The following is a 57,671-nucleotide window of genomic DNA, read 5'->3' as shown; positions in this document are numbered from 1 at the left end:
ACGCCGCCCCCGCGGCGTCCGACCCGGGCGACGGCGAGATCCCCTGGACGCCCGTCATGCGGGCGCTGGGCGAGCGCGCCGCCCGCCCCGGCTTCGCCCAGTGGATGATCCTCGGCGCGCCGGCCGGACTGGGGACGGACGCGCTGACCGCGGGACTGGCCGCCGTACTGGACACCCACGCCGTGCTGCGCGCCCGCGCCGTCACCGGTGAACGGCCCGTCCTGCACGTGCCCGGCCGCGGCGCGGTCGACGCCGCCACGCTGGTCACCCGTACCGACGCCACGGACGCGCCGGACGACGCCCTGGACGGCATCGCCGAGGACGCGGCCCGCGCGGCCGCCGAGCGGCTGGACCCGGCCGCGGGCGTGCTGGTGCAGGCGGTGTGGGTGGACGCCGGTCCGCGCCGGACCGGGCGGCTGGCCCTGATCGTCCACCACCTGGCCGTGGACGGCGTGTCCTGGCGCGTCCTCGCGCCTGACCTGCGGGCCGCCTGCGAGGCCGTGACCGCGGGCGAAGCACCCGAACTCGATCCCGTCGGCACCTCGTTCCGCCGCTGGTCCGAACTCCTCACCGCCCAGGCGTCCGGCCCGGCCCGCACGGCCGAACTCGACGCCTGGACCGCCCTGCTCGACACCACGGACCCGCAGCTGGGCACCCGCGCGCCCGACCCGGACACCGACACCGCGGCCACCCTGCGCCGCCGCTCCTGGACGGTGACCGGCGCGGCGGCCGCCGCCCTGCTCGACCGCGCCCCGGCGGCGTTCCACTGCGGAGCGCACGACGTCCTCCTGGCCTCCCTGGCAGGCGCCGTCGCCCACTGGCGGCCCGCCCCGGGCACCGGCCTTCTGGTGGACGTCGAAGGACACGGCAGGGAACCGCTCGACGGCACCGACCTGTCCCGGACGGTGGGCTGGTTCACCAGCGTCCACCCGGTCCGGCTGGACCTCTCCGGCATCGACCTGCCGCAGGCACTCACCGGCGGCCCCGCGGCCGGCGCGCTGCTCAAGGCCGTCAAGGAACAGGCACGCGCCGTACCCGGCGACGGCCTCGGCTACGAGCTGCTGCGCCACCTCAACCCGGAGACGGCCCCCGCGCTGGCCGCCCTCCCGGCCCCGCAGCTCGGCTTCAACTACCTCGGCCGCTTCGCCACGGGCGCGGACGGCGGCACGGTCGGCCCGTGGCAGACGGCCGGTACCACCGCGATCGGCGGTACGGCCGCGCCGGACCTGCCCGTCCAGCACGCCCTGGAAGCGAGCGCCGTCGTCCGCGACACCCCGGACGGACCGGCCCTGGACCTCGCGCTGAGCTGGCCCGCCGCCCTCCTCGACGAGACCGCGGTGACCGGGCTCGGCCAGGTCTGGCTGGACCTCCTCGGCGGCCTGGCCGCCCACACCGGCGCCCCCGGTGCGGGCGGGCACACCCCCGGCGACTTCCCGCTCCTGGACCTCACCCAGGAGAGCGTGACGGCGCTGGAGGCCGCCGTGCCGTCCCTGACGGACATCTGGCCGCTGTCGCCCCTCCAGGAAGGGCTGCTGTTCCACGCCGCCTTCGACGAGGAAGGCCCGGACGTCTACGAGACCCAGCGGCTGCTGGAACTGACCGGCCCCCTCGACGCCGCCCGGCTGCGCGCTTCCTGGCAGACGCTGCTGGCCCGGCACGACGCGCTGCGGGCGAGCTTCCACCAGCGGGAGTCCGGCGACACCGTGCAGGTCATCGCTGGGGCCGTCGAACTGCCCTGGGGCGAGGCGGACCTGTCGGCGCTCCCGGAGCCCGAGCGGCAGGCCGCACTGGACCGGCTCGCCACCGACGAGCGGTCCCGGCGCTTCGACCTCGCCCAGGCCCCGCTGCTGCGGCTGCTGCTCGTCCGCGTGGCGGCGGACCGGCACTTCCTGGTCGTCACCAGCCACCACATCCTCCTGGACGGCTGGTCCATGCCGATCGTCCTGGACGAGCTGGGCGCGGCCTACGCTGCGGGCGGCGACGGCACGGACCTCAGGCGCACCGCCTCGTACCGCGACTACCTGGCGTGGCTGAGCGAGCAGGACAAGGACGCCGCACGCGCCGCCTGGCAGGCGGAGCTGGCCGGCGCCGAGGAGTCCACGCTGGTGGCCCGCTCCGAGCCGGGCCGGGCCCCGGCGGAGCCCGAGACCGGCGCCGCCGAACTCTCCGAGGACGGCACCCGGGCCCTGACCGAACTGGCCCGGCAGCACGGCCTGACCGTCAACACCGTGGTGCAGGGCGCCTGGGCGATGGTGCTGGCGCGCCTGGCCGGCCGGACCGACGTGGTCTTCGGCGGCACGGTCTCCGGCCGGCCGCCGGAGCTGCCCGACGTCGAGTCGATGGTCGGCCTGTTCATCAACACCCAGCCGGTACGGGTACGCCTGGACGGGGCCGAGCCGGTCCTGCGGATGCTCACCGGCCTCCAGGAGCGCCAGTCCGCGCTCCTGGCCCACCAGCACCTCGGCCTGCCGGAGGTGCAGGGCCTGGCCGGCCCCGGCGCGGTCTTCGACACCATGCTGATGTTCGAGAACTACCCGCGGACCACCGCCACCCTGTCCGCCTCCATGCGGGCGGGCGGCGAGGTGACGATCACCCAGGCGAAACTGGTGGCGGGCACCCACTACCCGCTGGCCGTGGGCGTCGTCCCCGGCGACCGGCTGCGGATCTACGTGACGTACCGCCCGGACCTGTTCGACCGGCGCGAGGCCCGGCAGCTGGGCGAGCGGGTGATCCGCGTCCTGGAACAGGTCGTGGCCGACCCGCAGGCGCCCGTCGGCCGCATCGGCGTCCTGGCCGCACCGGAACACCACCGTGCCGTGACCGCGGGGCACCCGGCGGCAGCCGGACAGCCGTCCGCCGCGTCGGTGCCGGAGCTGATCGCCCGGCGCGTGGCGTCGGCGCCGGACGCCGTGGCCGTCGGGGACGGGCGGCGAACTGTCCAATATGGCGGGTTGGACACCGCGTCGGACCGCCTCGCCGCGTACTTGGACGGTCTGGGAGTGGGGCGTGGGGACCGGGTCGCCGTGGTGATGGAGCGGTCCGTCGATCTGATCACGACGCTGCTGGCGGTGTGGAAGGCCGGTGCGGCGTACGTGCCGGTGGACGCCGGGTATCCGACGGAGCGGGTGGCGTTCCTGCTGGCGGACTCGGGCCCGTCGGTCGTGCTGTGCACGGAGGCGACGCGGGCGGCGGTGCCGGCGGACGTGGCCGGGCAGGTCGTCGTGCTGGACGATCCGAAGGTGCGGGCGGCGGTGGCGGAGGCCACTGGTTCGCAACCGGCGCTCAGCGCTGACGACTTGGCGTACGTGATGTACACCTCCGGTTCCACCGGTGTGCCGAAGGGTGTGGGTGTGCCGCACGGCAGTGTGGCCGCGCTGGTCGCGGACCGCGGCTGGGCGCTCGGCCCGGACGACGCGGTGCTGATGCACGCCCCGCACGTCTTCGACGCGTCGCTGTACGAGATCTGGGCACCGCTGGTCACGGGCGGCCGCGTAGTGGTCGCCGGGCCCGGCACGGTCGACGCCCGGCGGATACGCGAGGCGGTGGCGGCGGGCGTGACGGCGGTGCACCTGACGGCGGGCCTGTTCCGCGTGGTCGCCGAGGAGGCGCCGGAGTGCTTCGCGGGGCTGCGGGAGGTGCTGACCGGTGGTGACGTGGTTCCGGCCGGGTCCGTCGCCCGCGTGCGCGCGGCGTGCCCCGAGGTGGCCGTACGGCATCTGTACGGGCCGACCGAGACCACCCTGTGTGCCACGTGGCGGCAGCTGCGGCCGGGCGAGCCCGTGCCGGGTGACGTGCTGCCGATAGGGCGTCCGCTGGACGGCCGCCGGGCGTATGTGCTCGACGCGTTCCTCCAGCCCGTACCGCCCGGTGTGGACGGTGAGTTGTATCTGGCGGGCACCGGTCTGGCGCGCGGCTATCTCGACCGTCCGGGGGCGACGGCCGAGCGGTTCGTGGCCTGCCCGTTCCCGCCCGGCGGGCGGATGTACCGTACGGGCGACCTGGCGCACTGGACGTACGACGGTGAGCTGGTCTTCGCCGGACGGGCCGACACCCAGGTCAAGGTGCGTGGCTACCGGGTCGAGCCGGGCGAGGTCGAGGCCGCGCTCGCCGGGCACCCGGCGGTGGCCCAGGCGGTGGTGGTGGCCCGCGAGGACCGGCCCGGCGAGCGGCGCCTGATCGGGTACGTCGTGCCGGACGGGACGGCGGTGGACGCCGAGGCGGTCCGCGAGCACGTGGCCGGGCTGCTGCCCGACTACCTCGTCCCGGCCGCCGTGGTGGTGCTCGAAGCGCTTCCGGTGACCGCGAACGGCAAGGTCGACCGGGCCGCGCTGCCCGCGCCCGACTTCGCCGCACGCGCCTCGGAGCGGGCCCCGCGCACCGGCACCGAGGAGATCCTGTGCGCGCTGTTCGCCGAGGTGCTGGGCGTGGACCAGGTCGGCGTCGAGGACAGCTTCTTCGAGCTGGGCGGCGACTCGATCATGTCGCTGCAGCTGGTGTCGCGGGCCCGGCGCGCCGGAGTGGTCGTCACACCGTGGCAGGTCTTCGAGGAGAAGACCCCGGAGAAGCTGGCCGAGGTGGCCGAGACGGCCGGGGACGACACCGGGCCCGGACCGGCGGCGGACGCCGGGGCGGGCGAGGTCGCCTGGACCCCGGTCGTACGGGCCCTCGGCATCCCGGCCGCGACGCGCGGCGAGTTCGCGCAGTGGGCGGTCGTAGGGGCCCCCGCCGGGCTCGGCCAGGACGTGCTGACCGCCGGGCTGGCCGCCGTACTGGACACGCACGACATGCTGCGGGCCCGGGTGACCGACGGCCCCGAACCGGCGCTGCACGTCCGCCCGCGCGGCTCGTTGGACGCCGCCGCGCTGGTCAGCCGCGTCGACGCCGCGCACGTACCGGACGACGGCCTGGACGGGCTGGCGGACGGGGCCGCGCGGGAGGCGGTACGGCGCCTGGCGCCCGCCGACGGTGTGCTGGTGCGGGCGGTGTGGCTGGACGCCGGTCCCGCGCGGACCGGGCGGCTGGTCCTCGCCGTCCACCACCTGGCCGTGGACGGCGTCTCCTGGCGCATCCTCGTGCCCGACCTGCAAGCCGCCTGCGAAGCCGTGGCGGCGGGCCGGGAACCGGACCTCGACCCGGCCGGGACGACCTTCAGGCAGTGGTCGGCCCTGCTGGCCGCACAGGCGACGGACCCCGCGCGCACCGCCGAACTGGAGCACTGGACCGCCCTGCTGGACGGCCCCGACCCGCTGGTGGGCGAGCGTGCCCTCGACCCGGAGCAGGACACCGCGGCGACCGTCCGCCGCCTCACCTGGACCGTGCCCGCCCAGGAGGCCGCCGTCCTCGCGGCGCGGACACCGGCCGCCTTCCACTGCGGCGTCCACGACGTGCTGCTGGCCGCGCTGGCCGCCGCCGTGACCCGCCGGCAGGAGGAGCGCGGCCAGGACACCGGCACCGGAGTCCTCGTGGACATCGAAGGGCACGGGCGCGAGCCGCTCGCGGGCGCTGATCTCTCCCGTACGGTCGGCTGGTTCACCAGCACCCACCCGTTGCGGCTGCGCCTGGCCGGCCTCGACCTGGCCCAGGCCCTGGCAGGCGGCCCGGCGGCCGGCGCGCTGCTGAAGTCCGTCAAGGAACAGGCGCGCGCGGTGCCCGGCGACGGGCTCGGGTACGAGCTGCTGCGCCACCTCAACCCGGAGACCGGCCCCGGGCTGGCCGCCCTCCCGGCCCCGCAGATCGCGTTCAACTACCTCGGCCGGTTCACCGCCGGAGCCGCACCGGAGAAGGCCGCGCCCTGGCAGCCGGCCGGCGAGGCGGCGTTCGGCGGATCCGTGGACCAGGACATGCCCGCCCGGCACGCGCTGGAAGCGGGCGCGGTGGTCCAGGACGGCCCCGACGGGCCCGCGCTGACCCTCACCCTCAGCTGGCCCGCCGGCCTCCTGGACGAGAACGCCGCGCGGCGGCTCGGACAGGACTGGCTCGCGGCGCTCACCGGCCTCGCCACACACACCGAAAGCCCGGGCGCGGGCGGACACACACCCTCCGACTTCACCCTCCTGGAACTGACCCAGGACACCGTGGCGGAGCTGGAGGCGGCCGTACCGTCCCTCGCCGACATCTGGCCGCTGTCCCCCCTCCAGGCAGGGCTGCTGTTCCACGCCGCCTTCGACGAGGAGGGCCCCGACATCTACGAGGGCCAGCGGATGATGGAACTGGCCGGCCCGCTCGACGTCGACCGGCTGCGGGCCACGTGGCAGACACTGCTGCTCCGGCACCCGTCCCTGCGCGCCAGCTTCCACCCGTCCGCGTCGGGCGAGACCGTGCAGGTCATCGCCCGGGACGTACCACTGCCGTGGCGTGCGGCGGACCTGTCCGGGCTGCCCGAGGACGACGTGCCGGCCGCCCTCCAGGCGCTGGCCGACGGCGACCGCGAGCACCGGCTCGACCTGACGGTGGCACCGCTGCTGCGGCTGCTGCTGGTCCGGCTCGCCGAACGGCGGCACATGCTCGTGCTGACCAGCCACCACATCGTCAAGGACGGCTGGTCGCTGCCGGTGCTCATCAACGAGATGGCCGCCGTGTACGCGGCGGGCGGCCACGACCGTACGCTGCCGCCGGCCACCTCCTACCGGGAGTACCTGACCTGGCTGGACCGCCAGGACAAGGAGGCCGCCCGGGCCGCCTGGCGGGCCGAACTGGCCGGGCTGGACGAGCCGACCAGCGTCGTACCGGCCGAACTGGTCCGGGCGCCCGCCGTGCCCGAACGCATCCGCTTCGAGCTGACCGACGACCTCACCCGGGGGCTGACGGAGCTGACCCGCCGTCTCGGCCTGACGGCGAACACCGTGCTGCAAGGCGTGTGGTCCCTCCTGCTGGCCCGGCTGACCGGCCGCGACGACGTGGTCTTCGGGACCACCGTCGCCGGCCGCCCGCCGGAGCTGCCGGGCGTCGAGTCGATGATCGGCCTGTTCATCAACACCCTGCCGGTACGGGTGCGCCTGGACGGCGCGCAGCCGGTCGCCGACCTGCTGACCGACCTCCAGCGGCGCCGTACCGCGCTGCTGGCCCACCAGCACGTCGGACTGCCGGAGATCCAGCAGCTCGCCGGGCCCGGCGCGACCTTCGACACGCTGGTGGTCTACGAGAACTACCCGCAGCCGCCCGAGACACCCGCCGCCCCGGACTCCCTCGCCGTACGCCCGGCCGGCGTCCCCGAGGACCGCGGCCACTACCCCCTCACCTGGATCGTGGCTCCCGGGGAGCGCGCCCAGGGCGACTTCATCTACCGCCCGGACGTCTTCCCGCGCGCCCGCGCCGAGCGCATGCAGGCCGCCCTGGTCCGCGCCCTGGAACAAGTGGTGGCGGACCCGGCGACGCCCGTGGGCCGGATCCGACTGCTCGGCGAGGACGAACGCGAGCTGGTCGAGACCCGGTGGAACCGCACGGCGGCGCCCGCCCCGGCCGCCACGCTGCCGGAACTGTTCGCCCGGCAGGCCGGGCGGTCCCCGGACGCGACGGCACTGATCACCGACGACCGCACGCTGACCTACGGCGAACTCGCCCAGGAGACCGGCCGCCTGGCCCGCCACCTGACCGGGCTCGGCGTCGGACCCGAGCAGCGGGTCGCGGTGGCCGTGCAGCGGTCGGCCGCCATGGTCACCGCCGTACTGGCGGTGTCGACGGCGGGCGGCGCCTTCGTACCGGTGGACCCGGCCCACCCCGCCGAGCGCGTGGCGTACGTCCTCGCCGACGCCGCACCGCCGGTGGTGCTGTGCACCGAGCAGACCCGGCACGTCCTACCGGACGGGTACGCCGGACACGTCGTCGTCCTGGACGACGCGGCGGTGGCGGCCCGCATCGCCGCGCTGCCGGGCGGCCCGCTGACCGACGGCGAGCGGACCGCGCCGCTGCGCCCGGCGCACGCCGCGTACGTCACCTACACCTCCGGCTCCACCGGACGGCCCAAGGGCGTCGTCGTCCCGCACACGGGCGTGGGCAACCTGGCGCGCGCCCAGATCGAACGGTTCGCGGTGACACCGGAGTCCCGGGTCCTGCAGATGGCGTCGCTGAGCTTCGACGCCGCGGTCTCCGAACTGTGCATGGCCCTGCTCTCCGGCGCCGCCTCGGTCGTCCCCGGCCCGGAGGGGCTGCCGCCCCACGTGGCCCTGGGCGCCGCGCTGCGCCGCTGGGACATCACCCACGCCACCGTCCCGCCGAGCGTGCTGGCGGTGGCCGAGGAACTGCCCGCGGCGCTGGAGACGCTGACCGTGGCGGGCGAGGCGTGCCCGCCGGCGCTGCCCGCCCGCTGGGCCGGCTCCCGGCGGATGATCAACGCGTACGGGCCGACCGAGACGACGGTGTGCGCGGCGATGAGCGCGCCGCTGACGCCGGACACCGGCACGGTGCCGATCGGCCGGCCGATCGCGAACTCCGGCACGTACGTGCTCGACGCCTTCCTCCAGCCGGTGCCGCCGGACGTCGCCGGGGAGCTGTACGTCACCGGCGTCAACCTCGCCCGCGGCTACCTCGACCGCCCCGGCCTGACCGGGGAACGCTTCGTGGCCTGCCCGTTCGCGCCCGGCGAGCGGATGTACCGCACCGGCGACGTGGCGCGCTGGACGCCGGACGGCGAGCTGGTCTTCGTCGGCCGGGCCGACGCCCAGGTCAAGGTCCGCGGGTACCGCGTGGAGCCGGGCGAGGTGGAGGCCGCGCTGGCCTCCCACCCGGCCGTGGCCCAGGCCGTCGTGGTGGCCCGCGAGGACCGCCCCGGCGAGCGCCGCCTGGTCGGCTACGTGGTCGCCGGCACGGCCACCGCGGACCGCGACGAGCGGCTGGAACAGGAACAGGTCGGCGAGTGGCAGGACCTGTACGACACCCTGCACGCCCACCCGGAGTCCGACGTGCTCGGCGAGAACTTCGCCGGGTGGAACAGCAGTTACGACGGGCAGCCCATCCCGCTGGAGCAGATGCGCGAATGGCGGGCCCGGACCGTCGCCCGCATCCGGGCCCTGCGCCCCCGCCGGGTGCTGGAGCTGGGCGTGGGCACCGGCCTGCTCCTCTCGCAGCTCGCTCCCGACTGCGAGACGTACTGGGGCACCGACTTCTCCGCCCCGGCGATCGAGGAACTGCGGCGGCACGTCAGCCGCGACCCGCGGCTGGCCGGACGGGTCGAACTGCGCACCCAGGCGGCTCACGAGGCCGACGGCCTGCCCGCCGGGTACTTCGACACGATCGTGCTCAACTCGGTCGCGCAGTACTTCCCCAACGCCGGATACCTCCAGGAGGTCGTGGAGCTGGCCGTACGGCTGCTGGCACCGGGCGGCGCGCTGTTCGTCGGCGACGTACGCAACGTCCGTCTCCTGCGCGCCCTGGCCACCGCCGTGCACGTGGGCCGCGCGGCCCACGACGGCGACCCGGCCGCGCTGCGGCGGGCCGTGGAGCGCAGCGTCGTCCTGGAGAAGGAACTCCTGGTCGACCCGGAGTTCTTCACCGCGCTGCGGGACCGGCTGCCGGACACCGCCGGCGTCGACATCCGCCTCAAGCGCGGACACCACCACAACGAGCTGACCCGGTACCGCTACGACGTGACGCTGCACAAGCGGGGAGCCGCCGTGCTCTCCCTCGACGGCGCACCCGAGCGGTCCTGGACGGCCCCCGACGGCGGCCTCGCCGCACTCCGGCGCCACCTGGACGGCGAGCGCCCGGACCGGCTGCGCGTCACCGGCGTGCCCAACGTCCGGGTCGCGTACGAGGCGGCGCTCGCCCGTACCGTCCAGGACGGCGGGGATCCGGCGCGGCCGGCGGCCGGCGGCGGTACGGGACACCCGGACCTGCCGGGCGCCGGCGCCCCCGACGTCGAGGCGTTCCACGAGCTGGGGGAGAGCCTGGGCTACTGGGTCGGCGCCACCTGGTCCACCGGGACGCCGGACACCCTGGACCTGGCGTTCGTCCGCGCCGAACTGGTGGCCGGGGCCGCGCCGGTGGACATCTACGTACCGGCCGGGGGCACCGCGGGGCCCGAGGCCCCGCTGACGGCGTGGACCAACGCGCCGGCCGCCGGCCGCGACACCGGAGCACTGCTGGCCGCCCTGCGCGCCCACGTCGCCGAGCGGCTGCCCGAGTACATGGTCCCCGCGGCCCTGGTGCCGCTGGACCGGCTGCCGCTCACCCCGAACGGCAAGACCGACCGCGCCGCGCTGCCCGCGCCGGACTTCGCCGGGCAGGTCTCCGGACGCGCACCGCGCACCCCGGTGGAGGAGACGCTGTGCACCCTGTTCGCCGAGGTGCTCGGCCTCGAACGGGTGGGCATCGACGACAACTTCTTCCACGTGGGCGGCGACTCCGTCATGTCGATGCAGCTGGCCTCCCGGGCCCGCCGCGCCGGACTCACCCTGACACCGCGCCAGGTCTTCGAGCAGCCGACCCCCGAACGCCTCGCGGAGGCCGTGGAATCGGCACAGGCGGCCGAGCGCGCACGGGCCGCCGGCGACGTCGGCACGGGCCCGATCGCGCCGACCCCCGCCCTGCGGGCGCTCGGCGGCCACGCCTTCGACCGGGGCCTCGCCGAGTGGACCGTCGTGACCGCCCCGGCCGGCCTGGAGACGCACACGCTGACCGCCGGGCTCGCCGCCGTCCTGGACACCCACGACATGCTCCGGGCCCGCCTGGAACGGGACGAGGACGGCCGGCCGGTGCTGGTGGCCGGTGAACGCGGCACGGTGGACGCCGCCTCGGCCGTCCTCCGTATCGACGGCACCCGCATCCCCGACGGCGACCTGGACGCCGTCGCGGACCGGGCGGGCCGCGAGGCGGCGGAACAGCTGGACCCCGCCACCGGCCCCGCGCTCCGCGCCGTGTGGCTCGACGCCGGCACCGGACGCACCGGCCGGCTGGCCCTCGCCGCCCACCACCTCGTCGTGGACGAACCGTCCTGGCGCACCGTGGTCGCCGACCTCGCGGCGGCCTGCGCCGCCGTGGCGGCCGGTGCCGTACCGGAACTGGCACCCGTCGGCACGTCGTACCGGCGGTGGGCCGCGGAGCTGGACGGCGGGCCGGCCCAGGAGAGCCGGGCCCCCGCGGGGCCGTCCGCTTCCGTCCCCGCGCACCAGCGGTCGTGGACCGTACCGCATGACACCGCGGCCACCCTGCTGCACCGGACCCTGCCCCTCTACCACTGCGACCTCCACGAGGTGCTGCTCGCGGCCCTGGCGGGCGCGGTCGCCCGCCACGGGAGCGGCACACCCGTCGTGGTGGCCGTCGAGACGGACGGCAGGCAGCCGGCGCCGGACGCGGACGGCGGTGAACTGGCCCGTACCGTCGGCCGGTTCACCCGCGTCCAGCCCGTACGGCTCGACCTGTCCGGCACCGATTTGGACGGGGCTTGGGCAGGCGGACCGGCGGCCGGTACGTTGTTGAAGGCCGTCAAGGAACACCTGCGTGCCGGCCCCGGGGCCGCCACGGCCCCGGACGCCCAGCCGGAACCCCGCCTCTCCTTCACCCACCGGGACCGGACCCGCACCGGGCCCGCGGACACGCCCTGGCAGCCGGCCGGCCCCGCGGCGGCCGGCGGCACGGCCCGGCCGGGCCCGCGGACCCCGTACGACCTGGAGGCGCACGCCGTCCTCCGGGGCACCCCGGACGAGCCGGAACTGACCCTCACGCTCGGCCGGACCGCCCCCGCCGCGGACGCGCCGGCCGAGCACGTCGGCCGGGCCTGGCTGGACCTGCTGGCCGGCCTGGCCGCGCACACCGCCGACCCGGCGGCGGGCGGCCACACCCCCTCCGACTTCGGCCTCCTCGATCTCGCCCAGGGGCAGATCGACGAGCTGGAAGCCGGATTCACCGATGACGAGCGCTAGCGACCGAGCACGACGAGGCGTTGTGAGGAGAAAGCGATGACCCGATCCATGGTCGAGGACGTGTGGCCGCTGTCACCACTGCAGGAGGGGCTGCTCTTCCACGCCACCTTTGACGAGGAGGGGCCGGACGTCTACACCGTGCAGTCCGCACACGCCGTCGACGGTCCCTTGGACCCGGGCCGGCTGCGCGCGGCGTGGGAGACCCTGGTCGCCCGGCACGCGGCGCTGCGCGCCTGCTTCCGCCGGGTCAGCGGGGCCCGCATGGTGCAGGTCATCGCCCGCGAGGTGGAACTGCCCTGGCAGCAGGCCGACCTCTCGCACCTGGCGCCGGACGACGCCGGGGCGGAGGCCGCGCGGCTGGCCGACGCCGAACGCGCCCGCCGCTTCGACCTGGCCACCGCGCCCCTGCTGCGCGTCCTGCTCGTCCGCCTCGGCGCGGACCGGCACCGGATGGTCGTCACCAGCCACCACATCCTCATGGACGGCTGGTCGATGCCGATCGTCCTGGCGGAGCTGTCCGCGGCGTACGCGGCGGGCGGTGACGGCAGCGCCCTCCCGCCGACCGCCTCCTACCGCGACTACCTGGCCTGGCTGAACCGGCAGGACAAGGATGCCGCCCGCGAGGCGTGGCGCGCCGAGCTGGCCGGGGCCGAGGAGCCGACGCTGGTGGTCCCGGCGGACCGCACCCGGGCCAGTGTGGTGCCGGAGGACGTCCTGATCGACATACCCGAGGGCCCTTCCAGGGAGCTGACCGAGCTGGCCCGCCGCTACGGGCTGACCCTCAACACCCTCTTCCAGGGCGCCTGGGCCCTGGTCCTCGCCCGCCTGGCCGGGCGCACCGACGTGGTCTTCGGCGCCACCGTCGCGGGCCGCCCGCACGACCTGCCGCACGTCGAGTCCATGGTCGGCCTGTTCATCAACACCCTGCCGGTACGGGTACGGCTCGACGGCGGGCAGCCCGCGATCGACATGCTCGCCGCCCTCCAGGAACGCCAGTCGGCGCTCCTGCCGCACCAGCACCTGGGCCTGTCGGAGGTGCAGCAGCTGGCCGGGCCCGGCGCCTCCTTCGACACCCTGGTCGTCTACGAGAGCTTCCCGCGCCCGCCCGCAGGACCCGCCGACCCGCAGGCCCTCACCCTGGAACCGGCCGGGCTCTCCCGCAACGCGGCGCACTACCCGATCACCCTCGGCGTCTTCCCCGGCGACCGCATCAGCCTGCGGCTGTCCTCCCGCCCCGACCTGTTCGGCACGGCGGCCACCCGGCTGATCGGACAGCGGGTGGTGCGGGTGCTCACCCAGCTGGCCGCCGACCCCACGGTGCCGGTCGGCCGGATCGGCGTCCTGGAGGAGCCGGAGCGCGACCTGGTGCTGGCGGGCTGGAACGCCACCGCCGCCAAGGCGCCCGGCACCTCGGTACCGGAACTGATCGCCGCCCAGGCCGCCCAGGTCCCCGGCGCGGTCGCGGTGACCGACCCGCGGCGCTCCCTGTCCTACGCCGAACTGGAGCGGGAGTCGGAGCGCCTCGCGGCCTGCCTCGCGGACCGCGGCGTGACGCGCGGCGACCGGGTGGCGGTGCTGCTGGAACGCTCCGCCGACCTGATCGTGACGCTGCTCGCGGTGTGGAAGACCGGCGCCGCGTACGTCCCGGTGGACCCCGCGCAGCCGGCCGAGCGGGTCGCGTTCCTGCTCACCGACTCCGGCCCGGCGGCGGTCGTGTGCGCCCGGGCCACCCGCGACGCGGTGCCGGTCGACGCCGCCGCCGAGCTGGTCGTGCTGGACGACGACCGGGTGCGGGCCGCCGTCGCGGTGGCGCCGGCCGGTGCCCCGGTGCCCGTACGCGTGGCGGCGGAGGACCTCGCGTACGTCATGTACACCTCGGGCTCGACCGGCGTCCCCAAGGGCGTCGCCGTACCGCACGGCAGCGTGGCCGGCCTGGTGGGCGACCTGGGCTGGTCGGTGGGCCCGCGCGACACGGTCCTCATGCACGCACCGCACGCCTTCGACGCCTCGCTGTTCGAGATCTGGGTGCCGCTGGCCTCCGGCGGCCGGGTGCTGGTCGCCGCGCCGGGCGCGGTGGACTCCCAGGACATCCGGGCCGCGGTGGGCGCCGGGGTGAGCGCGGTGCACCTGACGGCCGGCACCTTCCGCGTCGTGGCGGAGGAGTCGCCGGAGTGCCTGCGCGGCCTGCGCGAGGTGCTGACCGGCGGCGACGTGGTGCCCGCCGCGGCCGTCGCCCGGGTGCGCGCGGCCTGCCCCGAGGTGACCGTCCGCCACCTGTACGGACCGACCGAGACCACGCTGTGCGCGACCTGGCACCTGACCCGGCCGCACGACGAGCCGGCCGCGGTGCTGCCGATCGGCCGCCCGCTGGGCAACCGGCAGGTCTACGTCCTGGACGCGTTCCTCCAGCCGGTGCCCGCCGGCACGCCGGGCGAACTGTACGTGGCCGGCACCGGGCTGGCCCGCGGCTACCTCGGCCGCGCCGCACCGACCGCGGAACGCTTCGTGGCCTGCCCGTTCGCCCCCGGCGAGCGGATGTACCGCACCGGCGACCTGGTGCGCTGGACGCCGGAGGGCGAGCTGCTGTTCGCAGGCCGCGCCGACCACCAGGTCAAGATCCGCGGCTTCCGGGTGGAGCTGGGCGAGGTCGAGGCGGCCCTGGCCGCGCACCCGGCGGTCGGCCAGGCCGTGGTCGCGGCCCGCGAGGACCGGCCCGGCGAACGGCTGCTGGTCGGCTACGTCGTCCCCGACGGCCAGGAGGCCGACGCCGACGAGATCCGCGAGCACGCCGCCAAGGTCCTGCCCGGCTACATGGTCCCGGCCGCCGTGATCGTGATGGGCACGCTGCCCGTCACCGCCAACGGCAAGGTCGACCACAAGGCCCTGCCCGCCCCCGACTTCGCCGAGCGGGTCGACCGGCGGGCACCGCAGAACGAGACCGAGGAGATCCTCTGCGGCCTCTTCGCCGACGTGCTCAAACTCGACGAGGTCGGCGCCGACGACGACTTCTTCGAGCTGGGCGGCGAGTCCGGGCTGGCGATGCGCCTGATCGGGCGGATCCGCGAGGAGTTCGACGCGTCCTTGAACCTGCGGCAGTTCTTCAGCGCGCCCACCGCGGCGGGCGTGGCCCGCACCCTGGCGACGAAGGCCCGCCCGGTCCTGACCCCGGCCGGCCACGACGGCGAGGCGCCCGCGACCGTCGCCCAGCTGCGCACCTGGCTGCTGACCCGGCTGCACGACAGCGGCCCGGCCCACCAGTTCTCGGCCGCGCTGCACCTGACGGGCGCACTGGACCGTACGGCGCTGGAAGCCGCCCTCGGCGACGTGGCGGCCCGCCACGAGATCCTGCGGACCACCTTCTCCGGCGCCCGCAGCGAGCTGCGCCAGCACATCGTGCCCGCCACCGACGACGCGGCGCGCCCGCGGCTGCCGGTGACCGAGGCGACCGAGGCGGAACTGCCGGACCTGCTGGCCGCGCACGGCGCCCGCGCCTTCGACCTGACACGGGAAGCGCCCTGGGCGCCCCACCTGTTCAGGCTCTCGGACACCGAGCACGTCCTGCTGGTCACCGTCCACCGGATCGCCGCGGACGAGCAGTCCCTCGACCCGCTCTTCCGCGACCTGTCGGCGGCGTACGGCGCGCGCTGCGAGGGCCGGGCACCCGAACGGGCGCCGCTGCCCCTGCAGTTCGCCGATTACGCCCGGTGGGAGCAGGAGCTGCTGCGCGGCGCCGACGAGCCGGAGAGCCTGGTCAGCGACCAGCTCACCTACTGGCAGGACGCGCTGGCCGGGCTGGCCGGCGAACTGGACCTGCCCACCGACCGGCCGCGTCCCTCGCTGCCCTCCCGGCGCGTCGCCCGCGTACCGCTGCGCCTGGACGCGGCGGCGCACGCCCGGCTGATGGAAGCGGCCGGACCCCGCGAGGCCACCGGCTTCATGGTCGTCCAGGCCGCCCTGGCCCTGCTGCTCACCCGGCTCGGCGCGGGCACCGACATCACCCTCGGCACCACCCGCGCCCGCCGGGACGAGGACGGCCTGGAAGGGCTGGTGGGCCCCTTCGACGGCCCGCTGCCGCTGCGGACCGACACCTCCGGCGACCCCGGCTTCCTCGAACTGCTGCGCCGGGTCCAGCAGGCCCACCGCGAGGCCGCCAGCCACCAGGACGTCCCCTTCGAGCGCCTGGTGGACGCCCTGCCGCTGCCGCCCTCCGTGGACCGGCACCCGGTCTTCCAGGTCGGCCTGAACCTCCACGAGGGCCGGACCGAGGTGTGGGATCCGTGGGAGCTGCCCGGGCTGCGCACCGGCCGCCTCGACGTGGGCGGCGCGACCGGCGAGCTGGACCTGTCGGTCGACCTGACCGAGCGGCAGCGTGCCGACGGCGGCCCGGACGGCATGGACGGCCACCTCACGTACGCCACCGACCTGTTCGACCAGGACACCGCGCAGGCGTTCGCCGACCGGCTGGTGCGCGTCCTGGACCAGCTCGCGGCCGACCCGGAACTGCGCCTGAGCCAGGTGGACATCCTCCTGGGCGAGGACGAGTTCCGCCGGCTGGTGGCGGACCCCGAGGCCACGGCGGCCGCGGACCAGGGCCGCACCGTCGTCGAGGAACTGGCCGCGCAGACGGCCCGCACCCCCGACGCGGTGGCCGCGGCGGACCGCGACGGCGCACTCACCTACGCCGCACTGGACACCGCGGGCAGCCTGCTGGCCCGCCGGCTCACCGAGCTGGGGATCGGCCCCGGGGACGAGGTGGCCGTGGCCGAACCGGCCGGCACCGCGTTCCTGGTCGCCCTGACCGGCATCCTGAAGGCCGGCGCCGTCTGCCGCCCCCTGGACTCGCACCGGCCGGTCGACGGCATCGAGACCGTGCTGCGCGAGAGCCGGCCCGCCGCCCTGGTCTGCACCCCGGCCACCGCCGGACGGCTGCCCACGGACGGACCGGTACCGGCCGTCGTCCTGGACGGCACGCTGCCGGCCGCACCGGAAGCGCGGCTCCGCCCGCCGCTGCCCGGCCGGCCCGCGCTGGTGCTCGACGGCAGCGCACCGGACGGCGCCGCCGCGGTCGTCGGCCACCGGACGCTGGCCCGGCAGACGGCGTACCGCGCCCACGCCACCCCGGCGGTCCGCGGCACCACGCTGATCGACACCCGGGCACCCGTCGCGGCCCTGGTCACCCCGCTGCTCGCGGCGCTGTGCAGCGGCGGCGGGGTCCGGTTCGGCGCGCCGGAGGACGTCCGTACCCCGGCCGGGACCGACGCCCCGCGGCTCCTGGTGACCACCCGGGACCTGCTGCCGACGTTCACCGAACTGCCGGACGGGCAGCGGCCCACCGAGGTCCTCGTGCTGTCGGCGGGCACGCCGGAAGCCGACGACGGGCTGCTGAAGTGGCGCGAGATGCACCCGGACAGCACCGTGGTCACCGGCCACGCGGCCACCGGGACGGCGGGCCCCTGGCTCGAACACCGCGCCGCGCCGGGCGAGTCCGTACCGTCGGCGCTGCCCGCGGGCCGGCCGGTGGACCACACCCGCGCCTACGTCCTCGACGGGCTGCTGCGGCCGGTCCCGCCGGGCGTCCCGGGCGACCTGTACGTGGCGGGAGCGGCCCTGGCGTCCGGCTGCACGGGCAGCGCCGCACGCACCGGCGAGCGGTTCGTCGCGAACCCCTTCGGGCCGCCCGGTGAGCGGATGCTGCACACCGGCGACCGGGCCCGGCGCAGCACGGCCGGCCTGATCACCGTGGCGGACGCGAGCAGCGTACGCCCGCGCGGGACCGGCGCTGCCCGCGGCGCCAGCCGGGGCGACCTGGGCGTCCTGCTGCCGCTGCGCACCCAGGGCAGCCTCCCGCCGCTCTTCTGCGTCCACTCCAGCCTGGGGTTGAGCTGGGGCTACCGGGGCCTGCTGCCGCACCTGCCCGCCGACCGGCCGGTCTACGGCCTCCAGGCCCGCGGCCTGGCCGGACCGGAACCGCTGCCGCTGACCATGGACGAGATGGCCGCGGACTACGCCGCCCAGATCCGCACCGTCCAGCCCACCGGCCCGTACCACCTCCTCGGCTGGTCCTTCGGCGGTACGGTCGCCTACGCGGTCGCCACCGCCCTGGAGGCCCAGGGCGAGCAGGTCGCCCTCCTCGCGCTGCTCGACACCTACTTCGGCGGGGACACCGGCAAGGTCTTCGACGCGACACCGGCTGCCCGCGAGGGCGAGGACGTGGCGATGCGCCGCGAACTGGGCGAAGAGGGCCTGCCGTACCAGGACGGTGCCGTTCCCGGCGACGACGGTGCCGCCGCACTGGGCCTGGACGAACAGCTCCTGGCCAACCTCAGGGAAGTGACGGTCAACTCCGGCCGGCTCTCCTACGGCTACACCCCGCGGCGGTTCAACGGTGACCTCGACGTCTTCGTCGCCACCGTCGGCCGGTCCGCCGACTCCCAGGCGTGGGACGCCGTCGGCAGCTGGCGGCCCTTCGTCACGGGAGACATCCGCGCCCACGACATCGCCGTCGACCACAACAGCATGCTCCAGTCCGCGCCCTTGGCACAGATCGGGCGCATCGTCGCAGAAAAACTCCAGGCCGTGCGGCCGACAGGGGAAAGGAACCCGTCATGACCAATCCGTTCGACAACGAGAACGGCACCTTTCTGGTGCTCGTCAACGACGAGGGCCAGCATTCGCTCTGGCCCGCATTCGCGGAAATTCCCGAGGGCTGGACCTCGGTACACGGAGAAGCCGGCCGCCAGGAATGCCTCGACTACATCGACGAGCACTGGACCGACATGCGCCCGAAGAGCCTGATCGCGGAAATGAGCGCGAGCGGCAACGCGTCCTAGACGCTCACGCGGTACGGGCATGAAGGGGCGGCCTGAATCCGGGCCGCCCCTGCGGGGGAGGCTTGCGAAGTGAATACGGAAACGGTCGTCACCGTGGTCATCGGCGACGTCGCACTGATCGTCGTCGTCTCCTGGCTGCTGGGGGCGGCGGCCCGCCGGATCGGCCAGCCGGCCGTCATCGGCCAGATCGTGGCAGGCATCGCGCTGGGCCCGACCCTGCTGGGCCGGCTCCCGGGGAACCCGACGGCACACCTGTTCCCGCCGGAGATCCTGCCGTTCCTGACGGTGCTGTCCCAGGTCGCCATCGTGCTGTTCATGTTCGTGGCGGGCTACGAGATCGACCCGCGCCAGCTGCGCCACGGCGGCCGGGCGGCGGCGACGGTGGCCCTGTTCGGGCTGCTGGTGCCCGCAGGGCTGAGCGCCGGATCGGTACAGCTGCTGCCCGGCGTCTACGAGGCGGTCGACCCGCGGCACGCGGGCGGCCGCTCCTTCCTGCTCTTCATGGCGGTGGCCGCCTCGATCACCGCGCTGCCGGTCCTGGTCGCCATCGTCCGGGAACGCGGCCTGGCGGGCACGCCCGCGGGGACGGTGGCGACCACCGCCGCCGGGTTCATGGACGTGGCGGCGTGGCTGGTGCTCGCCGCGGCCCTGGTCGGCACCGGCCACGGGACGGGGCAGCCCTGGGCCCTGACGCTGCTGCTGCTCGCCGTGTTCGTGGCCGGCATGTTCCTGGTGGTGCGCCCGGTGCTCGGCCGGTGGCTGCGGCGCTCCAGAGCGCTGCCGGCCAACCAGGTCACCGTCGCCCTGGCGCTCGCCCTCGGCAGCGCCTGGGTCACCGCGTCGCTGGGCCTGCACCCCGTCTTCGGCGGCCTGCTGGCCGGCCTGACCATGCCCCGCCGTGACGGCGTACCCGACGCCGACGTGCTGCGCCCCATGGAGCAGAGCGCCGGCCTGCTGCTGCCGCTGTTCTTCGTCACCACCGGCCTGTCGTTCAACATCGGCTCGTTGAACGGGTCCGCCGGGCTCCTGCTGCTGCTGATCGTGGGCGTCGCCACCGTCGGGAAACTCGTCCCGGCCTACACGGCGGCGCGCCTGAGCCGGCTGGACCCGCACCGCTCGGCGCTGGTGGCCGCCCTGGTCAACACCCGGGGCCTCACCGAATTGATCGTACTGAACGTGGCACTGGAAGCCGGCGTCATCGGGCCCGATCTCTTCACCGTACTGGTGCTGATGGCGCTGATCACCACCTTTATGACCGGGCCACTGCTGTCCCTGATCGGGCGGCGCAGTACACCGGACCCCGCTGTCAAATCACCTTCCTTGACGGGTTCTCAGCGGAAATTAACAATCGAATAGCAGGCGGACAGGTGATCTGCGCCCGATGTGCAGAAACATTCCGCCCGAGAATGGGGGAGAGGGCCGTGGCGAATTCAGCGAACGCAGGGAACTCCGCTCGCTCTGAGACGTTCGACGTGGTGGTCGTCGGCGGCGGGCCGGCCGGCTCGACGCTGGCCGCGCTGGTGGCGCGCCAGGGGCACCGGGTGCTGGTGCTGGAGAAGGAGTTCTTCCCCCGCTACCAGATAGGCGAGTCGCTGCTGCCGTCGACGGTGCACGGGGTGTGCCGGCTGACGGGGGTCGCCGACGACCTGGCGGCGGCGGGGTTCACGCGCAAGCGGGGCGGCACCTTCCGCTGGGGCGCGACGCCCGAGCCGTGGACGTTCTCCTTCTCCGTCTCGGAGCGGATGGCGGGGCCCACCTCCTACGCGTACCAGGTGGAACGCTCGAAGTTCGACGAGATCCTGCTGCGGCACGCCGGCCGGTCCGGCGCGGTGGTGCGCGAGGGGTGCGCCGTCGCGGACGTCGTCGCGGACGACGAGCGGGTACGGGGCGTGCGCTACACCGGCGCCGACGGGGTGGAGCGCGAGGCGTACGGGACGTACGTGGTCGACGCCTCGGGCAACAAGAGCCGGCTGTTCCAGCGGGTGGGCGGCGAGCGGAAGTACTCGGAGTTCTTCCGCAGCCTCGCCCTGTTCGGCTACTTCGAGGGCGGCAAACGGCTGCCCGAGCCCAACTCCGGCAACATCCTCTCGGTCGCCTTCGACAGCGGCTGGTTCTGGTACATCCCGCTCAGCCCCACCCTGACCAGCGTGGGCGCGGTGGTCCGGCGCGAGCTGGCGGACAAGGTCCAGGGAGACCGCGAGCGGGCCCTGACGGCACTGATAGCCGAGTGCCCCCTGATATCGGAGTACCTGTCCGGCGCCACGCGGGTCACCGACGGCCAGTACGGCGAACTGCGGGTGCGCAAGGACTACTCGTACCACCAGACGACGTTCGCCCGCCCCGGCATGGTGCTGGTGGGCGACGCGGCGTGCTTCGTGGACCCGGTGTTCTCCTCCGGCGTGCACCTGGCGACCTACAGCGGCCTGCTGGCCGCCCGCAGCATCAACAGCGCGCTGGCCGGGCTGGTCGACGAGACCGTGGCGATGCGGGAGTTCGAGGCCCGCTACCGGCGCGAGTACAGCGTCTTCTACGAGTTCCTGCTCTCGTTCTACGAGATGCACCACAGCGAGCAGTCCTACTTCTGGCAGGCCAAGAAGGTCACCCACCACGCGCGGTCCGAGATGGAGGCGTTCGTCGACCTGGTCGGCGGCGTCTCGTCGGGGGAGGCGGCGCTCTCCGACGCCGACGCGATGGCGGAGCGGCTGCGGGCCGACTCGGCGGAGTTCGCGGGCGCCGTGGACCAGCTGGCCCACAGCGACGACGGCAGCATGCTGCCGCTGTTCAAGTCCTCCGTGGTCAGCCAGGTGACCCGGGAAGGCTCGCAGGTGCAGATGCGGGCCCTGCTGGGCGCCGACGCGGAACCGGAGACCCCCCTCCTCCCCGGCGGACTCGTCTCGTCCCCCGACGGCATGTACTGGCTCCCCGCCAGCGGCGGCTGACCCCCAGGAAGGAAAGGATCCGCGGATGCCCGAGACACCCGAGATTCCCGCCCACTACCGCAGGGACCGCTTCGACCCGGTGCCCGAACTCGTCCGGATGGCCAGGGAGACCCCCCTGGTCGAGACCGACGTGACCATCGGCCCCTCCCGGCAGCTCGGCTGGGTGGCCACCGGACACGCCGAGGTCCGGGCGGTGCTCTCCGACGCCGAACGGTTCAGCACCCGGCCGCCCGCCGACAGCGAGGAGGACGCGCAGAGCCTGGTGCAGGCGGGAAACCTCCTCCAGTACGACCCGCCCGACCACACCCGGCTGCGCAAACTGCTCACGGCCGAGTACACGGTGCGGCGGATGCGCCGGCTGGAGCCCCGCGTCGAGGAGATCGTCACCGACTGCCTGGACACGATGGAGCGGATCGGGCGTCCCGCTGACCTCGTACGGTACTTCGCCTGGCCGATCCCGGGGCTCGTCAGCTGCGAGCTGCTCGGCGTGCCCCGGGACGACCAGACGGAACTGGCGCGCTACCTCGACGTCACCCGTGACGTCGGCCGCACCCAGGAACAGCAGCTGGCCGCCGGCAAGGCGTACTGGGCCTACATGGGACAGCTCGCGGAGCGCCGGCGCCGCGACCCCGGCGAGGACATGCTCGGCAACCTGGTCCGCGAACAGGGCACCGCCGTCTCCGACGCCGAACTGGCGGGCATCGGCGCGACGGTGATGGCCGCCGGCTTCGAACAGGTCGCCAGCATCATCGGCCTGGGCACCCTGCTGCTCCTGGAACACCCGGACCAGCTCGCCCTCTGGCGCGAGCACCCCGAACTGACCGACCGGGCCGTGGAGGAGGTGCTGCGCTACCTCACCGTCATCCACACCGCCTCGCCCCGCACCGCGCTGGAGGACGTCACCATCGGCGGGCAGCGGATCAAGGCCGGGGAGAGCGTGGCCTGTTCGCTCCTGGCCGCGAACCGGGTGCCGGCCCCCGGCGAGCCCGCGGACCGCTTCGACATCACCCGGGAACCCGCCCCGCACATGGCCTTCGGGCACGGCATCCACCACTGCCTCGGCGCCCCCCTGGCCAGGATGGAGCTGCGCATCGCCTTCCCGGCACTGCTGCGCCGCTTCCCCGGCCTGCGGCTGGCCGTGCCGCCGGAGCAGGTCCGCTTCCGGCCCGCCCGGTCACGTCAGTACGCCCTGGAATCCTTGCCCGTCGAATGGTAGGAGACGCAATGCCGGAGGAGACCCAGCACCAGTTCGACCACGCCCGCAGGGCGGGTTTCGGCCCGTCCGACGACATCCGCCGCCAGCGCGCCGAAGGGGCGATCATCAGGGAGGAGGTGGCCCCCGCGCCCGGTGCCGCGACCGAACCCCTCTGGATGGCCCTGGGGTACGAAGCGGTCCGGCAGGTGATGGGCGACCACGTCCGCTTCAGCAACCAGCGCCGGTTCCGCGCCCGGACCGTCCGCGGCGGCAGCAAGCACCGTCCGCAGGAGATGTCCGGCCACCTGATGGACTACGACCAGCCCGAGCACACCCGGCTCCGCAAGATGCTCACACCGGAGTTCACGGTGCGCCGCATCCAGCGGCTCAAGCCGGTGACCGAGCAGATCGCGGAACGCTGCCTGGACGCCATGGAACGGGCCGGGCAGCCCGCCGACCTGGTCGAGCTGTACGCGAGCCCGATCTCCGGCGCCGTACTGTGCGAACTGCTCGGCGTGCCCCGCGACGACCGGCGCGAGTTCCTGGTCAAGCACCAGTGGCAGCTGGAGCAGGACCGCAGCCGCAAGGACCGGGCCGCCGCCCAGGCGTACACCTCCGGGTACCTGCGCGCGCTGGTCAAACGGCAGCGCAAGGACCCCGACGAGGGGTTCATCGGCCAGCTCATCCGCGACCACGGCGACAACTTCGACGACGAGGAACTGCTCGGCATCTGCGGCCTGATGGTGCTGGCCGGCCTCGACAACGTCACCGGCATGATCAGCCTCGGCGTGCTGGCCCTCCTGGAACACCCGGACCAGCTCGCCGTGTTCCTCGCGGACCCCGAGAACAACGTGGACCGCGTGGTCGACGAACTGCTGCGCTTCCTGTCCGTGGCACACGCGCCGACCCCGCGCACCGCCGTCGAGGACGTGGTCGTGGCCGGGCAGCTCATCAAGGCGGGGGAGGAGGTCGTCTGCTCGATCCCGATGGCCAACCGCGACCCGGCGCTGGGCCCCGACGTCGACCGGTTCGACGTCGAACGCGACCCGCTGCCGCACATCGCCTTCGGGCACGGCATCCACCACTGCATCGGCGCCGCGCTCGGCCGGATGGAACTGCGCACCGCCTACCTGGCCCTGTGGCGCCGCTTCCCGGACCTGCGGCTGGCCGTGCCCGCGGAAGAGGTGCCGCACAAGACCAACTCCATCGCCTACGGCCTGGAGCGCCTCCCGGTCGCCTGGTGACGGCCGGGATCCAGCAGGGCGCGCGGCGCCCGGACACCCCGGAAATGAGGAGAACACGATGGTCGAGGTACGGGTGGATCCGGAGATCTGCGCCGCGTCCGGCATGTGCAAGCTGCTGGTGCCCGCGGTCTTCGACCAGTCCGAGGAGGACGGCACGGTGCGGCTCACCGACGCGACACCGCCCGCGGAGCTGGCGGCGAAGGTCCGTACGGCGGCCCTGCGGTGCCCGGCAGGTGCCATCGCGGTGCACGAGAGGGAGAGGGAAGCGCCCGGCGCGTAGCGCGACCGGGCCCGGCACGGCGACGCCGGCGGACACCACGAAGAAGCTCCTGGCGGTCAGGGTTTTGAGGAACCCGACCACCAGGAGCTTTCGTGTCGCCCCGGGCCCGCAGGCGCTACGGCCCGCCGGCCCGCACCCGAAGGGCACCGCCCCGCTCCGCGCAGGGCCCGGGCCCGGCCGCCGCCCAGCTCCGCACCGTACGCAGCCGCCGCGCTTCCTCGACCGTGGTGCAGCCCGCCAGCCCCAGCGCGTCGGCGAGTTCGGCGGCCAGCAGGCCCAGCACCCGGTGCACGCCCGCCTCCCCGGCCGCCGCCAGGCCCCACACCGGCGGGCGCCCGACGAGGACCCCGGACGCGCCCAGCGCCAGCGCCTTCAGCACGTCCGTACCCGAGCGGACGCCGCTGTCCAGCAGCACCTCGCAGCTCCCGCCGACCGCCTCGGCGATCTCCGGCAGCGCCTCGACGCTCGGCAGGGCGCTGTCCAACTGACGACCTCCATGGTTGGACACCACGACCGCGTCGACGCCGAACTCCGCCGCCCGCACCGCGTCCTCGGCCGCCAGCACCCCCTTGAGCAGCAGCGGCAGCCGGGTGTGCGCCCGCAGCTCCGCCACCTGCGCCCAGGTCAGGGCCGAGGAGAACTCCTGGCCGGTGTGCACGGCCACCGCCGAGGCCCCGGCAGCACGCCGGTGGGCGGCCGAGGCGCGGCCACCCTCCAGGTGGACCGCCCGCACCCGCTCCGGCAGCGCGAACTCGTTGCGTACGTCGCGCAGTCGCCGCCCCATCCACGGCACGTCGACCGTCAGCATCAGCGCCTCGCAGCCGGCGTCCGCCGCGCGCCGCGCCAGCTCCAGGGCGCGGCCGGGCTCGCGCAGCCAGTACAGCTGGAACCAGACCCGGCCGCCGAGCGCGGTGATCTCCTCCACCGGCACGGTGCTCAGCGTGCTCACCGTGAACGGCACGCCCGCGGCCCGCGCCGCCCGGGCCGCCGCCAGTTCACCGTCGGGGTGCACCAGCCGCTGGTACGCGACCGGCGCCACCGCCACCGGCATCCGTGCCGGGCGGCCCAGCAGCTCGGCGCCGGTCGTGCACCGCGAGACGTCCCGCAGCACCCGCGGCCGCACGAAGACCCGGTCGAACGCCTCCCGGTTGGCGGCGAGGGTGCGCTCGCGCCCGCTGCCGCCCGCGACGAAGTCCCGCACCCCGGCGGGCAGCACCGCGGCGGCGGCACGCTCGACGTCCTCCAGGGACAGGAGCGTGTCCGCCGCCGCGGCACCGCCGGGCGCCGGGTCCTCACAGGACACGCTGGCCCTTCTTCTCCAGCTCCACGGCCTCGTACAGCGCCTTGATGTTGGAGCTGCCGAAGGTCTCCGCGCCCTGCCGCTCGATGATCTCGTAGAAGATCGTGCGGCGCGGGTGGGTGGAGGCGGTGAAGATCTGGAACAGCTGACCGCCGTGGTCCTGGTCCGCCAGCAGACCGGTCGAGCGCAGGTCGTCCAGGCTGTGGTCGCTGAGCGCGATCCGCTGGCCCAGCAGGTCGTAGTACGCGGCGGGGGAGCTGAGGAACTCCACGCCGCGGCCGGCGAGGGTACGCACCGCGTGCACGGCGTCGTCACAGGAGAACGCGAGATGCTGGACCCCGGCCCCGTGGTGGCTCTTCAGGAAGTCGTCGATCTGCCCCGGGTCGGCCGTGGTGTCCGGCTCGATCAGGGTCAGGGTGACCCGGCCGGTGGGGCTCTGCACGACCTTGGAGTCCATCGCCTGCGCGCCGACGACGATGTGCTCCTCGAAGATCTCCTGGAAGCCGAGGGCCCGCTGGTAGTACGCGACGGTCGCGTCGAGGTCGCCGTTGTTCAGGCACACCGCGATGTGGTCCAGTTCGAGCAGCCCCACCTCACTGGGCACCGGCTGCCGGGACTTGAGCGTCGGCACGAAGCCGGCCGGCAGCCCGGGGCCCTCCTCCGGGGCGCGCTGCACCAGCGTGTGCACCACGTCGCCGAAGCCGCTGACGGTGGCCGTGACGCCGCCGCCGGGCCCGTGCCGGGCAGGCTCACGCAGCGGCTGGGCGCCGCCCGCCACCGCGTGTGCGAACGCCCCCTCGACGTCGGCGGTGCGCAGCGCGATGTCCGCGACGCCGTCGCCGTGCGCCAGGACGTACACCGACGCCGGGTGCCGGTCGGAGGTCGCCATGGTGAGCACCAGGGTGATCGTGCCGTGCCGCAGGGCGATACTGCGGTGCTCGGTGGAACCGCCGGTGCCGACGACGGTGAACGCGTACCGGTCGACCCAGGCGAACGCCGCCGCGTCCAGGTCCGCCACGTACATCTCGACGTAGTCGATCGCGAGGTCGCTGACAGCAGCAGTGGCCGCTGTGTCATTCGAAACTGTCATGAGAGTCCCCGTTTGAAGGAATGATCTCGGCGCGGCTCGTCGAGCCGTCTCGCCTACCGGAGTGGACGGATTACCTGCCGCACGACCGGCGCCGGTGACCGGCCCGGCCTAATCCGTGGACCTCTTCGTGAGTTCGCCACTGCCGCCGGACAGCGGAAGGCGAACAATTTCGGTGGTCCCCGACATTACACCGGCCCTACCGCTGTCGCACCTGTCAAGAATTGCGGCACCGCCGGCTCGGTCCGGCGCGATATCACCATGGCCCCGTAGGTGCCCGCCGGAACCGTTGCTGCCGCTCCGGGCCTGGGGGATGCTGAGGTGCGGCGCGGCCCGCGGGCGCACGCCGTACCCCTTCCGTACCGACCGAAGGCAGCCATGGAAATCATGCAACCGGAAATCGCCGCCGCCGAGCTGAATGCCGCGACACTGCACGCGTCGCTGGCCGACGCCGCTATGGAGTCCATGAATCTTCTGAATCAGATCGCCGACGAGTATCCGGAAGCGATCTCTTTCGCGGCGGGACGGCCGTACGAGGGGTTTTATGACGCGGCTCAGGTGCATGAATATCTGGAGATCTTCTGCGAACACCTGCGTACCGAGCGCCGGATGACGGAAGCGGACATCGCGCGGACCCTGTACCAGTACGGCGAGACGAAAGGGATCATCGCGCCGCTGATCGCGCGGGGCCTGGCCGTGGACGAGGGCATCGAGGCCGCCGACGGGTCCGTGGTCGTCACGGTCGGCTGCCAGGAGGCGATGTTCCTCGTGCTGCGCGCGCTGCGCGCCGACAGCAGCGACGCGCTGCTCGCACCTCGGCCCGCCTACGTCGGCCTGACCGGCGCCGCGCTCCTCGCCGACCTGCCCGTGCTGCCGGTGCACACCGGGGAGCACGGCATCGACCTGGACGATCTGCTCACCCAGCTGCACCGCGCGCGGGCCGAGGGCCGGCGGGTGCGCGCCTGTTACGTGACGCCCGACTTCGCCAACCCGGTGGGCGCCAGCATGACGACGGCCGAGCGGCACCGCCTGCTGGAGATCGCCGAGCGCGAGGACCTGCTGCTGCTGGAGGACAACGCGTACGGCGTCTTCCACACCTCCGCCGAACGGCCCCCGACCCTCAAGTCCCTGGACCGTGGCCGCCGCGTCGTCTACCTGGGCTCGTTCGCCAAGACCGGCGTCCCCGGGGCCCGGGTCGGGTACGTGGTCGCCGACCAGCGGGTGACCGGCGACGGCGGCGACCGCCTCCTCGCCGACGAACTGTCGAAGATCAAGAGCATGCTCACCGTCAACACCTCACCGATCGCCCAGGCGGTCATCGGCGGCAAACTGCTCCGGCACGGTTGCAGCATGGTCGAGGCCAACCGCCGTGAGACGGACGTCTACCGGCGCAACCTCCGCCAGGTGCTGGCCGGACTGGCCCGGCGCTTCGCCGACTGCCCCGGCGTCACGTGGAACGAACCGACCGGCGGGTTCTTCGTCGTGCTGAACGTGCCGTTCACCGTCACCGACGCCTTCCTGGAGCACGCGGCCCGCCACCACGGCGTGCTGTTCACCCCGATGCACCACTTCTACGGCGCGTCCGCGCAGTCCCGCCAGCTCCGGCTGTCCATCAGCACCCTGACCCCCGAACGCATCGAGCAGGGCCTCGACCGGCTCGCCGCGCTCATCACCGAACGGCTGCGCGCCAACGGCGGTGCCCGGTGATCCGCACCCTCGCCGTCGTCGGCACCGGACTGATCGGCACCTCCCTGGCCCTCGCGGCCGCCCGCCAGGGCGTCACGGTGTACCTCCAGGACAGCGACGCGTCCGCCGTACGGACCGCCGCCGCGCTGGGCGCCGGCACACCGGGACCGCCGCCCGAACCGGCCGACCTGGCCGTGATCGCCGTACCGCCCAGCCTCGTCGCCACCGTCCTCGCCCAGCAGCAGGCACGCGGACTGGCCAGCACGTACACCGACGTCGCCAGCGTGAAGTACGAGCCGGAACGGGCCGTCCTGGCCCAGGCGCCCGACCCCACCCGCTACATCGGCGGCCACCCGCTCGCCGGCCGCGAACGCTCCGGCCCCCTCGCGGCCCGCGTGGACCTCTTCCAGGACCGCGTCTGGGTGCTCACCCCGTCCCGGCTCACCTCCCGGACGGCCCTGGACCGCGCGCTCTCCCTGATCGGGCTCTGCGGAGCCGTACCGCTGGTCATGCAGAGCAAGGCGCACGACGACGCGGTGGCGCTCACCTCCCACGTGCCGCACGTGGTGTCCAGCCTGATGGCGGCCCGGCTCGGCGACGGCCCGCCCCAGGCGACACGGCTGGCGGGCCAGGGCCTGCGCGACGTCACCCGGATCGCAGGCGGCGACTCCCGGCTCTGGAGCGACATCCTCCAGGCCAACGCCGGTGCGGTGGCCGGCGTCCTGACCGGCCTCCAGGCCGACCTCGCCGAACTCCTCACCGCCCTGCGCGACCTGGCCGGACCCGGCCGGCGGAGCGCGCGGAGCCTGGACACGGTCGTGGACCTCCTGGACCGGGGCATCGCCGGACTGGAGGAACTGCCCGCCGGCCACCCGGGCCGTACGCCGCACCCCGCGTCCGTACGCGTGCGGATCGCCGACCGCCCCGGCGAACTCTCCCGGCTGCTGACCGCCACCGCCGAACTGGGCGTCGGCCCCGAGGACGCCGAAGTGCGCCCCACCGACGGGCCGCCCGGCGACCTGGCGGTCCGGCTCACCGTGCCCACCGCCGTGACCGGCCCGCTGCTCGCCCGCGTCACCGCCGAAGGCTGGGACGCCGAGACCGACGGCCGTCCGGCACACGCCGCCACCGCCCCCTCGGCGAGCGGCTGACCACCGACGCCGCCCCGCCCGCCTACTCCGCCCGCGCCCCGGGCTCGTACACGAACGGCCGCGTGGTCGTCACGCACACGAACCCCCGCTTGGTCAGGGTGGGTTCGGACGTGGGCAGCGCGTCCACGACCGCATGGGTACGGCCGCGCGCAACCGCCTCCCGCAGCCGGGCGGCGACCAGCGCGGTGAACAGCCCTCGCTTCCGGTACGCCGGCCGGGTCCGCCCGCCGGCCAGCTCGGCGAAAGCACCGCCGGGCCGGTAGTACACCCGCCCGCACGCCGCCGGCACCCCGTCCACGTAAGCGACGTGGACACTCATCTCCCCGGGAGCGTCCCGCAGGCTCAGCTCCAGCCTGCGCCGCTCCTCCTCGACGTTGCGGCGCCCCAGGTCCCGGGAGATCTCGGCGACGTCGTCCAGACCCCGCGCGTCCCCGGCCCGGCGGATGTCGTACGCCGGAGCCTCGAACGCCGCTGCCGCCCCCTCGCTCACCGGCAGCACCAGCACCTTCTCCTCCTCCTCCGGCACGAACCCGGCGGCGCGCAGCCGGCTGCCCATACCGGCCGGGACGTCATGGCCGTACAGCTTCCACTCCAGCACGTGACCGAGGGCGTCGGCCCGGGCGGTCTCCGCGCGCAGCACGGAGCCGGCGTCCTGCTCCGTGCACCGCGCGAAGACGATCCGGCACTCCGACCCGTCCGGAGCGGTCTCCCGCACGACCCCGCTGTCCGGGTCGGCCGTACCGGAAGCCCGGCGCTCCTCGTCGAGGGCCGCGAGCAGACCGGCGGTGCTGTTGTTCTTCATTCCACGTCCTTACAGAGCGGCGGGCAGGCCCACGACGGCGAACAGGCCGGGGCCGAAAACGGTGATCTCCGCGATACGGCCGTCCTCGACGCGGAGCACTTCGAGTGCGTGCGGACGGTGGGCGTCCTCGTCCGCGCCCCGGGTGTAGAGCGCTGCGGCGGGCTGCCGGTTCATCCAGGTGGGCACACAGCGGAGGCCCGGGGGCCGGGGGTGCGGCCGTTCCCCCAGGACGGCGGTGAGGGCCCGCTCGTCCCCCTCTTCCAGCGCCTCCGTGTAGCGCCGGAGGACCGCGGCCCCGTCAGGGCCCGCCGGCCCCGAAGCCCTCCGGCCCGGGAGCCGGTCCCGCACCCTCGGCCGGGCCCGCTGCAACGCACTGTTCACCGCCGCCACACTGACCCCCAGCGCCGCGGCCGTCTCCCGCGCCGGCCAGCCCAGCACGTCCCGCAGGACGAGCACGGCCCGCGGACGCGGCGGCAGCGACTGGAGCGCCGCCACGAACGCCAGCCCGATCGTCTCCTCGGTCACCACCTCACCGGTCACTTGCTCCAGCAACGTGTCGGGACACGGCTGCACCGAGGACGGCGCGGGCGCCGGCGGGGCACCCGGCCGGGAGGCCAGGCGGTCCAGGCACACCTGGGTCGCGACCCGGTACAGCCACGTACGGAACGTCGCCTGCCCGGCGAAGGACTCCCGCTCGTGCCAGGCCCGGGACAGCGCCTCCGGCACCAGCTCACCGGACTCCTCCAGCGAGCCCAGCAGCCGGTAGCAGTGCACCTGCAACTCCGCCCGGTACCTTGCCCCCAGCCGGGAGAACGCCGCCGCGTCCGCACCCATCGAAGCCTCCCGTACCTCACCCGACCCGCGGTCATCATCTTTCCCAGCGAGGGTACTGACGTCGCGTGAACACGAGTCTTGCGTACGGCGGTTCGGCTGTCTGTGGTCAGCCGCCACGCGGCGGCGGGGACGTACCGGTGGGCTCTTCCGCGCGTCTCAGCCCAGTTCCAGGCTGGTGACCGCGTAGCCGCGCTCCGGGCGGACCGCGGGGGCCGGGCCCGTGTACATGCGCAGGGTGTGGGAGTCCGGGGCCAGCCCCCGGGACAGGGCCAGGGAACGTGCGCTGTGGTGCGGGTCGGGAATGTCGACGTGGACCGTGTCGTCCGGGCCGAGGTGCGCGGTCAGCGCGTCGAAGAGGGCCTCGGCGCCCCGGGAGGTGTCGGCGAAGAGCGGGCCGAGGCGGTACCCGTCGCGGGCCGGGCGCAGCACGCCGTACCCCGCGACGCGCCCGTCCCGTATCTGCGCGTACGCGTGGTGGCCCGCGGCGGTGAGCCAGCGGGAGAGGAACGCCCGCCGGCCGGCCGGGAAGCACTGCCGGTCGTACGCGGCCAGCTCGTCCAGGTGGCCGGCGGTGACCGGCACGACCGGCACCGCGGGTGTGCCGGGCCGCACGGGGCGGCCGCGGTAGCGCGTGGTCCGGTAGGCGGTGCGGAAGCCGGAGCGCCGGTACGTGGCCTCCTGCTCCGGGACCGCGTCCAGGCCGATGGTCCGGTCACCGGCGTGCGGAACGGCGGCGCGCCAGGTCGCCAGGCCGAGGCCGCGGCCGCGGAAGTCCGGGTGCACCAGGTAGTAGCCCAGGAACGCGTACTCCGGGGAGTAGTTCACCACGGAGACCGACGAGACGAGCCGCCCGTCGAGGAGGCCGATGAAGAAGCCGTCCGGGTCGGTGGCGTGGAAGCAGTCGGTGTCGACGAGGCCGGGGTTCCAGCCCTCGTCGGCGGCCCACCGGGCCACCTCGCGCCACTCCTCCAGGGTGGCGGGGCGCACGGTGAACTCACCGGCCGGGGCGTCCGGCCCCGCGGTGATCGTGGCGGTGGCGGTGGCGGCGGCCGTGGTGTCGTCGGTGGCGTTCTGGTGCGGGATCTCACCGGGGGTGGTCATACCTGGTGCACGTCCTTGGCTGTCGGGCCCCGCTGCCGTGCGGGCAGCGGGGCGGCGGGGTGTCCGTCAGATCAGGTCCATGGCGGCCACTTCGTCGGGCCGGCCGTAGCTGACCGGCCCCTGGAAGCGCCGCCGGGCGGTGGCGAACCACCACACCGTAGCGATGACGAGCACCACGCCCAGCGCGATCGGCGCGTAGTTGAACGATTCCGCGGTGATCGGCGAGGCCTGCGGCAGCATGAACAGCACACTGCTGATCACGATCCAGGTCACCGCGACCGCCGCGACCAGCTTGCCGTACCGCCCCAGGTTCCACGGCCCTGGCTGGAACGTGTCCAGCCGCAGCCGCAGGAAGATCGGCACCGCGTAGGCGAGGAAGAGCCCGACGACATTGACGCTGACGACGGCGGTGAACGCGGTGTGCGACCACCAGCCCGGTATGACGAGGACCAGGGAGCACGCCGCGGCCAGCCAGACCGCCTTGACGGGCGTACGGGTGCGCGAGGAGACCGAGTGCCACCACCGGGAGCCGGGCATCGCGCCGTCCCGCGAGAAGGCGAAGATCTGCCGGGTGTTGCTGGTCATGTTGGCCAGACCGCAGAACAGCATCGCGCCGATCACGATCAGCAGCAGGAACTTGGCGGTGCCCGTGCCGAGCGCGTCGATGAGGATCTGCACCGGCGGCGCCTCGGCGCTCGCCGCGCCCGCGTAGTCGCGGATCGCGAAGACCAGCGCGAGCATCAGCACCAGGCCGGCGACCGCGGAGTAGCCGATGGCGCGCATGATGCCCTTGGGCGCGTTGACGGTGGCCCGCACCGTCTCCTCGGACATGTGGAAGCTGCCGTCGAACCCGGTGAACGTCCAGCTCGTGACGAGCAGGCCGAGCATCGCGCCGTACAGGCCGTTGGTGAAGCCGGTGTTGTTGACGAAGTGCGTCACGAACGACGGGGACTGGTGGTGCGAGGGCAGCGCGACCAGCGCGGCGACGATGACGACCAGCCCGATCAGCAGCCACCACACGGAGATACGATTCAGCACCGCGACCAGCTGCACGGTGAAGGTGTTGGCGAGCGCCTGGACGAACAGGATCGCCGCGGTGATCAGGACCGCCCGCTGCGGGGTGGCCTCGTAGGACGGCCACTGCATGGCGATGAACGCCTGGATGAAGGTGGCCGCCGCGTAACCGGTGGCGGCCGTACCGCCGACCTGGCCCACGAAGTTGAGCCAGCCCGTGTACCAGGACCAGGCCCCGCGGTGCCGCTTGGCCAGCTTCCCGGCCGAGAAGTACAGCGCGCCGCTGGTCGGGTACGCCGAGGCGATCTCCGCCATCGAGGCGCCGACGAACAGCACCATCGCGGCGACGGCGATCCAGCCGAAGACCAGGATCACCGGCCCGCCGGCGTTCATGCCGAACCCGAAGGAGGAGAAGATCCCGGACAGGATGTTGATGATGGTGAAAGAGATGGCGAAATTGTCGAACGCGCGGAACCGCCGGGTCAGTTTCCGCGGGTAGCCCATGGCGTGCAGCGTCGCGTCGTCGTCGAGGGTGACGGGATCCGCGGCGCGGCGGGTTCTCGCACGGGCGGGGGACACGGGATCGGACACAACCGCAACCTTTCTGGTGGGGGACAGGAAGACATCGGCGCGGAGCGTCGATACGCGGTGTCGGCACCTGTCTTCGGGGCGTGCCGGGGCCGGGGGAGGCCACGTCCGGCAGGCCGGGGAACGGGGGAGGGACGGCGCGCCGCGGAACCGGCGGGCGGCGCCGTCCGGGAACCGGCGGGTGGTGGGTCAGGGAGCATCGGGCACCGGGAGACCGCAGGCGCGTCTCGCCTTGTTCAGCTGCTCCTCGGGGTCGCCGAAGACACTCCACGGCATACGGGAGGCGTACGGGCCCATGGCCGTGAAGACCGCCCGCGCCTCGAAGGAGCACTGCGCCATGTGCAGTGCGTGCGCCAGGTAGGCGAGGTCCAGCACCGGTGTGAAGCGGTAACCGGCCACGTGCGGCAGCCAGTTGCGGTAGACGCTCAGGGCGGTCGCCTTCCACTGCGGCTGCTCCCAGGTGCGTTCCGCCAGGAGCGAGTCCGGGTTGTAGCCGTCCACCAGGGCCACCAGCGGCAGCAGCCGCAGCGGCGAGGAGGCCGGTGCCCGCTGGCTGAGGAACGCGGCGACGTCCCAGGACGCGTTCGTCTCGCCCCCGTACCGCGGGAAGAAGAACGACAGGAAGCGGTGGTGGCCCTCGCGGTTCCAGGGGTCGAGCCGCAGGATGTGGGAGAAGAGCCGCCAGGGCCCGGGCGGCGCGGTGAGCAGCCCCTGCGGAGCGGGGTCGCGGGGCTGCTGGAGGCGTGCCAGGGTCAGTTTGGCCGACCACGGGGTGGGGTCGTCGGGGGCCGCCTCGGCGGCCCGGTCGCAGGCGGCCACCGCGATCCGGCCGAGCGCCTCGGCCCGGCGGTCGCCGCCGTCGGCCGCGCGGACCGCCCGCAGGACCGCGACCCGCGCCCACAGCAGGGCGGCTTCCCGGCCGGGTTCCTCGGCCAGCCAGCGTTCCGCCAGGTCCGAGTCGGCCGCCTCCGAGGCCAGCACCAGGGAGCGGTGGGCGCGTACGCCGTGGTCCCCGCGGGCCTCCCGCAGGATTTCGCGCGCGCCGAAGTAGCGGCCCGCCCGGATGTCCACGCAGGCCCGGGCGAGCTGGAGATCATCGGCTGCCGGATGCCACACGTACTGCCCCTCGAATAACCCAGCGGTCATGTCCCCTGCCGCTCCTGCCGTTCTGTCGGTGAGGTCGGCCACCAGCGCATTTTCAGCCATGCCGAAATCAACCGGTACGCACTGTTCCCCCAGTTCCACCGGCAGTGCCACACCCTACTCAGCAGCAACTCGGTTCGAAACTGGTGATCGGAATTACCTGATTCCGCATCGGCGGCGTGCGCGACATTGACGGTGAAATCGGTCGATCATGCGGCGGCGAAAAATGAGTGGTATGCAATTGGCATATGCCCGCGCGGCAGAGGGGTGCCGTCCGGTGCGGTTTCGGCCCGACACGTCGCCAACTGTCCGGCTCGGACAGCGGCCGACCGGTATGGGAGGCGGGGCACGGTATGCCCGGCGCGGCGGCAACGCGGGGGCACCCCCGACCTGTTCACGTCGCAGCTGGTGACTTTTCACCGGGGCGTCATGGCGTCTTCCCCCGGCCTCGTTCCTCTTGGACACTCCAGACGCGCCCGTATCCTCCCATCCCAAGGGGTCATTCCAGCCATGCCAGAACTCAACCGGCGGCGGTTCCTGCAACTCACCGGCGGCGCCACCGCGTTCTCCGCGCTGTCGCAGAGCATCGCCCGTGCCGCCGCGATCCCCGCCGACCGCCGCACCGGCTCCATCGAGGACGTCGAGCACATCGTCGTACTGATGCAGGAGAACCGGTCCTTCGACCACTACTTCGGCACCCTGCGCGGGGTACGGGGCTTCGGCGACCCGCGGCCGGTGACGCTGCCCAGCGGCAAGCCGGTCTGGCACCAGAGCGACGGCAAGGGCAAGGAGGTGCTGCCGTTCCGGCCCCAGGTGAAGGACGACTACCTCGGGCTCACCTTCATCGAGGACCTCAACCACGACTGGAACGGCAGCCACCAGGCGTTCAACAACGGCCGCTACGACCGGTGGATCCCGGCCAAGACGTCCACGACCATGGCGCACCTCGCCCGCAAGGACATCCCGTTCCACTTCGCGCTCGCCGACACCTTCACCGTCTGCGACGCCTACCACTGCTCCTTCATCGGCTCCACCGACCCGAACCGCTACTACATGTGGACCGGCTACACGGGCAACGACGGCAAGGGCGTCGAGGACCCCAGCGGCCCGGTCCTGGACAACGACGAGCGGGGGTACACCTGGACCACCTACCCCGAGCGGCTGGAGGCGAAGGGGGTGTCCTGGAAGATCTACCAGGACATCGGCGACGGCCTGGACGCGGCCGGCGGCTGGGGGTGGATCAAGGACCGCTACCGGGGCAACTACGGCGACAACTCCCTGCTCTACTTCAACACCTTCCGCAACGCGAAGCCCGGCGACCCGCTCTACGAGAAGGCCCGGCGCGGCTCCGACGTGAAGGGCGGCGGACAGCTCCTGGACGATCTGCGGGCCGACGTCAAGAACGGCCGGCTGCCGAAGATCTCCTGGATCGCCTGTCCCGAGGCGTACACCGAGCACCCGAGCTGGCCCGCCAATTACGGCGCCTGGTACATCTCCAAGGTGCTGGACGTGCTGACCTCCGACCCGAAGGTCTGGGCCAGGACGGCGCTGTTCATCACCTACGACGAGAACGACGGCTTCTTCGACCACGTCGTCCCGCCCTACCCGCCCGCCGACGCACGCCAGGGCCGGTCCACCGTCTCCACCGAACTGGAGCTCTACCCCGGCGGCGGCGGATTCCAGGCCGGCCCCTACGGCCTGGGCCAGCGCGTGCCGATGCTCGTCGTCTCCCCCTGGAGCACCGGCGGGTACGTCTGCTCCGAGACCTTCGACCACACCTCGATCATCCGCTTCATGGAACGCCGCTTCGGCGTGACCGAGCCGCACATCTCGAAGTGGCGGCGCACCGTCTGCGGCGACCTGACCTCCGCCTTCGACTTCAGCCGTACGGGGCGGCCGGGCACCCTGCCGGACACCGGCGGCTACACGCCGGTCCACCCGGAGCCCGCCGACTTCCACCCCGAGCCGCCCGCCGCCGGCCGCCTGCCCCGGCAGGAGCGCGGCACCCGCCCCACCCGGCCGCTGCCCTACGCGCCGTACGTGGACGGCGCCGCCGACCCCGCGGCCGGGAAGTACCGTCTGACCTTCAGCGGCGGGGACGCCGCCGGCGCGCAGTTCTACGTGACGGCGCCCAACCGCGGCGACGGTCCGTGGACGTACACCACCGAGCGCGGCACGGCGGACTCCGACAGCTGGAACACGGCGTACTCGCAGGGCACGTACGACCTCTCGGTGTTCGGCCCGAACGGCTTCCTGCGCACCTTCCGGGGGCCGGGGAGGACGGCGGGGCCCGAGGTGACGGCGCGGCACAACGGGGCCACCGGCAACCTCGACCTGGTCCTGGCCAACGCGGGCGACGGCGCCCGCACCCTCACGGTCACCAACGCGTACGGCGGCGCCTCCCACACGATCACCGTGCGTCCGGGGCAGCGGCTGACCCACACCGTGGACCTGCGGGCCGGCAGGCGCTGGTACGACGTGAGCGTGGTGTGCGACGCGGACCGCACGTTCCTGCGCCGGTTCGCCGGGCACGTGGAGAACGGCACGGCCGGGGTGAGCGACCCCGGCATCCGCACCGTGTGAGCACCTGCCGGGCCGGGTGAACAGGGGCCGGGCCGTCCTCCCCGTACCCGGAACGGGCGGCCCGGCGCGCGCTGTCCGGCTGTCCGGATCATGACGGCTTCCGCTCGGCAGGCGCGCGATATCGTGCCGACGCCTGATCCCCCGTCCAAGGGAGTGAGCCCATGGCCAGGAACTCGGTACGGCGACTGACCCGCGTGAGCGCCGGCGCGCTGTCCGTGGCGGCGCTGCTGGCCATCGTGCCCGGCAGCGCGGTCTCCGCAGACCGCCCCAGGGCGGCGGAACCCGCGGCCGGGCGCGCCGGGGGACCGGCCGCCGGCGGCAAGCCGCGGCCCGACGCCCGGCACGTCGTGATCGCCGTGCACGGCGGCGCGGGCACCGCCCTGAAGCGCGAGGACACCACCCCGGCCCAGGAGAAGGCGTACCGCGACGGGCTGGCGGAGGCGTTGCGCGCCGGACAGCAGGTCCTGGCCGAGGGCGGCAGCAGTGTGGCGGCGGTGGAGGCCGCGGTGCGCGGGCTGGAGGACGATCCGCTGTTCAACGCGGGCAAGGGCGCGGTGTTCACCGAGGACGCGGGCCACGAGCTGGACGCGTCGGTGATGCGCGGTTCCGACCTGGCGGCCGGGGCCGTCGCCGGGGTCCGCAACGTACGCAACCCCGTCTCCGCGGCGCGGCTGGTCATGGAGAGGACCAGGCACGTGATGCTGGCGGGCGAGGGCGCCGACGACTTCGCGGCCCGCAGCGGCCTGCCGACCGTGACCCAGGACTATTACTGGACCGAGAAGCGCTGGCAGGAACTGCTGCGGGCCAAGGGGCGCGCGAAGGGCTCCGCGGAGACCCTGACGCAGGGCACGGTGGGCGCGGTGGCCGTCGACCGGGGACGCAACCTGGCGGCGGCGACCTCCACCGGCGGGCTGACGAACAAGATGACCGGCCGGGTCGGCGACTCGCCCGTCGTCGGCGCGGGCACGTACGCCAAGAACGCCACCGTCGCCGCCAGCGCCACGGGAGCCGGCGAGGTGTTCCTCCGGGGCGCCGCCACCGGCACGATCTCGAACCTCATCGAGTTCGGCGGACGGGACCTGGCGCGCGCCGCGTACGAGGTGCTGGTCGAGCGGCTGCCGAAGCTGGGCGGTACGGGCGGCGTGATCGCGCTGAACGCCCAGGGCGTCTTCGACGCCCCGCACAGCAGCGAGGGGATGCTGCACGGTTACCTGACCGAGGACGGCCGCGTCGTGACCAAGGTCTTCGCGGACGAGACCCCCGCGAACCAGTGACCCAGGACCCGCCGGCCTGACGATGGCTCAATAGGCCCTCTCCCTCCGGAACCGGAGCGGCACTACCGTCCCCCGACGCGGGGGGATCACTCTGGGGAGGGGATCAGTTACATGTTCTATCACTTGTTCAAATCCATCGTCCTGGTGCCGCTGCTGCGGTGCCTGTTCCGCCCCCGTGTCGAGGGACTGGAGAACCTGCCCGCGTCCGGCGCCGCCATCATCGCCGGGAACCACCTCTCCTTCTGCGACAGCTTCCTGATGCCGGCGACGGTCAAGCGCCGGATCACCTTCCTGTGCAAGCAGGAGTACTTCACCGGACGGGGCGTCAAAGGGCGGCTGACGGCGGCCTTCTTCCGCGCCTGCGGGCAGATCCCGGTGGACCGTTCCGGGCGCAGCGCGGGCCAGGCCGCCGTCGAGGAAGGCGTCCGGGTGCTGCGCGGCGGCGACCTGCTCGGCATCTACCCCGAGGGCACGCGCTCGCACGACGGCCGGATGTACAAGGGAAAGACCGGCGTGGCGGAGATGGCGCTGCGTACGGGAGCGCCGGTGGTGCCCTGCGCGATGATCGGGACGTTCGAGGCCCAGCCGGCCGGCCGCCGGCTGCCGCGCGTCGTCCCGATCACCATCCGCTTCGGGGAGCCGCTGGACTTCTCCCGCTACGCCGGGCTGGCCGACCAGCGCCTGGTGCTGCGGGCCGTCACCGACGAGATCATGTACGCCCTGCTGAAGCTGTCCGAGCAGGAGTACGTCGACACGTACGCGGCGGAGGCCAAGGCGCGCGCCGGGTACCCGGGCGGCACCGGGGCCGGGCCGGGGATCGTGACCCGGCCCGGCGCGCCCGCCGTCCGCGCCGGCTGACGGCCGCCCGGCCCGGCCTCCGTGCCGCTCACCCCGGGTGAGCGGCACGGCCCGTACGCCGGATCGGTGGACCGGCCGGTCAGCGTCCCGGCGCGCAGGTGGCCTGGACGGACTTGCGCGGATCGCTCTCGGAGCGGGCCTTCAGGACCACGCGGCCGTGCCGGGCGGCGCCCGGCTCCGCCGTGACGGCCACCGGGACGCTCACCGTGCTGCCGGACTTCGCGGTGGCGAGCCGGTTCGGCAGCCAGGCGGACCAGCCGCGGCCGGTGGCGGCGGCCGAGAGCCGGTACACGTCGGAGTCCAGGTGCGCGCCCCCGCCCCCGGGGCGGCCGGTGTTGGTCAGCGGGAAGGTGCACACCGCCCGGCCCTTGGCGGGCTTGCCGTGCGCCGTGCCGTGCCGCAGCTGCACGCCGCGGCGCTGCGGGCCCGCGCCGTCCAGGGAGCGGACGGCGACGGTGTAGCTCAGCACGCCCTTCTCGTCCCGCTGGATGTCCAGGACGTAGAAGTGCAGGCGGTTGGCCCGGTCGACGTACTCGTACGCGCTGCCGGAGTCCGCGCCCGCGTGGAACAGCGCGTCGCTGAGCTGCCGGTAGTCACCCATGGTGATCATCTGCGGGGTGCCGTCGGGGCGCCGGAAGTCCACCATGCGGATGTCCTCCGGGTGGGCGTCGATCACCCAGGCGAACGGGGCCCGGTCCGCGTTCTTGGTCTTGGAGAGCAGTACCCCGTGGTCCGGGGTGAAGGAGTCCATGCCCATCCGGTCGACGACCTCGACCGTGTAATTGTCGTAACCGCCGCCGTCGCACAGCGGGTCGGTGCTGGTGGAGCAGGGCGCCGCCAGGTCCCGGCCCATGGTGATGTTCACGCCGGACAGGCCCTTGGCGCCGGGCGGCGCGGAGCGCGCGGTGACCCGGGCGACGGCGACCCCGGACGTCTTCAGCGCGTCCCGGTCCAGGCGCAGCACGTTCTTCCCGTCGACGATGCCGAGCTTGAGCTTGTCGCGCAGGACGTGCTGCGAGCCCATCGAGGCGCCGTTGGCGGCCGGTATCTGCCAGCGGGTGTGCGGGCCTCCCGGCCCGTTGAAGGAGCCGCGCGAGAGCATGCTCCAGATGCCGGTGTAGGCGCGGCGCACGGGTGTGCCGTACGGGTTGTTGTAGTTGTCCGCGATGCCCAGGATGTGGCTGAACTCGTGCGCGTACACGGCCATGCCGGAGCTCTCGGCCTGGGTGGAGGAGCCGGACTCGGCGTTGGGCCAGATGCGGGCGGCGGCCTTCCAGGAGGTCCACGGCACGTAGCGGGTGCGGGCCGCGTTGCCGCCGCCCTGGATCGGGGAGGGCGGCCCGAACGCCGCCGGTACGTCCTGCGGCGAGGCGAACTTCATCTGGCCGAACTCCTGCCAGGCGGCGGACTCGTCCTGGCCCGCGGTCAGGTAGAAGATGAAGTCGTACTTCTTGGTCTCCGCGTCGCCCACGTCGGCGGTCCAGGCGGCCTTGCCGTCGGTGCGGATGTTCTTGCCGCAGCTGTCGCCGACGGGGCAGGCGCCCGGGTTCATGGACGGCTCGATGCCGTACTGGTAGGACTTGAAGGGCATCCGGTAGACACCGAACGACGTCAGCTCGACGCCGAGCCGGCCGCCGGAGTCCTCCATCCAGTACTCGTTGATGGTGTGGCCGTGGTTGAGCTTGCCCGGCTTGTTCAGGAAGTCCCGGTAGAACGCGGGCACCTGCGCGCGGGGGATGTCGTGGGCGCTGGGCTGCGGGTTGCCGAAGACCGACGATCCGGCGGGCTTGCTGACGCTGAACTCCTCGTCCGGGTAGTCCAGCAGCACGAGCGCGCCCTTGAACATGCGTGTGGAGGGCTTGACGGCCGGGTCGGCCCAGTTCGTCCCGGGGACCGGGCGGTATTCGGCCCACGTCATGTCGTCGGGATTGCGCCAGTTCTGCGGGTCGACGGGCCGGACGAGCGGAGGCCGGACCGCGGGCGCGGCGTCGGGGGCCGCGCGGGCGGGGCCGGCGGCGACGGAGGCCAGGACGCCGAGGAGGAGGGTGAGAACACCCAGTCTGCCGGCCCTGCCGCGGTATGGGCGGGCCGGTCTGTGGGGAAGGAACAAGGCGCACCTCTTGTCTGTGATCTGTCTGTGGTCTCAAGTCCAGGACATGACAAGGTGATCGAACAGAATTCCTGCCGCCGACAAGGTAAGGCGGGGGACTCAGTGGCGCCAGAGTGCCGTGAGGAGCCGATGATGCCGCGAACGGTCAGTGACCGGCACGGTCACACGATGTCAGGGACCAGCGCGGAAGCCGTGTCCCACTACGAGAACGCGCTGAGCGAACTGCTCTTCTTCCGCGGCGAGGTCGCCACCGCGTCGCAGGCGGTCCTGGCGGCCGCCCCGAAGTCGGTCATGGGCAACGTCCTCGCCGCCTACCTCGGCCTGCTCGGCACCGAGGCGAAGGACGCCACCGCCGCGAAGGAGGCGTTCTGCGGCTTCGCGGACTGTGTACGCGCCGGCAGGCCGACCGACCGCGAGCGGATGCACATCGCCGCCGCCACCTCCTGGCTGAACGGCGACATCCACCGCGCCGGAGACGTGCTCGGCGAGCTGACCGTCGCCTTCCCGCGCGACGCCCTCGCCCTCGCCGTCGGCCACCAGATCGACTTCCTCACCGGCGACGCCGCCCGGCTGCGCGACCGCGTCGGCGGCGCGCTCACCGCCTGGCCCGAGGACGACCCGCACTACGGCCACCTCCTGGGCATGTACGCCTTCGGCCTGGAGGAGACCGGCCACTACACCCGCTCGCAGGAGACCGGCCTGGCCGCCGTCGAGCGCAACCCCCGCGACGTGTGGGGCATCCACGCGGTCGTGCACACGTACGAGATGCAGGGGCAGTTCGCGCAGGGCATCCGTTTCCTGGACGCCCGCATGGAGGACTGGGCCGCCGGCAACTACCTGAACGTCCACAACTGGTGGCACTACTGCCTCTACGCCCTGGAAGCCGGCGACACCGGCCGCGCGCTGGAGATCTACGACGCCGTACTGCACCACGAGAAGTCCCCGGGCCTGGCCATGGAACTCCTCGACGCCTCGGCCCTCCTGTGGCGGCTCCTGCTGGCCGACCGCGACGCCGGCCCCCGCTGGAACCGCCTCGCCGACGCCTGGGCGGCCCGCCAGGACCCGCCGTACTACGCCTTCAACGACGTGCACGCCGTCATGGCGTACGTCGGCGCCGACCGCATCCCCGACGCCGAACGCCTCGTCGGGGAGCGGGAGGCATGGCTCGCGCAGGCCCGCCCCCACCTGTCCAACACCGTCATGACCGCCGGCATCGGCCTGCCCGTCTGCCGCGCCCTGATCGCCTACGGGCAGGGCAGGTACGACCACGCCGTCGACCTCCTCACCCCCGTCCGCTACCGCCTGCACACCTTCGGCGGCAGCCACGCCCAGCGGGACGCCGTACAGAAGACCCTGCTGGAGGCCGCACTGCGCGCCGGACGCGACGACACGGCCCGCACCCTGCTCAGCGAGCGCATCGGCCTGCGCCCGGTCTGCCCCTACAACTGGCTGGCCCAGGCCCGCCTCGCCGACCGGCTCGGCGAGACCGCCCAGGCGGCCGCGGCACGGGCCCGCGCCGCCGAACAGGCGGCGCAGGGGGCCGCGGCGCTGGCACGGTGAGGTCCGGACTCCCGCGGACGTACCTCGCACCTTCTTGATCACATTGCCGCTGGCCCGATCCGCCCCGGACCGGTCATCCTTGGTACGTCCGCGTGGTCCGGCCCGGTGGCCGGACCACGCGTATGAAGGACGACCATCGGCCCACCAGCACAGGAGCACGCGCACATGACGGGGAAGAACACCTGGATACGGGACGTACGCCGGGGGCCGCGACCCGCCGCCCACCTCATCTTCTTCCCGCACGCCGGGGGATCCGCCTCGTACTACCGGCCGTTCGCCGCGCATCTCGGCGAACACTTCGACGTCTCGGCGATCCAGTACCCGGGCCGCCAGGACCGGTGGAACGACCCGTTCGTCACCTCGGTGGAAGGGCTCGCCGATGAGATCGTCGGCTGTCTGAACCCCCACGACACCACTCCGCTGGTGCTGTTCGGGCACAGCATGGGCGCGTCCGTCGCCTTCGAGACCGCCCGGCGGCTCGCGGACCTCGGCCGGCCGGCGCCCCGCCGGCTCGTCGTCTCCGGCCGGCGCGCGCCCTCGATGTTCCGCCCCGAGCGGCACCTCCACCTGGCCACCGACGAGGAACTCCTCGCCGAGGTCGGCAGGCTGGACGGCACCCACAGCCAGCTCCTCGACGACCCGGACATCGTCGGGCTGATCCTGCCGGCGATCCGCAACGACTACCGCGCGATCGAGCTGTACCGGCCCGCCGCCGACGCCGTGCTCGACATCCCGCTCCTGTGCCTCACCGGCGACGCGGACCCCCGCGTGACCCGCGAGGAAGCGGCTGCCTGGAAGGCCCACACCCTCGGCGAGTACCGCGAGGAGACCTTCGCCGGCGGCCACTTCTACCTCGCCGACCACACGGCCGCGGTCTGCCGCGCGGTGGAACGGTTCGTCGCGGGGGAGTGAGGCCCCAGGCGTCAGGGCGTGCAGACCACCGGCAGGTGGGCCAGACCGCGCATCAGACGGGTGTGGCGCCACTGGAGCTCGGCGGGCGGCACGGCCAGGCGCAGGTCAGGGAAGCGGGTGAGCAGCGCCTGGAAGGCGATCCGGCCTTCCAGGCGGGCCAGCGGGGCGCCGAGGCAGTGGTGCGGGCCGTGGCCGAAGGAGAGGTGCCCGGCGGAGCGGCCGAGCGCGAGGGTGTCGGGGTCGGCGAAGCGGGCGGGGTCGCGGTTGGCGGCGCCCGGTGAGACCAGGACCACGTCGCCCGCGGCGATCTCGGCGCCGCCGAGGGTGAGCGGTTCGGCCGCGTACCGGAAGGTGGCCGTGGTGATGGGGGAGTCGTGGCGCAGCAGCTCCTCCACGGCGTCCGGGACGAGCGCGGGGTCCTGCCGCAGCCGCGTACGGAGCGCGTCGTCCCGCAGGAGCGCGAGCGCGCCGTTGCCGATCAGGCTGGTCGTGGTCTCATGACCGGCGACGACCAGGAGGACGGCCAGCGAGACCAGCTCGAACTCGCTGAGCTGGTCGCCTTCGTCGCGCGCGGCGATCAGGCCGGACAGCAGGTCAGGGTCCGGGCCGCCGCTGCCACCGGCCGCGGCGGCCCGCTTCCCGGCGATCAGCTCCGTCATGTAGTCGCTGATCGCGTGCGAGGCGGCGTCGATGGTGTCCGGGGCACCGGCCGCGAACAGGTCGTTGGACCAGCGGCGCAGCGCGGCCCGGTCCGCGCGCGGGACGCCGAGCAGATCGCTGATCACCTCGATGGGCAGCGGTACGGCGAAGTCCTCCACGAGGTCGGCGGTGCCGCCGCGCGCGGCCATCCGCTCCAGCAGGGCGTCCGCGGTCTCCGCGATGCGCGGCTCCAGGCGGGCCACCGCGGCCGGGGTGAACGCCTTGACGGCCAGCCTGCGCAGCCGGGTGTGGTCCGGCGGGTCGGTGGCGAGCATGGTGGCGCTGACGGCGGGGGCCAGGTCGCGCGTGGACGGCTTGTCCGCGAAGTAGCGGGTGGTGTCCTTGGAGAGCCGGGGCTCCGCCATCGCGGTACGGGCCTCGGCCCACCCGGTGACCAGCCAGGTCGCGCCGTGCGGCCCGGACCGTACCCGCTGGACGGGGCCGCGCTCGCGCAGTGCGGCGAGCAGCGGGTACGGGTCGCGGAAGAACTCCGGTGACTCCAGGGGGTGGCTCACGTGAGACCTCAGATTCCTGCGGCGGGCCGGGACGGTTCGGCCGGCGCGGGACCGGCGCCGGCCGCCACGAAGGCGTGCGAGACCCGGCGCAGCCAGCGGGCCTCGTCGATCAGGTTGGTCAGTTCGGGACGGGTCAGGGTGGCGTCCTCGGCGCTGACCGGGTGGGCCGGGGCGCCACCGCCGCGCCGCGACTCCAGCGCCGCGATCAGCACCGCCGCCTCGACACCGGCGTCCAGCTCCCGGGCGTCGGCCCCGTCGGCGCGCAGCCGTTCCTCGGCGGCGCGGCGTACGCCGTCGCTGCGGTGCGGGCGCAGCGCCAGCATGCCGTCGCGTATCTCGATCACGCGGCGGTAGAGCCGGAACTCGGGGTCGGGCGCCGCGTACCGGTTCTCGGTGGCGGTCAGCTGGATCTCCGGCACCGCCGCGGACAGCGCGGCCCACAGCGGGTGCAGGCCGCGGTGCAGCCGCCACAGCCGCAGCCGCCGCCAGGGCCGGGCCAGCGCCGGACCGACGGCGGGCAGCAGGACGCCGATGACGAGCAGCAGGCTGCAGACGGCGGGCAGCCCGACGCTGAACGTGCAGGTCGCGGGCGTCACCAGGGAGCTGCACAGCTGCTCGGGCGGCAGCCAGGCGGCGTCGGTCCACAGCCCGACGACATGGACGATCTTGTACGCGATGTAGACCATGCCGAGCGCGCAGCCGGCGGCGATGACGCGCAGCCCGTAGCGCAGGCTGGTGCGCGGCGCGTGCCGGGAGTAGCGCAGGGCCTGGCGCAGCAGGTCGACGACGGCCGCGCCGAGGTGCGCGGTGAACACCAGGACGTAGATGTTGAGCAGCGGCTCGGTGCGCGGCAGCTCGCCGAAGGTGGGGGCGCCGGGGGCGTCGTCCACCGGTGAGGCGAAGAAGAGGACGGCCATCGCGGCCAGGACGACGCCCAGCGAGACGAGCCGGTGGCGCGCCTTGCGGTCCGCGTCCGCCGGTTCCTCGTTGAAGCGCAGCAGCAGGATCGAGATGCAGGTGGCGGCGGCGAGCGTGCTGCAGTTGCCCAGCAGCCGGCCCAGCTTGGGCGTGACCACGCTCAGCGCGTCGCCGACGGCCGGTGTCAGGAACACCAGGGAGGCGCCCAGCCCGGTCAGGAACCCGCACAGGGCACCCAGGCCCCGCGGCCGCGGCCGGCGCAGCAGCGGCCGTGCCTTGTACGCGGCGGCCAGCAGCAGGACGGCGGCTATGGAGAGGAAGAGAACGTTGACCATCGGGGGTGTCTACCGTCGCTTGGGAGAGCCGAAGACGTCGTCCATGCGGCTGAGGACCTCGGCCTGCTGGGACGTCGCCGGGCGGCGGGCGGGGGTGCGGTCGGCGCGCCGCAGGATCAGGGAGGCGAGCATCTCGGCCTCCTGCTCGTCCTGGTCGCTGTAGTGGCTGCGCCCGAGGACGGATTCGACCGAGCCGGGGTCGAGGTCCGGTACCAGGGCCTGGGCGACCTCCCCGGAGAGCAGGTTGGAGTGGCCGCTGAGCATGTGGCCGACCTCGTGCAGCACGATGTGGTCGCGGTGCAGCGCGGTGGTGGCCGCGTCGTAGAAGACGTAATCGGCCCGTTTCGTGGCGATCCACAGGCCGCACGGTCCGGCGGGCGGGGTGACCTGCGGTTCCAGGTGGATCGGGCGGCCGCGCTGTTCGGCGAGCCGGTCCAGGAAGGCACCCAGCTCGAAGGGGCGCGGGATGTGCAGGCCCCGCAGCCGGTCCGAACAGTCGGCCAGCACACGGTCCGGTCGCCGTGTGAACTTCATGGCGTGCTCTCCTTCGGCCTCAGCCATGAAAGGTACACGTGCCAGTCTCATGCAGCGCCGGATGGCCCCTCCCGGACGGGGTCGTGCGCGGGCCCGCCGGCGGCCGCGGTCCCGGTGCGCGTCACGCCAGGTTTCTCCCGTTGTTGCCCACCGGATTTCCCGCCCCGTTGCCCGTGGCGCTGCCGACGTCCGGCAGTCCTTCCAGCTTCCGCACCCGGTCGATCATCTCCAGTACGGCCGTACGGGACTCGGCGGACATGTCCATGAAGCGCGCGGCCATCGCGATGACCCCCGCGTCCTGCATGGCCTCCAGCAGCTCCGGGGCCTGGCCTGGCCGGTCGGCGGAGGTGCCGTTGGCGCCCGTGTCCTGCTGGTCGTGGAAGTGCGCCGCGGGCACGCCGAAGTACTCCGCCAGCGCTTCGATGTGGCGCTTGGTCGGATTGTCCTTCCTGCCCTTGCGCAGCTGCCAGATGTAGTTGCCGGAGATCACCTGCTCGCCGGCCCTGATGTTTATCTCGGTGGCGACGTCGTTGGCGGACAGCGATTTGCCCCGCTCACGACTTCGTTCCTGGAACAGCCGGTCCAGCTTTTCGGCCAGGCTGACCGGCCCGCGGTCCTCGTCCCCCATCGCGCCGCGCTCCCTTCAAGGCCAAACGTGAGACTTCCACTGTAGTGGTCCGGTGGTCGGGGCGGACGGGCGCTCCCGCCCCGGTGGGCTGGCACGCTCCGCCCGGACCCTCTATTCTTCACACCTGAGTCAAAGACTCTGGTGTGACGCGGGGCGGACAGTTCGGACCGGCACGGGGGTGTGGTCCGAACCCGTCCGCAACCGCAGGCGGGGCCCGCCCCGCCGCCGGGGGAGCCCCACCTCACGCTCGCACACTCAAGCGCCGGAGCGCCCCTGCCGTGCGGCGGTCACTTCACCGCGCTGCGCTGCTGCCACTGCTCCCAGGTCTCCTGCCAGACCTCCAGGCCGTTGCCGACGTCGGTCTTCTTGGTGCTGGAGGTGTTCTTCACCTCGACCGTGGAGCCGATCGTCAGGAAGTCGTACGCCCGCTTGGCGTCCGAGGTGGTCATGCCGAAGCAGCCGTGGCTGTTGTTGACCACGCCGATCGACTTGTTCCAGGGCGCGGAGTGCAGGAAGGTGCCCGACGCGGTGAGGTGGGTCACCCACTTCGAGTCCAGCATCCACTCGCTGCCGTGGCCGATGGTGGAGGAGTCCATCGTCTCGGCCGCGTTCTTGCTGCGTACGGTGTGCACGCCGCCGCGGGTCGGGTCCTGCGGCGAGCCCGCGGAGCCCCGGATGGTGTCGACGGGCTTGCCGTTCTCGTACAGGGTCATGCTGTGCGACGGGACGTCGATGACGGCCTTGTGGTCCGCGCCGATGGTGAACCCGAAGTCGTAGTCACGCGCGAACCAGCCGCCGCTCTTGCCGGAGTTGATGCCGCCCAGGCTGCCCTTGACGGACACCTTGGTGCCGGACGGCCAGTAGGTCTTGGGCCGCCAGTCGACGCGGTCCTTGCCCGACCAGTCCTTGACCCAGCCCCAGGCGCCCTCCACCTGCGGCTGCGTGGTGACCTTGAGGGCCTTCTGGATCTCGGCGCGCTGGTCCTTGGCGACCGGGTGGTCGAAGAGGATGGATATCGGCATGCCGGTGCCGACGGTCATGCCGTTCGACGGGGTGTTGGTGAGCTTGTTGACCTTGTCGGCCTGCTCGGTGGTGAAGGACGAGTCGGCGGACGACTCCTTGCCGTCACCCGACTTGGTCTTCGTCCGCACGGTGTAGGTGGTGCCGGGCTTGACCTTGCCCTCAGAGGTCCACGACGAGCCGTCGCCGGACAGCTTGCCCTCGACCTTGCCACCCTTGTCGTCCTTGGCCTCGACGGAGGTCAGGCTGCCGCCGTCGACCTTCACCGATATCGGAGAACCCAGCTTGGCGGACTTGCTGCCCGCCGCCGGGGTCACGGTCACCTTCGCCGCCGGCTTGTCGGACGTCTGCGAGCCGCCGTCCGCACCGCACGCGGTCAGCAGCGCGGCTCCCACCAGGGTGGCGGACAGCAGGACGGTGCGACGGGCTGATCTGACGTGCACGAGCGGTTCCCTCCAAAGCAACACAACAGGCTGTGGCGGGCAGCGCCCGGCCTCCGGCGCGGTCACGCCGCCCCCCGGAACCGGTCGCAGGCAACCGCCGTAGATGCAGACGGGTGACACCGCATGATCGGTTGCCTGGAGAAACGGATATGTGTGTCACAGATCGGTACAGGTGTACGCCGAGCTGGCGGAACATGGCATTCCGCTTCTCGGCAGGGGGGAGGGAGAGGGGTGGGGCCGTCCGCGGACCCGCACGACGAAGGCGCCCGCGGTACGCGGACGCCTTACGTCTCGAAGGGGACGGCCCCGGGCCGGGAGATCAGGAGGACGCGGCGTCCTCCGGGGTCTCCGCCGCGTGCCCGGCCAGCACGCAGGTGCGTTTGCGCTGGACGAACCAGTAGTACGTGAACCCGCCGACGGCGACGATCCCGACGAACAGGAACGCGCCCCAGCGCAGGTACCAGTGCTGCGGACCGGTCGCGTTGTAGACCTCGGGGCGCGGCCAGGCGAGGTTGGTGGCCATCGCGGTGCCCCACAGCACGGCGAGGATGTTGACCGGCAGCCCGAACCTGCCCAGCGAGAACTTCCCCTCGGCCGGTTCCCACTGGCCGCGCAGCCGCCGTACCAGCAGCGGCACCGTCACCATCAGGTACGCGACGTAGATCATGATGATCGCGATGCTGGTGATCACCGAGAAGATCTGCGGCTGGTTGACGTTGATCAGCAGGATGCAGAGCGCGATGCACCCGATGATCACCGCGGGCGCCACCGGCGTCTGGAAGCGCGGACTGACCCGGGCGAGCAGCGAGGCGGCCGGCAGGTTGGTGTCCCGGGCCATGGCGAACGCCAGCCGGATGCCGGCGGTGTGCACGGCCAGCGCGCACACCGTGATCGCGATGACCACGCACCACAGCATGATCTGGCCCATGGTCGGGCCGAGGGTGCTGAGCACGACGTACTGGAGGCCGTCCACGGACAGCTCCTCGGCGTGCAGGTCGGGCGTGGCCAGCAGCGCGAACAGCAGGATCAGCCCGCCGATGAGGAACGAGGCGAACAGCGCCCGCAGGATCGCACGCGGCGCGTTGCGGCCGGGGTCCTTGGACTCCTCACCGAGCGACGACGCCGTGTCGAAGCCGTACATGACGTACGCGGAGGCGAGCGACGCGGTCAGGAACGCGCCGAGGTAGCCCAGCGACTGCCCCTGCGCCAGCCCGTAGGTCTCGGTCACCGCGCTCGGCGGGCGGGTGATGTGCGCGGCCAGCAGCACGATCAGAGCCAGCGCGGCGATCAGCTCGATGGCCACGCCGGCGGAGTTGATCTGGGCCATCAGCTTGACGCCGAAGGCGTTGATGAGCGTCGTGAAGATGATGAGGACGGCGCCGAGGAGCACCGCGTTGGCGGCGTGGTCGGTCTGTCCGCTGCCGTCGCCGATGAACTGGAAGAACGAGGAGATCTGCGGCAGCGTGACCTGGTAGGCGAGCGCCACGGCGGCCAGCGACACCATGGTCGCCGTCATCATCATCCAGCCGCCGAGCCAGCCCACGTGCGGTCCGCCGAGCTGCTTGGACCAGTTGTAGACCGAACCGGCCACCGGGTAGCGGGCGGCCAGCTCGCAGAAGCACAGGGCCACCATCAGCTGCCCGCAGAAGACCATCGGCCAGGACCACCAGTAGGCGGGCCCGCCGTGGTTGACGCCGAAGTAGAAGAGCTGGAAGGTGCCGGTGAGGATGGAGATGTAGCTGATGCCGGCGGCGAAGGTGTGGAAGTTGCCGAGGGTGCGTTTCAGTTCGGGCTTGTAGCCGAGTTCCGCGAGCGACTCGTCGTCGGAGCTGTCGGTGGCGGCGTCGGTGCCGTCGGCCGGCCCGGTGCCGGTCACTCGAACCACCGCTGCGGCCGGGGCGCGGTGTTGCGCCAGATGTGCTTGGCCTCCTGGTACTCCCCGAGCCCGGCCGGGCCCAGCTCCCGCCCGATGCCGGACTGCTTCATGCCGCCCCACTCCGCCTGCGGGACGTACGGATGGAAGTCGTTGATCCACACGGTGCCGGCGCGCAGCCGGGCCGCCACCCGGTGCGCACGCTCCGCGCTCTGCGTCCACACGCCCGCGGCCAGCCCGTAGACGGTGTCGTTGGCCAGCGCGACGGCCTCCTCCTCGTTGCGGAACCGCTCCACGGTCAGCACCGGACCGAACGATTCGTCGCGGATCACCGACATGCCGGGGGAGCACTCGTCCAGCACGGTCGGCAGGTAGTAGAAGCCGTCCCGCAGCGCCGCGTCGTCGGGACGCGCGCCGCCGCAGCGCAGTACGGCGCCCTCGGCCAGGCCCGCCGCCACGTACTTCTCCACCTTCTCGCGGTGCTGGGCGGAGATCAGCGGCCCGCTGCGGGCGTCCTCGTCGAACGGCCCGCCCAGCCGGATCGCCCGTGCCCGGCGCACCAGCTCGTCCACGAAGTCGTCGTGCAGCTCGTCGTCGACCAGCAGCCGCGCGCCCGCCGAGCAGACCTGCCCGGAGTGCAGGAACACCGCCATCAGCGCGTAGTCCACGGCGGTGTCGACGTCGGTGTCGGCGAAGACGATGTTGGGGTTCTTGCCGCCCAGCTCCAGCGCGATCTTCTTCACGGTGGGCGCGGCGGCGGCCATGATGCTCCGCCCGGTGACCAGCCCGCCGGTGAAGGACACCAGGTCCACCCGCTCGTCGGTGGTCAGCGGCGCGCCGACCGCGGCGCCCGCGCCCAGCACCAGGTTGGCCACCCCGTCCGGCAGCCCGGCCTCGGTCAGCGTCCGCATCAGCAGGATCGCGGTGTGCGGGGTCAGCTCGCTGGGCTTGAGGACGAAGGTGTCGCCCGCGCCGACGGCCGGGGCCACCTTCCAGGCGGTCTGCAGCAGCGGGTAGTTCCACGGCGTGATCAGGGAGCAGACGCCGACCGGCTCGTACACCACCCGGCTGTCGACCTCCGGCTGCCCGGTGTCCACCACCCGGCCGTCGTTGCCGGCCGCGACCAGGTTGCCGAAGTAGCGGAAGCAGTTCGCGATGTCGTCCATGTCGTACTGGCTCTCCACGAACCGCTTGCCGGTGTCCAGCGACTCGGCACGCGCGTACGTGTCCTTGTCCCGCTCCAGCAGCGCGGCGACCCGCAGCAGCAGCGCCCCGCGCTCCGCGGCCGGCGTGTGCGGCCACGGCCCGTCGTCGAACGCCGCGCGGGCCGCGGTGACGGCGGCGGCCGCGTCCGCGCCGCCCGCCTCGTCGACGGTGGCGACCAGCGTGCCGTCCGCCGGGCAGCGGATCTCGCGTACCTCCCCGTCGGCCGCGGCGGTCCACTGACCTCCGATGAACAGCTCCGGCATGGGTGAGCCTCCGTGCCTGTGCTCGCGGTCGGACGGCCCGGCCGGGCCACCCGTGGTGATGATCTGCGTACCGAGCGTAGGCGGCAGGTGGTGTGCACGCATGGCGCGCTGCTCCGGGTGGCTGCCTCCGGGGCCCCGCGGGCGTACGGAGAGCCGCGCGGGAAGGACCGGCCCCCGCCGTCACGCGGCGGGGGCCGGTCCGGAGGACGTACGCCCCGGAGACCGGAAGGCGTGCGCCGGAGGTCAGGCGGCCGTCTTCGTCGCGAGCTCGCGCAGCTTCTTCTTGTCCGGCTTGCCGGCGTCGGTCAGCGGCAGCGCGTCGACGAACTGGATACGGGCCGGCTCGTACATCGCGCCGCGCGCCTCGCGCACCATCGTGCGCAGGCTCTCCTCGTCCACGCTCTCGCCGGCGGCGGGCACCACGGCGGCGTACACCTGCTCCATCCGGTCCTCGTCGCGTACGCCGAAGACGGCGCTCTGCGCGACCTGCGGGTGGGTGTTGAGGAGGTCCTCCAGCTCGGTGGTGTACACATGGCCGCCCACCACGACGATCATGTCCTTGATCCGGTCGACGATGGTCAGGTAGTTCTCGTCGTCCAGGAAGCCGATGTCGCCGGTGTGCAGCCAGCCGTCGCGCAGCACCTCGGCGGTCAGCTCCGGCTGCTTCCAGTAGCCCTGCATGATGCTCGCGGAGCGGATGCAGATCTCGCCGTGCGCACCGCGCGGCAGGTCGCGGCCGTTCTCGTCGCGGACCGCCACCTCCACGTTGGGCAGGACACGGCCGGCGGAGCGCAGCCGCTCCAGGTTGTCCGGGTCGTGCTCCTCGGCGGGCAGCACGCTGATCCCGCCGGCCTCGTTCTGCCCGTAGAACTGGACCAGCACCGGGCCGAAGCGCCGGATCGCGTCGGCGATGCGGGCGGGCGAGGACTGGCAGCCGCCGTAGGTCAGGCAGCGCAGGCTGGAGGTGTCGGTGGTGGCCGCGGCCGGGTGGTCGGTGAGCTGGTAGAGCAGCGGCGGCAGCAGGAACAGGTGGGTGATGCGCTCGCGCTCGACGGTGGCCAGCACCTCGCCCGGCTCGAAGTCCTCGTGGAGCACCACGAGGCCGCCCTCGCGCAGGGTCACGTCGGCCATCATGCCGCCCGCGTGCGCCAGCGTGGTGCACACCAGCAGGCGGGCGGCCTCCTCCTCCGAGGGGCGCTGCCAGATGACCTTGGCGTCGCCGGCGTCCTCGTCGTTGTCGGCGACGAAGGAGCGGACCTGCCCGTAGGTGGTGCAGATGCCCTTGGGGTGGCCGGTGGTGCCGCCGGTGTGGCGGATGGTGCAGATGTCGTCGGGCTGCGCGAGGCTCGGGAACGGCTCGTCGCTCTCGGCGGAGGCCAGTTCCAGCAGGTCGGCGCCGGCCTTCGCGGGGCCGAGGGTCAGTACGGTCGGCACCGGCGCCAGCGCGGTCAGCTCGGCGGCGCGGTCGTCGAAGCGGGGGTCGACGATCAGGGCGCTGGTCTCCACGTCCTGGACGATGGTGGCCTGCACCTCGGCCGAGAGCTTGTTGTAGAGGTGGTTGACCCGGCAGCCGATGAGGTTGGCGGCGTAGCGGGCGGCGATCGTCTCGGGCAGGTTGCCGCTGAGCAGTGTGACGGTCTGGCCGCGGTCTATGCCCTGACCCCGCATGGCGCGGGCCGTGCGGTGCACGAGGGCGCGGAACTCACCCGCGGTGACGCGTCGCCCTTGGTGCACCAGCGCCACGCGCCCGGGGTCGGTCCCCAGGGCGTCGAGGTTCTCCTCCACGTAGGTGCGGAAGCCGTGCGCGGTGTCGGGCATAGGTGATTCCTCCTTGATTCCGGGGCACGACGGATAGTTAGTTGCCCCGGACAACCATTTCCATGCTAACGGTCGTCGATCAAGGGTTCCAAGTTGACGCGAACACGCGTTGGCGGGCCTTTTACCGAGGCGCGGACATTCGGCCAACCAGCGGGGCCGGACGGCGGTGCACGCGCGGGCGCCGCCCCCTCCCCGGGGAATTCCGGCTCACGAAGCGGCAGGTCACGCTCGCGGCAAGGGGGATCGGAAGGATCGCGAAAATGGCCGGTTAACGGGGTGCCGGGCCGCTCGGGCGGTATACGGACGCGAGCGGCCACGCGGAGGGAGGCGGTGGCCGCTGACGGGAAATGCAGAACGTCCGAAATGACGGGCTTTCGCTGACGGCGAATTGACGGAGTATTTGCCTGCCTTTTGCGCAGGACGCTCCGTGGGGTGTGCCTAAAGCGTGGATTTGCCCGGGTCGCCCATCGGGACGGCGTCCAGGACGGCGACGTCCATCGGCGCGGCGAGCAGGCCGCCCACCCCCTCGGCGATCCCGGCCAGCGCGGCACCCCGGGAGTGGGCGTCCAGCGCGGCGCCGTCCGCCCAGTTCTCCACGACGACCACCCGGTCCTCTCCCGCGTGGACCGCGTACAGGAGGCAGCCGTCCTCCTCGTGGACGGCGGGCGCGTACGAACGGAAGACGTCGAGCGCCGTCTCCAGCTCGCCGGGCTTCGTCCTGACCGTGGCGACAACGACGGGCATACCTGTGACCTCCAAGGTGAACGGAATGTCCGACGAACCTATCCCACCGCAGGCCAGGGGCCCTGCCGCTCCGTCGCCGCGCCCGCCGGCCGCGCACCGGCGGTTACGGCCCGGTGTCCGGCTGGATGTCGGAGATGCGCAGGGTGTTCAGGTCGGAGGTGACGAGCAGGTGGGTGTAGCGCGGCTGTTCGGGGCTGCCCCAGGTGAGGCGGACCCGCGTCCAGGTGCGGCCCATGGCGCTGTCGTTGTACGCGACGCGCCAGGCCGTGGGGGTGTCCTGGGCGCGTAACACGCCGTCCGCGTGCTCCCGCTGCTCCCAGTTGGCCAGGCGGGCCCGCAGCTCGGGGGTGAGGTAGTGGGCGCGCAGCGCCTGGGCCAGCGCGCCGCGCCCGTCGTCGGTGACGGCGTCGAGGTAGCTGCCGTAGAAGTCGGCGACCCGGTCGACGGCCGAGTCCGTACGGCCGGCACGGGTGGGCACCTCGGCCCGGTCGCCGGCCGGTGCGGGGGCGGGTGCCGCGACGGCGCTCGATCCGGCGGGCGCGGTGACGGCGAAGGCCGACAGGGCGGCGGCCAGGGCGGCGCGGCGGACGGTCCGGTGTCCGGACATGGTGACGCTCCTCCTTGCACGTGTCTCCCCTCCCGCCGGTGTGCCGTGCGGACGGCGGCGGCCGCTGGCCGGGTGCGCTGTGCGGGAGGAGAGGCGGGTACGTCGGAACGGCCGCCTCCGCGCGGTGTACCGCCGACGGGTATCCGCCTGACGGCCCGCCAACCGCCGTGGCGGCCGTCCGGACCGGGGAACGGCGCGATCCGCGGCCCCGGCGGCCGGATGTGGCCGGTGGGGGAGCCGGGACGCGCCGGGTACCGGACCCGGTGGGCGCCGCGTGGTGCCGCGGGGGCACCATGCAGGGAGACCACCATGCGACGAGGAGAGTGCCGTGGCCCGAGACGTCAGGGCGTTGCTGGCCGAGCTCGACTTCGCGAGCGTCACGCCCGAGGAGTTCGCGCGGATCGTGAAGGGGCTGTCGGCCAGGGAGATCACCGCGCTGGCGCGGGGCGAGCTGCGGGACCGGGTGCTCGGCGAGGTCTTCGGCAGGATGGGGCGGCAGTTCCGTCCCGACGCCGCGGCCGGGGTGCACGCGGTGATCCGCTGGCGGATCACCGGCGAGCGGGAGGCCGTGTGGGAGACCGTCCTCGCGGACGGGGTGTGCTCGGTCCGTGAGGGCGCCGGTACGGCCGAGCCGCGGCTGACGCTGACCCTGGGCGACGCGGAGTTCCTGCGGCTGGTGTCGGGCAACGGCAATCCGGTGACGATGGTCCTCACCCGCAGGATCAAGGTCTCCGGTGATCTGGGGCTGGCCGCCCACATGAACCGGTACTTCGACATCCCCAAGGTCTGAGTGCACGCCTGCGCGTGGGGCGCGGGTGGCGCCTGGGGCAGGGCGAGTTGATGTCCACCCTCTTGACCAGAGCCTGCCCATCAGTAAAGTCTAGACCAATTGGCGAGCGGGAATCCGGCCTTCCCCAGGCAGTCGGCACTGCGCCCCGGGACGGCCGCGGTCCTCGCACGTCGGCACCACACCTTCGCGTCACCCCACCCCCCTAGCGGGGCCCACCGGACCGGACGGACCGCACGGCAGCGCCGGGACGCGTCCGCGCCGCCCCGGGCCCCACCGTGAAGGAGTCGACATGCACAGCAAGAGGAAGATCGCCACGGCCGTCGGCGCCGCGCTGGCTCCGCTTCTCGTCGTGACCCTGCCCGCGAGTTCGGCGAGCGCCCACGGCTATGTCAACGCCCCGGCCAGCCGTCAGGCGCAGTGTGCGGCGGGCACCGTCTCCTGTGGCGAGATCAAGTGGGAGCCGCAGAGCGTCGAGGGGCCCAAGGGCCTCAAGAGCTGCAGCGGCGGCAACGCCCGGTTCCGGGAGCTGGACGACGACAGCAAGGGCTGGAAGGCCACCTCGGTCGGCAGCTCCCAGAACTTCACCTGGCGGCTGACGGCCCAGCACCGCACCAGCACCTGGCAGTACTTCATCGGCGGCCGCAAGATCGCCGAGATCGACGACCACGGGGCCAAGCCGCCCGCCACCGTCACCCACAACGTCAACTTCCAGGGCATCAAGGGCAAGCAGAAGGTGCTCGCCGTCTGGAACGTCGCGGACACCTCCAACGCGTTCTACGCCTGCATCGACGTCAACATACGCTGACGCCAGGGCGGGGCGGCGGGCGCGCGCCCGCCGCCCCGCCCCGCGGCCGTCGAGGGCCGTCCCCGTAGCCCGACAGTTGCTTGATACGGACGTCGCGGTACGAGATGACGTCGGCCGTCCCAGAGCG

The 57,671-nt window shown here is 73.5% G+C and carries 35 protein-coding genes (1 of these 35 running past the window's edge); 17 read left to right on the top strand and 18 right to left on the bottom strand.

Annotated features, from left to right (window positions below):
• The 8 genes from AB0L45_RS11870 to AB0L45_RS11835 all read left to right on the top strand — a co-directional run.
• Positions 1 to 11,855, top strand: partial view of an amino acid adenylation domain-containing protein gene (locus tag AB0L45_RS11870; protein WP_365838665.1) — the 3' portion only. Its footprint begins 3,094 nt before the window's first position; only the last 11,855 of its 14,949 coding nucleotides appear in the window; the start codon falls outside the window, past its left edge; its stop codon occupies positions 11,853 to 11,855.
• A 36-nt stretch (positions 11,856 to 11,891) separates the two neighbouring features.
• Positions 11,892 to 18,464 carry an amino acid adenylation domain-containing protein gene (locus AB0L45_RS11865; RefSeq protein WP_365838663.1) on the top strand — a complete coding sequence of 2,191 codons (6,573 nt, stop codon included), beginning with the start codon at positions 11,892 to 11,894 and terminating at the stop codon, positions 18,462 to 18,464.
• Complete coding sequence (locus AB0L45_RS11860; protein ID WP_365838661.1) at positions 18,461 to 18,685, top strand: MbtH family protein; 225 nt, start codon at positions 18,461 to 18,463, stop codon at positions 18,683 to 18,685. Before AB0L45_RS11865 ends, AB0L45_RS11860 begins: the two co-directional genes overlap by 4 nt.
• 69 nt (positions 18,686 to 18,754) lie before the next feature.
• The gene (locus AB0L45_RS11855) at positions 18,755 to 20,041 is read left to right on the top strand and encodes a cation:proton antiporter (RefSeq protein ID WP_365838659.1); all 1,287 of its coding nucleotides are present in this window, start codon (positions 18,755 to 18,757) and stop codon (positions 20,039 to 20,041) included.
• Positions 20,042 to 20,106: 65 nt separating this feature from the next.
• On the top strand, positions 20,107 to 21,624 hold the full coding sequence (locus tag AB0L45_RS11850) for a tryptophan 7-halogenase (protein ID WP_365838657.1): 1,518 nt from the start codon (positions 20,107 to 20,109) through the stop codon (positions 21,622 to 21,624).
• 25 nt (positions 21,625 to 21,649) lie between these two features.
• Positions 21,650 to 22,840, top strand: a complete 1,191-nt coding sequence (locus AB0L45_RS11845) for a cytochrome P450 (protein WP_365838655.1) — start codon at positions 21,650 to 21,652, stop codon at positions 22,838 to 22,840.
• A gap of 8 nt (positions 22,841 to 22,848) precedes the next feature.
• On the top strand, positions 22,849 to 24,063 hold the full coding sequence (locus AB0L45_RS11840) for a cytochrome P450 (RefSeq protein ID WP_365838653.1): 1,215 nt from the start codon (positions 22,849 to 22,851) through the stop codon (positions 24,061 to 24,063).
• Between the two features lie 58 nt (positions 24,064 to 24,121).
• Entirely contained in the window at positions 24,122 to 24,343 is a 222-nt protein-coding gene (locus AB0L45_RS11835; protein WP_365838651.1) for a ferredoxin, read from the top strand.
• A 115-nt stretch (positions 24,344 to 24,458) separates the two neighbouring features.
• On the opposite strand, the gene AB0L45_RS11830 is transcribed toward AB0L45_RS11835, so the two are convergent.
• Both AB0L45_RS11830 and hppD read right to left on the bottom strand, forming a co-directional pair.
• Complete coding sequence (locus AB0L45_RS11830; RefSeq protein ID WP_365838649.1) at positions 24,459 to 25,646, bottom strand: alpha-hydroxy acid oxidase; 1,188 nt, start codon at positions 25,644 to 25,646, stop codon at positions 24,459 to 24,461.
• Positions 25,636 to 26,733 carry a 4-hydroxyphenylpyruvate dioxygenase gene (gene hppD, locus AB0L45_RS11825; protein ID WP_365838647.1) on the bottom strand — a complete coding sequence of 366 codons (1,098 nt, stop codon included), beginning with the start codon at positions 26,731 to 26,733 and terminating at the stop codon, positions 25,636 to 25,638. The genes AB0L45_RS11830 and hppD overlap by 11 nt, the downstream gene beginning before the upstream one ends.
• 375 nt (positions 26,734 to 27,108) lie before the next feature.
• Here hppD and AB0L45_RS11820 point away from each other — a divergent pair, with 375 nt between their 5' ends.
• Positions 27,109 to 28,437: a PLP-dependent aminotransferase family protein gene (locus AB0L45_RS11820; RefSeq protein ID WP_365838645.1), complete on the top strand. Its 1,329-nt coding sequence runs from the start codon at positions 27,109 to 27,111 to the stop codon at positions 28,435 to 28,437.
• Complete coding sequence (locus tag AB0L45_RS11815; RefSeq protein ID WP_365838643.1) at positions 28,434 to 29,567, top strand: prephenate dehydrogenase; 1,134 nt, start codon at positions 28,434 to 28,436, stop codon at positions 29,565 to 29,567. Before AB0L45_RS11820 ends, AB0L45_RS11815 begins: the two co-directional genes overlap by 4 nt.
• Before the next feature lie 22 nt (positions 29,568 to 29,589).
• Here the strand turns inward: AB0L45_RS11815 and AB0L45_RS11810 are convergent, their stop codons facing one another.
• The 5 genes from AB0L45_RS11810 to AB0L45_RS11790 form a co-directional block, all read right to left on the bottom strand.
• Positions 29,590 to 30,369, bottom strand: coding sequence for a GNAT family N-acetyltransferase (locus tag AB0L45_RS11810; RefSeq protein ID WP_365838641.1), 780 nt, complete (start codon positions 30,367 to 30,369; stop codon positions 29,590 to 29,592).
• Between the two features lie 9 nt (positions 30,370 to 30,378).
• Complete coding sequence (locus AB0L45_RS11805; protein WP_365838639.1) at positions 30,379 to 31,203, bottom strand: sigma-70 family RNA polymerase sigma factor; 825 nt, start codon at positions 31,201 to 31,203, stop codon at positions 30,379 to 30,381.
• 156 nt (positions 31,204 to 31,359) lie between these two features.
• Complete coding sequence (locus AB0L45_RS11800) at positions 31,360 to 32,304, bottom strand: GNAT family N-acetyltransferase (RefSeq protein WP_365838637.1); 945 nt, start codon at positions 32,302 to 32,304, stop codon at positions 31,360 to 31,362.
• A gap of 66 nt (positions 32,305 to 32,370) precedes the next feature.
• Positions 32,371 to 33,822: an amino acid permease gene (locus AB0L45_RS11795; protein WP_365839025.1), complete on the bottom strand. Its 1,452-nt coding sequence runs from the start codon at positions 33,820 to 33,822 to the stop codon at positions 32,371 to 32,373.
• Between the two features lie 273 nt (positions 33,823 to 34,095).
• Entirely contained in the window at positions 34,096 to 35,052 is a 957-nt protein-coding gene (locus AB0L45_RS11790) for a hypothetical protein (RefSeq protein ID WP_365838635.1), read from the bottom strand.
• A gap of 507 nt (positions 35,053 to 35,559) precedes the next feature.
• Between AB0L45_RS11790 and AB0L45_RS11785 the strand changes: the two genes are divergently transcribed.
• The 3 genes from AB0L45_RS11785 (at position 35,560) to AB0L45_RS11775 (ending at position 39,764) form a co-directional block, all read left to right on the top strand.
• Positions 35,560 to 37,632: a phosphocholine-specific phospholipase C gene (locus AB0L45_RS11785; protein ID WP_365838633.1), complete on the top strand. Its 2,073-nt coding sequence runs from the start codon at positions 35,560 to 35,562 to the stop codon at positions 37,630 to 37,632.
• Positions 37,633 to 37,793: 161 nt separating this feature from the next.
• Positions 37,794 to 38,906 carry an isoaspartyl peptidase/L-asparaginase gene (locus AB0L45_RS11780; RefSeq protein WP_365838631.1) on the top strand — a complete coding sequence of 371 codons (1,113 nt, stop codon included), beginning with the start codon at positions 37,794 to 37,796 and terminating at the stop codon, positions 38,904 to 38,906.
• A 111-nt stretch (positions 38,907 to 39,017) separates the two neighbouring features.
• Positions 39,018 to 39,764 carry a lysophospholipid acyltransferase family protein gene (locus tag AB0L45_RS11775; RefSeq protein ID WP_365838629.1) on the top strand — a complete coding sequence of 249 codons (747 nt, stop codon included), beginning with the start codon at positions 39,018 to 39,020 and terminating at the stop codon, positions 39,762 to 39,764.
• A 79-nt stretch (positions 39,765 to 39,843) separates the two neighbouring features.
• Here AB0L45_RS11775 and AB0L45_RS11770 read toward each other — a convergent pair whose 3' ends face one another.
• Complete coding sequence (locus AB0L45_RS11770; protein ID WP_365838627.1) at positions 39,844 to 41,874, bottom strand: M6 family metalloprotease domain-containing protein; 2,031 nt, start codon at positions 41,872 to 41,874, stop codon at positions 39,844 to 39,846.
• Between the two features lie 168 nt (positions 41,875 to 42,042).
• On the opposite strand from AB0L45_RS11770, the gene AB0L45_RS11765 reads away from it, so the two are divergent.
• Positions 42,043 to 43,434 (top strand): tetratricopeptide repeat protein, encoded by a 1,392-nt coding sequence (locus AB0L45_RS11765; RefSeq protein WP_365838625.1) that lies wholly within the window; start codon positions 42,043 to 42,045, stop codon positions 43,432 to 43,434.
• Positions 43,435 to 43,599: 165 nt separating this feature from the next.
• Positions 43,600 to 44,346, top strand: coding sequence for an alpha/beta fold hydrolase (locus AB0L45_RS11760; RefSeq protein ID WP_365838623.1), 747 nt, complete (start codon positions 43,600 to 43,602; stop codon positions 44,344 to 44,346).
• 11 nt (positions 44,347 to 44,357) lie between these two features.
• Here AB0L45_RS11760 and AB0L45_RS11755 read toward each other — a convergent pair whose 3' ends face one another.
• The 10 genes from AB0L45_RS11755 to AB0L45_RS11710 form a co-directional block, all read right to left on the bottom strand.
• On the bottom strand, positions 44,358 to 45,560 hold the full coding sequence (locus AB0L45_RS11755) for a cytochrome P450 (RefSeq protein ID WP_365838621.1): 1,203 nt from the start codon (positions 45,558 to 45,560) through the stop codon (positions 44,358 to 44,360).
• Positions 45,561 to 45,568: 8 nt separating this feature from the next.
• A complete protein-coding gene (locus AB0L45_RS11750) occupies positions 45,569 to 46,813 on the bottom strand; it encodes an MAB_1171c family putative transporter (RefSeq protein WP_365838619.1) in 1,245 nt (414 codons plus the stop codon).
• A gap of 9 nt (positions 46,814 to 46,822) precedes the next feature.
• Positions 46,823 to 47,347 (bottom strand): hypothetical protein, encoded by a 525-nt coding sequence (locus tag AB0L45_RS11745; protein WP_365838617.1) that lies wholly within the window; start codon positions 47,345 to 47,347, stop codon positions 46,823 to 46,825.
• A gap of 121 nt (positions 47,348 to 47,468) precedes the next feature.
• The gene (locus tag AB0L45_RS11740) at positions 47,469 to 47,975 is read right to left on the bottom strand and encodes an XRE family transcriptional regulator (RefSeq protein WP_365838615.1); all 507 of its coding nucleotides are present in this window, start codon (positions 47,973 to 47,975) and stop codon (positions 47,469 to 47,471) included.
• A 287-nt stretch (positions 47,976 to 48,262) separates the two neighbouring features.
• Positions 48,263 to 49,438 carry an Ig-like domain-containing protein gene (locus AB0L45_RS11735; RefSeq protein ID WP_365838613.1) on the bottom strand — a complete coding sequence of 392 codons (1,176 nt, stop codon included), beginning with the start codon at positions 49,436 to 49,438 and terminating at the stop codon, positions 48,263 to 48,265.
• A 319-nt stretch (positions 49,439 to 49,757) separates the two neighbouring features.
• Positions 49,758 to 51,323: an amino acid permease gene (locus AB0L45_RS11730; protein WP_365838611.1), complete on the bottom strand. Its 1,566-nt coding sequence runs from the start codon at positions 51,321 to 51,323 to the stop codon at positions 49,758 to 49,760.
• Positions 51,311 to 52,780 carry an aldehyde dehydrogenase family protein gene (locus tag AB0L45_RS11725; RefSeq protein ID WP_365838609.1) on the bottom strand — a complete coding sequence of 490 codons (1,470 nt, stop codon included), beginning with the start codon at positions 52,778 to 52,780 and terminating at the stop codon, positions 51,311 to 51,313. The genes AB0L45_RS11730 and AB0L45_RS11725 overlap by 13 nt, the downstream gene beginning before the upstream one ends.
• A gap of 243 nt (positions 52,781 to 53,023) precedes the next feature.
• On the bottom strand, positions 53,024 to 54,598 hold the full coding sequence (locus AB0L45_RS11720; RefSeq protein ID WP_365838607.1) for an AMP-binding protein: 1,575 nt from the start codon (positions 54,596 to 54,598) through the stop codon (positions 53,024 to 53,026).
• 438 nt (positions 54,599 to 55,036) lie between these two features.
• A complete protein-coding gene (locus AB0L45_RS11715) occupies positions 55,037 to 55,342 on the bottom strand; it encodes a putative quinol monooxygenase (RefSeq protein ID WP_365838605.1) in 306 nt (101 codons plus the stop codon).
• A gap of 103 nt (positions 55,343 to 55,445) precedes the next feature.
• The gene (locus AB0L45_RS11710) at positions 55,446 to 55,949 is read right to left on the bottom strand and encodes a hypothetical protein (protein ID WP_365838603.1); all 504 of its coding nucleotides are present in this window, start codon (positions 55,947 to 55,949) and stop codon (positions 55,446 to 55,448) included.
• 328 nt (positions 55,950 to 56,277) lie between these two features.
• On the opposite strand from AB0L45_RS11710, the gene AB0L45_RS11705 reads away from it, so the two are divergent.
• Together AB0L45_RS11705 and AB0L45_RS11700 are read left to right on the top strand one after the other, a co-directional pair.
• Positions 56,278 to 56,739, top strand: coding sequence for an SCP2 sterol-binding domain-containing protein (locus AB0L45_RS11705; protein WP_365838601.1), 462 nt, complete (start codon positions 56,278 to 56,280; stop codon positions 56,737 to 56,739).
• Positions 56,740 to 57,028: 289 nt separating this feature from the next.
• Positions 57,029 to 57,544, top strand: a complete 516-nt coding sequence (locus AB0L45_RS11700) for a lytic polysaccharide monooxygenase auxiliary activity family 9 protein (protein WP_365838599.1) — start codon at positions 57,029 to 57,031, stop codon at positions 57,542 to 57,544.
• Positions 57,545 to 57,671 lie beyond the last annotated feature (127 nt).

Source organism: Streptomyces sp. NPDC052496 (genome assembly GCF_040679095.1).
Lineage (GTDB): Bacteria > Actinomycetota > Actinomycetes > Streptomycetales > Streptomycetaceae > Streptomyces.
Note: the sequence above shows the minus strand (reverse complement) of the source record. Positions and strands in the feature narration are given on the sequence as shown.

Bases quoted from the DNA above. Each gene is read 5' to 3' on its own strand.
- AB0L45_RS11740 (WP_365838615.1), bottom strand. From the start codon at position 47,975: ATGGGGGACGAGGACCGCGGGCCGGTCAGCCTGGCCGAAAAGCTGGAC.
- AB0L45_RS11775 (WP_365838629.1), top strand. From the start codon at position 39,018: ATGTTCTATCACTTGTTCAAATCCATCGTCCTGGTGCCGCTGCTGCGG.
- AB0L45_RS11805 (WP_365838639.1), bottom strand. From the start codon at position 31,203: ATGGGTGCGGACGCGGCGGCGTTCTCCCGGCTGGGGGCAAGGTACCGG.
- AB0L45_RS11845 (WP_365838655.1), top strand. From the start codon at position 21,650: ATGCCCGAGACACCCGAGATTCCCGCCCACTACCGCAGGGACCGCTTC.
- AB0L45_RS11745 (WP_365838617.1), bottom strand. From the start codon at position 47,347: ATGAAGTTCACACGGCGACCGGACCGTGTGCTGGCCGACTGTTCGGAC.
- AB0L45_RS11760 (WP_365838623.1), top strand. From the start codon at position 43,600: ATGACGGGGAAGAACACCTGGATACGGGACGTACGCCGGGGGCCGCGA.
- AB0L45_RS11785 (WP_365838633.1), top strand. From the start codon at position 35,560: ATGCCAGAACTCAACCGGCGGCGGTTCCTGCAACTCACCGGCGGCGCC.
- AB0L45_RS11700 (WP_365838599.1), top strand. From the start codon at position 57,029: ATGCACAGCAAGAGGAAGATCGCCACGGCCGTCGGCGCCGCGCTGGCT.
- AB0L45_RS11865 (WP_365838663.1), top strand. From the start codon at position 11,892: ATGACCCGATCCATGGTCGAGGACGTGTGGCCGCTGTCACCACTGCAG.
- AB0L45_RS11790 (WP_365838635.1), bottom strand. From the start codon at position 35,052: ATGACCGCTGGGTTATTCGAGGGGCAGTACGTGTGGCATCCGGCAGCC.
- AB0L45_RS11765 (WP_365838625.1), top strand. From the start codon at position 42,043: ATGTCAGGGACCAGCGCGGAAGCCGTGTCCCACTACGAGAACGCGCTG.
- AB0L45_RS11720 (WP_365838607.1), bottom strand. From the start codon at position 54,598: ATGCCCGACACCGCGCACGGCTTCCGCACCTACGTGGAGGAGAACCTC.
- hppD (WP_365838647.1), bottom strand. From the start codon at position 26,733: ATGACAGTTTCGAATGACACAGCGGCCACTGCTGCTGTCAGCGACCTC.
- AB0L45_RS11800 (WP_365838637.1), bottom strand. From the start codon at position 32,304: ATGACCACCCCCGGTGAGATCCCGCACCAGAACGCCACCGACGACACC.
- AB0L45_RS11750 (WP_365838619.1), bottom strand. From the start codon at position 46,813: ATGGTCAACGTTCTCTTCCTCTCCATAGCCGCCGTCCTGCTGCTGGCC.
- AB0L45_RS11710 (WP_365838603.1), bottom strand. From the start codon at position 55,949: ATGTCCGGACACCGGACCGTCCGCCGCGCCGCCCTGGCCGCCGCCCTG.
- AB0L45_RS11780 (WP_365838631.1), top strand. From the start codon at position 37,794: ATGGCCAGGAACTCGGTACGGCGACTGACCCGCGTGAGCGCCGGCGCG.
- AB0L45_RS11820 (WP_365838645.1), top strand. From the start codon at position 27,109: ATGGAAATCATGCAACCGGAAATCGCCGCCGCCGAGCTGAATGCCGCG.
- AB0L45_RS11795 (WP_365839025.1), bottom strand. From the start codon at position 33,822: ATGGGCTACCCGCGGAAACTGACCCGGCGGTTCCGCGCGTTCGACAAT.
- AB0L45_RS11715 (WP_365838605.1), bottom strand. From the start codon at position 55,342: ATGCCCGTCGTTGTCGCCACGGTCAGGACGAAGCCCGGCGAGCTGGAG.
- AB0L45_RS11835 (WP_365838651.1), top strand. From the start codon at position 24,122: ATGGTCGAGGTACGGGTGGATCCGGAGATCTGCGCCGCGTCCGGCATG.
- AB0L45_RS11725 (WP_365838609.1), bottom strand. From the start codon at position 52,780: ATGCCGGAGCTGTTCATCGGAGGTCAGTGGACCGCCGCGGCCGACGGG.
- AB0L45_RS11860 (WP_365838661.1), top strand. From the start codon at position 18,461: ATGACCAATCCGTTCGACAACGAGAACGGCACCTTTCTGGTGCTCGTC.
- AB0L45_RS11840 (WP_365838653.1), top strand. From the start codon at position 22,849: ATGCCGGAGGAGACCCAGCACCAGTTCGACCACGCCCGCAGGGCGGGT.
- AB0L45_RS11810 (WP_365838641.1), bottom strand. From the start codon at position 30,369: ATGAAGAACAACAGCACCGCCGGTCTGCTCGCGGCCCTCGACGAGGAG.